At 64.3% G+C, this 56,300-nt stretch carries 53 protein-coding genes (1 of these 53 running past the window's edge); 33 read left to right on the forward strand and 20 right to left on the reverse strand.

Annotated features, from left to right (window positions below):
• Window positions 1-192: 192 nt before the first annotated feature.
• Window positions 193-762 (reverse strand): elongation factor P, encoded by a 570-nt coding sequence (efp, locus tag ACWGS9_RS21795; RefSeq protein WP_320212274.1) that lies wholly within the window; start codon window positions 760-762, stop codon window positions 193-195.
• Window positions 763-891: 129 nt separating this feature from the next.
• Between efp and epmA the strand changes: the two genes are divergently transcribed.
• The 7 genes from epmA (at window position 892) to lpxK (ending at window position 7,969) form a co-directional block, all read left to right on the forward strand.
• Window positions 892-1,935: an EF-P lysine aminoacylase EpmA gene (gene epmA, locus ACWGS9_RS21800; protein WP_454507187.1), complete on the forward strand. Its 1,044-nt coding sequence runs from the start codon at window positions 892-894 to the stop codon at window positions 1,933-1,935.
• Window positions 1,936-2,196: 261 nt separating this feature from the next.
• The gene (locus ACWGS9_RS21805; RefSeq protein ID WP_454507188.1) at window positions 2,197-3,540 is read left to right on the forward strand and encodes a TldD/PmbA family protein; all 1,344 of its coding nucleotides are present in this window, start codon (window positions 2,197-2,199) and stop codon (window positions 3,538-3,540) included.
• Complete coding sequence (locus ACWGS9_RS21810; RefSeq protein ID WP_454507189.1) at window positions 3,527-4,336, forward strand: 3'(2'),5'-bisphosphate nucleotidase CysQ; 810 nt, start codon at window positions 3,527-3,529, stop codon at window positions 4,334-4,336. The genes ACWGS9_RS21805 and ACWGS9_RS21810 overlap by 14 nt, the downstream gene beginning before the upstream one ends.
• Window positions 4,337-4,409: 73 nt before the next feature.
• Window positions 4,410-4,655 carry a DUF4170 domain-containing protein gene (locus tag ACWGS9_RS21815; RefSeq protein WP_320212100.1) on the forward strand — a complete coding sequence of 82 codons (246 nt, stop codon included), beginning with the start codon at window positions 4,410-4,412 and terminating at the stop codon, window positions 4,653-4,655.
• A gap of 5 nt (window positions 4,656-4,660) precedes the next feature.
• The gene (locus tag ACWGS9_RS21820; RefSeq protein WP_454507190.1) at window positions 4,661-5,440 is read left to right on the forward strand and encodes a lysophospholipid acyltransferase family protein; all 780 of its coding nucleotides are present in this window, start codon (window positions 4,661-4,663) and stop codon (window positions 5,438-5,440) included.
• Complete coding sequence (gene waaA, locus ACWGS9_RS21825) at window positions 5,437-6,753, forward strand: lipid IV(A) 3-deoxy-D-manno-octulosonic acid transferase (RefSeq protein WP_454507191.1); 1,317 nt, start codon at window positions 5,437-5,439, stop codon at window positions 6,751-6,753. The genes ACWGS9_RS21820 and waaA overlap by 4 nt, the downstream gene beginning before the upstream one ends.
• 187 nt (window positions 6,754-6,940) lie before the next feature.
• Complete coding sequence (gene lpxK / locus ACWGS9_RS21830) at window positions 6,941-7,969, forward strand: tetraacyldisaccharide 4'-kinase (protein ID WP_454507268.1); 1,029 nt, start codon at window positions 6,941-6,943, stop codon at window positions 7,967-7,969.
• 16 nt (window positions 7,970-7,985) lie between these two features.
• Here lpxK and ACWGS9_RS21835 read toward each other — a convergent pair whose 3' ends face one another.
• Window positions 7,986-8,885: a LysR family transcriptional regulator gene (locus tag ACWGS9_RS21835; protein WP_454507192.1), complete on the reverse strand. Its 900-nt coding sequence runs from the start codon at window positions 8,883-8,885 to the stop codon at window positions 7,986-7,988.
• Between the two features lie 95 nt (window positions 8,886-8,980).
• Here ACWGS9_RS21835 and ACWGS9_RS21840 point away from each other — a divergent pair, with 95 nt between their 5' ends.
• A complete protein-coding gene (locus tag ACWGS9_RS21840) occupies window positions 8,981-9,802 on the forward strand; it encodes an N-acyl homoserine lactonase family protein (protein ID WP_454507193.1) in 822 nt (273 codons plus the stop codon).
• Window positions 9,803-9,920: 118 nt separating this feature from the next.
• Here ACWGS9_RS21840 and ACWGS9_RS21845 read toward each other — a convergent pair whose 3' ends face one another.
• Window positions 9,921-10,154, reverse strand: a complete 234-nt coding sequence (locus ACWGS9_RS21845) for a DUF2093 domain-containing protein (protein WP_454507194.1) — start codon at window positions 10,152-10,154, stop codon at window positions 9,921-9,923.
• A gap of 115 nt (window positions 10,155-10,269) precedes the next feature.
• Between ACWGS9_RS21845 and ACWGS9_RS21850 the strand changes: the two genes are divergently transcribed.
• On the forward strand, window positions 10,270-10,872 hold the full coding sequence (locus tag ACWGS9_RS21850; protein WP_454507195.1) for a hypothetical protein: 603 nt from the start codon (window positions 10,270-10,272) through the stop codon (window positions 10,870-10,872).
• 6 nt (window positions 10,873-10,878) lie between these two features.
• On the opposite strand, the gene ACWGS9_RS21855 is transcribed toward ACWGS9_RS21850, so the two are convergent.
• Window positions 10,879-11,805 (reverse strand): LysR substrate-binding domain-containing protein, encoded by a 927-nt coding sequence (locus ACWGS9_RS21855; RefSeq protein ID WP_454507196.1) that lies wholly within the window; start codon window positions 11,803-11,805, stop codon window positions 10,879-10,881.
• A 90-nt stretch (window positions 11,806-11,895) separates the two neighbouring features.
• Here ACWGS9_RS21855 and ACWGS9_RS21860 point away from each other — a divergent pair, with 90 nt between their 5' ends.
• Both ACWGS9_RS21860 and ACWGS9_RS21865 read left to right on the forward strand, forming a co-directional pair.
• The gene (locus ACWGS9_RS21860; RefSeq protein WP_454507197.1) at window positions 11,896-12,789 is read left to right on the forward strand and encodes a DMT family transporter; all 894 of its coding nucleotides are present in this window, start codon (window positions 11,896-11,898) and stop codon (window positions 12,787-12,789) included.
• 118 nt (window positions 12,790-12,907) lie between these two features.
• Window positions 12,908-13,666 carry a hypothetical protein gene (locus tag ACWGS9_RS21865; protein WP_454507198.1) on the forward strand — a complete coding sequence of 253 codons (759 nt, stop codon included), beginning with the start codon at window positions 12,908-12,910 and terminating at the stop codon, window positions 13,664-13,666.
• 39 nt (window positions 13,667-13,705) lie between these two features.
• Here ACWGS9_RS21865 and mutL read toward each other — a convergent pair whose 3' ends face one another.
• Window positions 13,706-15,574 carry a DNA mismatch repair endonuclease MutL gene (gene mutL, locus ACWGS9_RS21870; RefSeq protein WP_454507199.1) on the reverse strand — a complete coding sequence of 623 codons (1,869 nt, stop codon included), beginning with the start codon at window positions 15,572-15,574 and terminating at the stop codon, window positions 13,706-13,708.
• Between the two features lie 54 nt (window positions 15,575-15,628).
• Window positions 15,629-16,531 carry a LysR substrate-binding domain-containing protein gene (locus tag ACWGS9_RS21875; RefSeq protein WP_454507200.1) on the reverse strand — a complete coding sequence of 301 codons (903 nt, stop codon included), beginning with the start codon at window positions 16,529-16,531 and terminating at the stop codon, window positions 15,629-15,631.
• Between the two features lie 90 nt (window positions 16,532-16,621).
• Between ACWGS9_RS21875 and ACWGS9_RS21880 the strand changes: the two genes are divergently transcribed.
• The 4 genes from ACWGS9_RS21880 (at window position 16,622) to ACWGS9_RS21895 (ending at window position 21,040) form a co-directional block, all read left to right on the forward strand.
• Window positions 16,622-18,172 (forward strand): trimethylamine methyltransferase family protein, encoded by a 1,551-nt coding sequence (locus tag ACWGS9_RS21880; RefSeq protein ID WP_454507201.1) that lies wholly within the window; start codon window positions 16,622-16,624, stop codon window positions 18,170-18,172.
• Between the two features lie 64 nt (window positions 18,173-18,236).
• Window positions 18,237-19,886, forward strand: coding sequence for an ABC transporter substrate-binding protein (locus ACWGS9_RS21885; protein ID WP_454507202.1), 1,650 nt, complete (start codon window positions 18,237-18,239; stop codon window positions 19,884-19,886).
• 94 nt (window positions 19,887-19,980) lie between these two features.
• Complete coding sequence (locus tag ACWGS9_RS21890; protein WP_454507203.1) at window positions 19,981-20,454, forward strand: DUF3828 domain-containing protein; 474 nt, start codon at window positions 19,981-19,983, stop codon at window positions 20,452-20,454.
• A gap of 4 nt (window positions 20,455-20,458) precedes the next feature.
• Complete coding sequence (locus tag ACWGS9_RS21895; RefSeq protein ID WP_454507204.1) at window positions 20,459-21,040, forward strand: YqhG/Tai3 family protein; 582 nt, start codon at window positions 20,459-20,461, stop codon at window positions 21,038-21,040.
• Between the two features lie 11 nt (window positions 21,041-21,051).
• Here ACWGS9_RS21895 and queF read toward each other — a convergent pair whose 3' ends face one another.
• Window positions 21,052-21,513, reverse strand: coding sequence for a preQ(1) synthase (gene queF / locus ACWGS9_RS21900; protein WP_454507205.1), 462 nt, complete (start codon window positions 21,511-21,513; stop codon window positions 21,052-21,054).
• 99 nt (window positions 21,514-21,612) lie between these two features.
• On the opposite strand from queF, the gene ACWGS9_RS21905 reads away from it, so the two are divergent.
• On the forward strand, window positions 21,613-21,792 hold the full coding sequence (locus tag ACWGS9_RS21905; protein WP_454507206.1) for a hypothetical protein: 180 nt from the start codon (window positions 21,613-21,615) through the stop codon (window positions 21,790-21,792).
• A gap of 15 nt (window positions 21,793-21,807) precedes the next feature.
• Window positions 21,808-23,853, forward strand: a complete 2,046-nt coding sequence (locus ACWGS9_RS21910; RefSeq protein WP_454507207.1) for an oxidoreductase — start codon at window positions 21,808-21,810, stop codon at window positions 23,851-23,853.
• A 97-nt stretch (window positions 23,854-23,950) separates the two neighbouring features.
• Here the strand turns inward: ACWGS9_RS21910 and ACWGS9_RS21915 are convergent, their stop codons facing one another.
• Window positions 23,951-24,358, reverse strand: coding sequence for a hypothetical protein (locus ACWGS9_RS21915; protein ID WP_454507208.1), 408 nt, complete (start codon window positions 24,356-24,358; stop codon window positions 23,951-23,953).
• A 171-nt stretch (window positions 24,359-24,529) separates the two neighbouring features.
• Here ACWGS9_RS21915 and ACWGS9_RS21920 point away from each other — a divergent pair, with 171 nt between their 5' ends.
• Entirely contained in the window at window positions 24,530-25,018 is a 489-nt protein-coding gene (locus ACWGS9_RS21920; protein ID WP_454507209.1) for a MarR family winged helix-turn-helix transcriptional regulator, read from the forward strand.
• 4 nt (window positions 25,019-25,022) lie between these two features.
• On the opposite strand, the gene ACWGS9_RS21925 is transcribed toward ACWGS9_RS21920, so the two are convergent.
• Both ACWGS9_RS21925 and ACWGS9_RS21930 read right to left on the reverse strand, forming a co-directional pair.
• Window positions 25,023-25,742, reverse strand: a complete 720-nt coding sequence (locus tag ACWGS9_RS21925) for a polysaccharide deacetylase family protein (protein ID WP_454507210.1) — start codon at window positions 25,740-25,742, stop codon at window positions 25,023-25,025.
• A gap of 231 nt (window positions 25,743-25,973) precedes the next feature.
• On the reverse strand, window positions 25,974-28,043 hold the full coding sequence (locus ACWGS9_RS21930) for a putative bifunctional diguanylate cyclase/phosphodiesterase (RefSeq protein WP_454507211.1): 2,070 nt from the start codon (window positions 28,041-28,043) through the stop codon (window positions 25,974-25,976).
• A 297-nt stretch (window positions 28,044-28,340) separates the two neighbouring features.
• On the opposite strand from ACWGS9_RS21930, the gene ACWGS9_RS21935 reads away from it, so the two are divergent.
• On the forward strand, window positions 28,341-29,528 hold the full coding sequence (locus tag ACWGS9_RS21935) for a glycine C-acetyltransferase (RefSeq protein ID WP_454507212.1): 1,188 nt from the start codon (window positions 28,341-28,343) through the stop codon (window positions 29,526-29,528).
• A gap of 52 nt (window positions 29,529-29,580) precedes the next feature.
• Window positions 29,581-30,615, forward strand: a complete 1,035-nt coding sequence (gene tdh, locus ACWGS9_RS21940; RefSeq protein WP_454507213.1) for an L-threonine 3-dehydrogenase — start codon at window positions 29,581-29,583, stop codon at window positions 30,613-30,615.
• Window positions 30,616-30,807: 192 nt separating this feature from the next.
• Here tdh and ACWGS9_RS21945 read toward each other — a convergent pair whose 3' ends face one another.
• A complete protein-coding gene (locus tag ACWGS9_RS21945; RefSeq protein WP_454507214.1) occupies window positions 30,808-31,251 on the reverse strand; it encodes a MarR family winged helix-turn-helix transcriptional regulator in 444 nt (147 codons plus the stop codon).
• A gap of 131 nt (window positions 31,252-31,382) precedes the next feature.
• Here ACWGS9_RS21945 and hmgA point away from each other — a divergent pair, with 131 nt between their 5' ends.
• The 5 genes from hmgA (at window position 31,383) to ACWGS9_RS21970 (ending at window position 35,009) form a co-directional block, all read left to right on the forward strand.
• A complete protein-coding gene (gene hmgA / locus ACWGS9_RS21950; RefSeq protein WP_454507215.1) occupies window positions 31,383-32,696 on the forward strand; it encodes a homogentisate 1,2-dioxygenase in 1,314 nt (437 codons plus the stop codon).
• 107 nt (window positions 32,697-32,803) lie between these two features.
• On the forward strand, window positions 32,804-33,817 hold the full coding sequence (locus ACWGS9_RS21955) for a fumarylacetoacetate hydrolase family protein (protein ID WP_454507216.1): 1,014 nt from the start codon (window positions 32,804-32,806) through the stop codon (window positions 33,815-33,817).
• Window positions 33,818-33,832: 15 nt separating this feature from the next.
• Complete coding sequence (locus ACWGS9_RS21960; protein ID WP_454507217.1) at window positions 33,833-34,369, forward strand: DinB family protein; 537 nt, start codon at window positions 33,833-33,835, stop codon at window positions 34,367-34,369.
• A gap of 69 nt (window positions 34,370-34,438) precedes the next feature.
• A complete protein-coding gene (locus ACWGS9_RS21965; RefSeq protein WP_454507218.1) occupies window positions 34,439-34,696 on the forward strand; it encodes a BrnT family toxin in 258 nt (85 codons plus the stop codon).
• Entirely contained in the window at window positions 34,683-35,009 is a 327-nt protein-coding gene (locus tag ACWGS9_RS21970; protein WP_454507219.1) for a BrnA antitoxin family protein, read from the forward strand. The genes ACWGS9_RS21965 and ACWGS9_RS21970 overlap by 14 nt, the downstream gene beginning before the upstream one ends.
• 128 nt (window positions 35,010-35,137) lie before the next feature.
• Here ACWGS9_RS21970 and ACWGS9_RS21975 read toward each other — a convergent pair whose 3' ends face one another.
• The 3 genes from ACWGS9_RS21975 to hppD form a co-directional block, all read right to left on the reverse strand.
• Entirely contained in the window at window positions 35,138-35,512 is a 375-nt protein-coding gene (locus tag ACWGS9_RS21975; protein ID WP_454507220.1) for a type II toxin-antitoxin system VapC family toxin, read from the reverse strand.
• Window positions 35,509-35,736, reverse strand: coding sequence for a type II toxin-antitoxin system Phd/YefM family antitoxin (locus ACWGS9_RS21980; RefSeq protein ID WP_320233683.1), 228 nt, complete (start codon window positions 35,734-35,736; stop codon window positions 35,509-35,511). Before ACWGS9_RS21980 ends, ACWGS9_RS21975 begins: the two co-directional genes overlap by 4 nt.
• A gap of 69 nt (window positions 35,737-35,805) precedes the next feature.
• The gene (gene hppD / locus ACWGS9_RS21985) at window positions 35,806-36,921 is read right to left on the reverse strand and encodes a 4-hydroxyphenylpyruvate dioxygenase (RefSeq protein WP_454507221.1); all 1,116 of its coding nucleotides are present in this window, start codon (window positions 36,919-36,921) and stop codon (window positions 35,806-35,808) included.
• Window positions 36,922-37,059: 138 nt separating this feature from the next.
• On the opposite strand from hppD, the gene ACWGS9_RS21990 reads away from it, so the two are divergent.
• Window positions 37,060-37,527: an Lrp/AsnC family transcriptional regulator gene (locus ACWGS9_RS21990; RefSeq protein ID WP_454507222.1), complete on the forward strand. Its 468-nt coding sequence runs from the start codon at window positions 37,060-37,062 to the stop codon at window positions 37,525-37,527.
• Between the two features lie 233 nt (window positions 37,528-37,760).
• Here the strand turns inward: ACWGS9_RS21990 and ACWGS9_RS21995 are convergent, their stop codons facing one another.
• The 4 genes from ACWGS9_RS21995 to aztA form a co-directional block, all read right to left on the reverse strand.
• Window positions 37,761-38,099 (reverse strand): protein tyrosine phosphatase family protein, encoded by a 339-nt coding sequence (locus ACWGS9_RS21995; RefSeq protein WP_454507223.1) that lies wholly within the window; start codon window positions 38,097-38,099, stop codon window positions 37,761-37,763.
• A 147-nt stretch (window positions 38,100-38,246) separates the two neighbouring features.
• Complete coding sequence (gene aztC, locus ACWGS9_RS22000; protein WP_454507224.1) at window positions 38,247-39,188, reverse strand: zinc ABC transporter substrate-binding protein AztC; 942 nt, start codon at window positions 39,186-39,188, stop codon at window positions 38,247-38,249.
• Between the two features lie 26 nt (window positions 39,189-39,214).
• Window positions 39,215-40,090 (reverse strand): zinc ABC transporter permease AztB, encoded by an 876-nt coding sequence (gene aztB / locus ACWGS9_RS22005; RefSeq protein ID WP_454507269.1) that lies wholly within the window; start codon window positions 40,088-40,090, stop codon window positions 39,215-39,217.
• Window positions 40,090-40,914, reverse strand: coding sequence for a zinc ABC transporter ATP-binding protein AztA (aztA, locus tag ACWGS9_RS22010; protein WP_454507225.1), 825 nt, complete (start codon window positions 40,912-40,914; stop codon window positions 40,090-40,092). The genes aztB and aztA overlap by 1 nt, the downstream gene beginning before the upstream one ends.
• Window positions 40,915-41,140: 226 nt before the next feature.
• Between aztA and ACWGS9_RS22015 the strand changes: the two genes are divergently transcribed.
• A complete protein-coding gene (locus tag ACWGS9_RS22015) occupies window positions 41,141-41,485 on the forward strand; it encodes a RidA family protein (RefSeq protein WP_320212134.1) in 345 nt (114 codons plus the stop codon).
• A 138-nt stretch (window positions 41,486-41,623) separates the two neighbouring features.
• Here ACWGS9_RS22015 and hutC read toward each other — a convergent pair whose 3' ends face one another.
• Window positions 41,624-42,370 carry a histidine utilization repressor gene (gene hutC / locus ACWGS9_RS22020; protein ID WP_454507226.1) on the reverse strand — a complete coding sequence of 249 codons (747 nt, stop codon included), beginning with the start codon at window positions 42,368-42,370 and terminating at the stop codon, window positions 41,624-41,626.
• 13 nt (window positions 42,371-42,383) lie between these two features.
• The gene (locus ACWGS9_RS22025) at window positions 42,384-43,739 is read right to left on the reverse strand and encodes a formimidoylglutamate deiminase (protein ID WP_454507227.1); all 1,356 of its coding nucleotides are present in this window, start codon (window positions 43,737-43,739) and stop codon (window positions 42,384-42,386) included.
• A gap of 97 nt (window positions 43,740-43,836) precedes the next feature.
• Here ACWGS9_RS22025 and hutI point away from each other — a divergent pair, with 97 nt between their 5' ends.
• The 6 genes from hutI to ACWGS9_RS22055 all read left to right on the forward strand — a co-directional run.
• On the forward strand, window positions 43,837-45,066 hold the full coding sequence (hutI, locus tag ACWGS9_RS22030) for an imidazolonepropionase (RefSeq protein WP_454507228.1): 1,230 nt from the start codon (window positions 43,837-43,839) through the stop codon (window positions 45,064-45,066).
• A complete protein-coding gene (gene hutH, locus ACWGS9_RS22035; RefSeq protein ID WP_454507229.1) occupies window positions 45,063-46,598 on the forward strand; it encodes a histidine ammonia-lyase in 1,536 nt (511 codons plus the stop codon). Before hutI ends, hutH begins: the two co-directional genes overlap by 4 nt.
• 220 nt (window positions 46,599-46,818) lie before the next feature.
• Complete coding sequence (gene hutG / locus ACWGS9_RS22040) at window positions 46,819-47,634, forward strand: N-formylglutamate deformylase (RefSeq protein WP_454507230.1); 816 nt, start codon at window positions 46,819-46,821, stop codon at window positions 47,632-47,634.
• Between the two features lie 25 nt (window positions 47,635-47,659).
• Window positions 47,660-49,333: a urocanate hydratase gene (hutU, locus tag ACWGS9_RS22045; protein ID WP_454507231.1), complete on the forward strand. Its 1,674-nt coding sequence runs from the start codon at window positions 47,660-47,662 to the stop codon at window positions 49,331-49,333.
• Between the two features lie 4 nt (window positions 49,334-49,337).
• On the forward strand, window positions 49,338-49,925 hold the full coding sequence (locus ACWGS9_RS22050; protein WP_454507232.1) for a HutD/Ves family protein: 588 nt from the start codon (window positions 49,338-49,340) through the stop codon (window positions 49,923-49,925).
• A gap of 270 nt (window positions 49,926-50,195) precedes the next feature.
• A protein-coding gene (locus ACWGS9_RS22055; RefSeq protein ID WP_454507233.1) for a GH36-type glycosyl hydrolase domain-containing protein crosses the window boundary here: on the forward strand, window positions 50,196-56,300 show its 5' portion. 2,475 nt of this gene lie beyond the right edge of the window; the window shows 6,105 of its 8,580 coding nt (coding positions 1-6,105); it begins with the start codon at window positions 50,196-50,198; its stop codon lies off the right edge, out of view.

Genomic DNA, 56,300 nt, shown 5'->3' on the forward strand with positions numbered 1-56,300 from the left:
AACTTCTACCTGCTCAAGACCAATGCCTGTCGCGCCATCTCAGAACGAGGCGCCCCTCCCGCGAAGCGGGTTCGTGCATGAGGCGCAAAGCTGCCGTTCCTTCCGCGCTCGAAACTGACGGATACAGGTCAAAGGCCACCTTAACCGGTGAGGATTTATGACGAGCCGGCGGCAATTGGGCTGCCGTAAACCTCAGTCCTTGGCGCGCTCGACGTACGAGCCGTCGGCGGTCATCACCACCACGCGGGTGCCGGCGGAGATATGCGGCGGCACGGCGGTGCGCACGCCGTTGGAGAGCATCGCCGGCTTGTATGACGACGATGCCGTCTGGCCCTTGGTGACCGGTTCTGTGTCGACAACCTCGAAAGTGGCGCGCTGCGGCAGCACCAGCGAGATCGGCACGCCGTTGAACTGAGCGAGCTGCACGGCCATGCCTTCCTGCAGGTAGGGGGCCATGTCGCCGACCACGCCTTCCGAGGCCACGACCTGGTCGTAGCTTTCCGGGTTCATGAAGTGAAAACCTTCGCCGTCGGAATAGAGGAAAGTGTGCTCGCGTTCCTCGACATAGGCGCGCTCGACCATTTCGGTCGTGCGGTAACGCTCCGACACCTTCACCCCGTCGCCGATGCGGCGCATGTCGAGCTGGGTCACCGGCGTGCCCTTGCCAGGGTGGATGTTTTCGGCAAAGAGGATGACATAGAGCTTGCCGTCCTTATCGACGACGTTGCCTTTGCGTAAGGAACTGGCGATGACCTTGACCACGGTATTCGATCCCATTCGAGTTTTTCGGCCTGCATGCGTCGATTTCCGCGAAGCGGCGACGGCGGCCATCGCGTGCGCCCTAGCGCATCTTGCGCCGAACCGCCAGCCTTGCGCTCGATTTTCCTGCCCATGACCGCCGCTTCGCCCTGGTGGATGCCGCATATCCATGCCGACCGCCGGCCACGGCTGATGGCGCGCAACGCCATCGCCGCCACCCTGCGCGGCTGGTTCGCGGAACGCGATTTCGTCGAGGTGACGACCTCGGCGCTGCAGGTCTCGCCGGGCAACGAGGCGCATCTTGCCGCCTTCGCCACCGAGGCGATCGGGCCGGATGCATCGCGCCGGCCGCTCTATCTCCACACCTCCCCGGAATTCGCCTGCAAGAAGCTGCTCGCCGCAGGCGAAAAGCGCATCTTCAGCCTCGGCGCGGTCTGGCGCAACCGCGAGCGCGGGCCGTTGCACCACCCTGAGTTCACCATGCTCGAGTGGTATCGCGTCGGCGATACAGTTGAGCGCCTGATGACCGACTGCGCCGAATTCCTGGCGCTTGCCGCGGAAAAGGCCGGCGCCAGAAGCTTCCGTTTCCGCGGCCGCGAGGCCGATCCCTTCGCCGAGCCGGAGCGGCTGAGCGTGGCGGAAGCTTTCCTGCGCCATGCAGGCATCGATCTTCTGGCGACCGTGTCGGTCGACGCCAGCACAGACCGTGAGGCGCTTCACGAAGCGCTGGTTGGCGCCGGCCTGCGCACCGCGCCCGACGACAGCTGGGCCGACCTGTTCAGCCGGGTGATGGTGGAGAAAATCGAACCGGCGCTGGGGCAGGGGCGGGCCACCATCCTTTACGGCTATCCGATTTCGGAGGCCGCACTTGCCCGGCCGAGCGCGCAGGACCCGCGCGTCGCAGAGCGCTTCGAGCTCTATTGCTGCGGCATCGAGCTCGCCAACGCCTTTGGCGAGCTCACCGATGCGGCCGAACAGCGCCGCCGCTTTACCGCCGAGATGGACGAGAAAGAGCGCGTCTATGGCGAGCGCTACCCGCTGGACGACGATTTCCTCGCGGCTTTGGCCATCATGCCGCAGGCAAGCGGCTCGGCCCTCGGCTTCGACCGGCTGGTGATGCTGGCGACAGGAGCCGCCAGGATCGACGACGTGATCTGGGCGCCGGTGGCCGACTGACGCTCCCTTCATGCCGCTGCGGCAAAGCATCCCGCACGAACCACGGCCATTGCCTTGAGATTGCCGCATCCGCCATTGCACAAGCGGCGGTGGAACAATAGATGGTGCCGGTGGCATCCATGATGGATGCTTCGGCGTCCATAGATGGTGCGCAGCATCCGTGATGGTGCGCAGCATCCATGAAGGTGCGGCAAGGGACGACCTGACGGACTGCCTCTCGCACCTGCCAGACAGACTGCTTGAACAAACAGGAACAACCGCATGACGGACAAGCTCGACGCAGCGAAATTGACCGATCGCGTAGCGGCGCTCGTCGAGGCCGCCAAGCGTGCCGGCGCAGATGCGGCCGACGCGGTGGCGGTGCGCGGCCGCTCTGCCGGCGTGTCGGTGCGGCTGGGCAAGGTCGAAGGCACCGAATCGTCGGAGAGCGAGGATGTGTCGCTGCGCGTCTTCGTCGGCCAGCGTGTGGCGAGCGTCTCGGCCACCGCCGCTTCCGACCCGAAGGCGCTTGCCGAGCGCGCCGTGGCGATGGCCAAGGTCTCGCCCGAAGACCCGTTCCAGGGCCTCGCCGATCCAGCGCTGCTCGCCCGCAATTTGCGCGATCTCGACCTCTTCGACCCGACCGAGGTGTCGGCCGACCAGTTGAAGGAAGCCGCACTTGCCGCCGAGGCGGCCGCGTTGGCCGTCAAGGGCGTCACCAATTCCTCGGGCAGCAGCGCCGGCGCCGGCCTGGGCGGCCTTGTGCTCGCCACCTCGCATGGCTTTGTCGGCCAGTATGTCGCCTCGCGTTTCTCGCGCTCGACCAGCGTCATTGCCGGCGAGGGTACGGCGATGGAGCGCGACTACGAATTCTCGTCGCGCCAGCATTTCGCCGATCTCGACGCGCCTGGGGACATCGGCCGCAAGGCCGGCGAGCGCGCCGTGCGCCGCCTCGGCGCCCGCAAGGCGGCCACCGGCCCGGTCGACGTGGTGTTCGATCCGCGCGTCGCGCGCGGCATAGCCGGCCATCTCGCCGGCGCCATCAACGGCGCCGCGGTCGCCCGCAAGACCAGCTTCCTGCGCGACATGATGGGCAGAGAGGTGGCCTCGGCCGGGATCACCGTGACCGACGAGCCTTTGCGCCGGCGCGGCCAGGCCTCGCGCCCCTTCGACGGCGAAGGCGTCGAGGGCGAGAAGCTGCTGATGGTCGAGAAGGGCGTGTTGAACCACTGGTTCCTCTCGACTTCGGCCGCGCGCGAGCTCGGCCTCGCCACCAATGGACGCGGCTCGCGCAGCGGCTCGTCGGTTTCGCCGTCCTCCACCAACCTTGCCATAGAGCCTGGCGAGCGTTCGCCGGAAGATCTGATCGCGTCGTTGAAGCGCGGTTTCTATGTCACCGAGGTGTTCGGCCAGGGCGTCGACATGGTGACCGGCGAATACAGCCGCGGCGCTTCCGGCTACTGGATCGAGAACGGCGCGTTGGCCTTTCCGGTGGCCGAGGTGACGATCGCCTCGAACCTGAAGACCATGTTTCTCAACATGGTGCCGGCGAGCGACCTCGACCGCAATTTCGGCACGGCGGCCCCGACGCTCCTGATTGAGGGGATGACCCTTGCCGGCGCTTGACCGACTGAAATCGAGCGAGGCCCGCGACGACCTCGCCTTGCTGCGCGATGCCGCCCGCGAGGCCGGTGTCATCGCCATGGGCTATTTCGGCAACAACCCGCGGGTCTGGATGAAGGGCGGCACCTCGCCGGTGAGCGAGGCCGACCATGCGGCGGACGCCTATCTGCGCGAGACCTTGCTCGGGGCGCGCCCGGATTATGGCTGGCTGTCGGAGGAGACCGCCGACGATCATGCCAGGCTTTCGGCCCGCCGCACCTTCGTCGTCGACCCGATCGACGGCACGCGCGGCTTTCTCGATGGCCTGCATTCCTGGTGTGTCAGCGTTGCCGTGGTCGAGGACGGCCGCTCGCTCGCCGGCGTGCTCGAATGTCCTGCAAAACACGAGACCTATTGGGCGCTGCCGGGCGAGGGCGCCTATCTCAACGACAAGCGCATCCATGTGCGTGCGCTTGGGCAGAACGTCGATATCGGCGGACCCAAGCCGCTGGTCGACTTGATGCCGGAGGCCTGGCAAGACAGGCTGCGGCGGACGGCTTACATTCCTTCACTTGCCTATCGGCTGGCGATGATTGCCGCCGGCAAGCTCGATGCGACCTTCGTCAAGCCGAGCGCGCATGACTGGGACATCGCAGCCGCCGATCTGATCCTCACCGAGGCTGGCGGCGCGTTGCTCGACCGCGCCGGCAAGCCGCCGCGCTATGCCGGCGAGGTGATCAATCACGGCGCGCTCGCCGCCGGCAGCGGCGAACTGCTCGGCGTGCTGACCGGCGTCATTGCCGGGCTTGACGAAGGGTGAGGCAGTCGGCGGTTCCAAAACCGGCCGCTTTGGTCTAGACCTGTCACAATTCATGAATACGCGAAGGATCGGCATGGCCGTGGAAGACGGAAAGAAGCAGCTTTTGCACCTGGTGTTCGGCGGCGAGCTGAAAAAGCTGGGCGGAACCGAGTTCCGAGATCTCGACACGCTCGACATTGTCGGCATCTACCCCGACTATCAATCCGCGCTTGGCGCCTGGAAGTCCAAGGCGCAGGCCAGTGTCGACAATGCTCATATGCGCTATTTCGTTGTTCATCTGCACCGCTTGCTCGATCCAGAAGCGAAGGTCGGCGGTTGACGTCGATGGAGCATGAAGCGGTGAAAGGGGCGACAAGGCGGCGCGCCGCCAGACGCGGCGGAACGCGCACGCTGTGGCGGCGCATCCGCGAGCCGCTGGCGCAATCGAGTTTCGTCAAGAACTTCATCGCCAGCCTGTTTGCCTGGTTCCTGCGGCTGATTCGCGTCACCAGCCCGCTGGTCGAAGGCTCGACCCAGGTCGCCGGCGGCGCCTATGCTCATCTCGAGCCCGGCATCATCGCGCTCTGGCACGGCCAGCATCTTCTGACCCCGGCCTATTACCCCAAGGGCCGGCCGCTGGTCGCCATGGTTTCGCGCAGCGCCGACGCCGAGCTCCAGGCGCTGATGATCGAGAAATTCGGCATCGAGGCCGTGCGCGGCTCCGGCGGCCGCGACAGTTCGAGGCATCTCGACAAAGGCGGCGCCAAGGCATTGATCGCGCTCAAGAAATCGCTGATCACCGGCAAGAATGTAGCCATGATCGCCGACATTCCGAACGGCACGCCGCGCGACGCCGGACTGGGCATCGTTCTTCTGGCAAGGCTGTCCGGCCGGCCGATCCTGCCCTCGGCCATCGCCACCAGCCGCCGCAAGGTGCTGGAGAAGAGCTGGGACAAGACAACAATCAACCTGCCTTTCGGCCGCTCCGCGGTCATCGTCGGCACGCCTGTCTTCGTGCCGGCCGATGCCGACGACGCCGAGATGGAGCGCAAGCGCCAGGAGGTCACCGCCTCCCTCAACGCCGCGACGGCCGAGGCCTATCGCCTCGTGGATGGCTACAAATGAGCGAGCGCTGGGCGCGTGCGGCCCTTACTGCCTACCGTTATGCGGGGGCGGCCGCCTATCCGCTGATCGGCCCCTATGTCGCCTGGCGCGCCTCGCGCGGCAAGGAAGACCGGGCCCGTCGCCGCGAGCGCTATGGCGTCGCCGGCCGTCCCCGGCCGGAAGGACCGGTGATCTGGATCCATGCCGCAAGCGTCGGCGAGACGATTGCGGTGGTGCCGCTGGTCGAGAGTATCCTCGACTATGGCGTCAACATCGTCTTGACCACTGGCACTGTGACCTCGGCCAAGGTCGCCGACGAGCGCCTCGGCAACCGTATCATCCATCAATATGTGCCGCTCGATCTCAAGCCGGCGGTAAGCCGCTTCCTCGATCACTGGCGGCCGGAACTGGCGATCATCGCCGAATCGGAGATCTGGCCGATGACCATCCTGGAACTCGGCGCCCGCAACGTGCCGCAGGTTCTGGTCAACGGGCGGCTGTCGGACCGCTCCTTCACCTCGTGGAAGAAGCGCGCCGGCGTTGCCGAGGCGCTGTTCGAGAATCTCGCCCATGTCATCGCCCAGTCGGATGTCGACGGCGAACGGTTTCGCGCGCTCGGCGCCCGTCCGGTCACCGTCTCCGGCAACCTCAAGGTCGACACCAACCCGCCGCCGGTCGACGAGCGGGCGCTGGCCACCCTGCAGCGCCAGATCGGCGATCGCCCGACATGGGCGGCGATTTCGACCCATGACGGCGAGGAGGTGGTTGCCGCGGAAGTCCATGCCAGCCTGCAAAGGCGCCATCATGGGCTTTTGACCATCATCGTGCCGCGCCACCCCGATCGCGCCGATGCGCTTGCCGCGCAGATTTCCGGCATGGGGCTGACGGTGGCAAGGCGCAGCAAGGGTGACCGCATCTCGCCCGACACCGATATCCTGCTCGGCGACACGATCGGCGAAATGGGCCTTTACCTGAGGTTGACGGAGATCGCATTCGTCGGCCGCTCGCTGACTTCGGAAGGCGGCCAGAATCCGCTCGAGCCGGCGATGCTCGAAACCGCCGTGCTTGCCGGCCGCAACGTGCAGAATTTCCGCGAGGCCTATCAGCGCCTGCTCAACAGCGGCGGCGCCAAGCTGGTGCGCGACCGCGACATGCTGACCGGCGCCGTCAATTTCCTGTTGACCAACGAGGCGGCGCGCCACGAAATGATGGCGGCGGGTGCGGCCACCGTCGACGAGATGCGCGGCGCGCTTGCCCGAACGCTGAAGTCGCTGGAACCCTATATCCAGCCGCTGGTCGTCAAGGCGCGCCTGAAAGGCGCCAACGGGCGCTAGAGCCGGATGATTTCAGGTCTGTTCGACCTGAAATCTGAATCCGGCTCTAAATCGAGGAGATAGAGCATGATGTCGACCGAAAACCGCTTCACACTTTTCGGCATCATGCTCTGGGCATGACGCCAAAAATCGGAACCGGTTTTTGGAAAAGTTCATGCGCGAAGACAAGCCGCGCGGGACAGCCGCGATGACCAGCGAAGCGCCGCCCTTCTGGTGGGAAAAGCCCGACTGGCGCGTGCTCGCGCTGTCGCCGGCCTCGGCGGCCTACGGGCTCGTCGCCGGCCGCCGCATGCGCCATGCTCCGCGCGAGAAGGTCGCGGCACCCGTGCTGTGCGTCGGCAACCTAACCGTTGGCGGCAGCGGCAAGACGCCTGTCGCCATTGCCTTGGCCAAACAGGCCAGGCGCATGCAGCTAACCCCCGGCTTCCTGTCACGCGGCCATGGCGGCTCGTTCGCCAAGCCGCATGTCGTCGATGCGCATCACGACGCCGCCAAGCATGTCGGCGACGAGCCGCTGCTTTTGGCCGAACACGCGCCGGTCGCGGTGACGGCGAACCGCGCCGCCGGCGCGAAGCTGCTCATCGAGGAACATGGCTGCGACTTCCTGATCATGGACGACGGCTTCCAGTCGGCGCGCATCCATATCGACTATGCGCTGGTCGTGGTCGACGCCCGTTTCGGCATCGGCAACGGCCGCGTCATCCCGGGCGGGCCGCTTCGCGCCAAGGTCGTCGACCAACTGGTCTTCACCAGCGGCTTGCTGAAGATGGGCGAGGGGGCCGCCGCCGACAGCGTCGTGCGCCAGGCGGCGCGCGCCGGCCGGCCGATCTTCCTCGCCCATGTCGCGCCGGCGGACCCGTCGCGCTTCGCCGGCGGCCGCTTCCTTGCCTTCGCCGGCATCGGTCATCCGGAGAAATTCTTCGATACGGTCCGCGCCGCGGGCGGCGAAGTCGCGCTTTCGCGCGCCTTTCCGGATCATCATTTCTACGCCCAGGACGATCTTGCCGACCTCCTGATGCTCGCCCGGCAGGAGGGGTTGCGCCTCGTCACCACGGCGAAGGACGCCGCGCGGCTGCGCCACGGCGAGACGCCCGCCGGTTTCCTCGATCAATTGGACGTGCTCGATATCGAGGCCGCGTTCGAGCTCGACCACGTGCCCGAACGCATCATCGACGAGACGCTCGACGCCTGGCGTCAGCGCAAGATGCGGGGCTGAATTTCGAAGTATTGCGTCAAGTTCGCCACGACCCGTAGACAAGTTTCAGCGCTTCGACCAAATGGTCGAACATTGATCTCATGGGCGGACTATTGCGCAAGTCCCGATGCATCGTGACCCAGACGTCCAGGCTCGGTGAAAACTCTTCAGCTAGGAGATGCACTAGTCGGGCGTCCTCGCGCACGGCCGCGCATTGGCAGATTCCAATTCCGAATCCCGCCCTAATGGCTGCCAACTGAAGAAGAGCGCTGTCGGACCGCAGCGTAAAGTCGTCCCGCCTCAATTGCAAACCGAGCCGACGCACGGCCCGGACAGCAGAGGTCTCATGATCAAAGCCCACCAGGCAATGCCGGTTCAGCTCGCGTAAATTGGCGGGTTTGCCGTTCTTTTCCAAGTAGCTCATGTGAGCATGGAATCCCAGCCGAGCCTGACCCACTTTGCGCGCGACGAGATCGACCTGTGTCGGCCTCATCATGCGAATGGCGATATCGCAATCCCGCCGCAATAGGTCTTCCAACCGATCAGAGGCAGAGACCTCGACGACCAATCCCGACTGGCTCCGCTCCAATTCAGTAAGAATTGGCGGAAGAATCTCCGTCGCAACGATCTCGGAGGCCGCGAGGCGGACGACTGTGCGGGGCTGGCCCGCTTTGCTCGAAATCGCTCTCAGCAACGTTTCGGCGGCGGCGGCCATGGCCAAGGCATGGGGCTGCGCAATGACGGATGCCGCGGTCGGCCTCAGGCCATCTTGGGCGCGCGTGAAAAGCGGCATGCCGAGAGTGGCCTCCAACTCACGAATGTGCCGGCCGACGGTTGGCTGGGTGAGGTTAAGGGAGCGCGCCGCACCCGAGAGGCTCCCCTCGCGCAGGACCGCCAGAAATGACCTGTACAGCTCCCAGCCTGGATTCTTGTCCATGCATTCTTGTATGCCTACTCAACAACCTTCGACAATTCCGTTCATCCGGAGGAGGCGTATTTTGGGTTCACCAACGCTTCAGGAGGGAAACCCAGATGCGCATCCATGCTATCCAGACAGGGACAGTTAAAATCAAAACCGCCCAGGTCAAAGGCCGAGGTCACGGCCCCATCGACATATTCCTCGATCCGAATTGGACCGACTGGGTGCCGACATTCGCATGGGCGATCGAGCATCCTGAAGGTGTCATTGTCGTCGACAGCGGCCAAGGGACACATCTGTTGGAGCATTCGCGTGAGCTCAATCCCTATGTGAGATGGGAAGTCGGCTTCCAAATCGAGCGCGAACAAGAGATTGGGCCGCAGCTCCGGGCCTTGGGGATTGGTCCGCGCGACATTAAAAAAGTCGTGCTCACTCATCTTCATATGGATCACGACGGGGGCCTTGCGCACTTCCCCAATAGCGAAATCATTGTCCCAGCCGGTGAACTCGCGCAGGCTCGCGGATTGCTCGGGCGGGTGCGGGGATACCTTCCCCATCGTTGGCCAACATGGTTCGACCCAACGCCGGTCGAACTGCCGCTGCAACAATTTGGCTCGTTCAAGCGCAGCCAGCGGCTAACAATGGCGGGCGACATAGTTGCCGTGGCAACGCCTGGACACACACCAAACCATATGTCTGTCGTTGTTCAGGATGGCGACACCGCGATTTTCCTCGCCGGCGACACCTCCTACAATCAGGCGCTCATGCTTTCAGGAACTGTCGACGGGGTGAGCGCCGGTGACGGTATCGCAAAAGCCACGCTTGATGGCATCAAGACCTTTGCGCAAAGCCGTCCGACAATCTATCTGCCGACGCATGATCCGGAATCGGGTCTCCGCCTTGTGAACCGCCAGCTTGTCGTATCGGCCAGTTAGCAACGATGGCGATTGGCGAAAGCCGCAATCACATCCAATTTCACCCCAAGTGGGGGAGATGTCCGGGAGGACAGAGAAGGCGAAGAAGAGACGTGCGAGGGCTTTCACGCAGCGAAATTTACCCCCGTTTGCGCAGTTCCGGGTGCATCTCGATTTCGCGGGCAAGCGAGACCGCCGCGTTCACATAGGGCTCCTGCCGGGCGACGCTCCAATATTTGAGCTCGTCGAGCGGAATGTTCTCGCTTGTCACCGCGCAGCGCACGAACGAGCCGGGACTGGTGACCTGGAAGTCGCCGTCGAGGTAACGGATCCGGGCTTCCCTGCCGCCCGGGCCTTCGAAACGGTTCATCATGAAAGGACGCTTGAGTTCATCGGGTTTCAATCGCCACAAATCGCAAGCAACGTCAAGCTTGACGCAATGCTCGTGCCGTATGGCTGAGCGACAGAATGGCTCCCGGGAGCCCGGCATGGACATCACTCCGACCCGCTCGAACACGTTGATCACTGAAGCGCTCACCGCGCGGGCGCTGCCGTCGCCCAAGGCCGATCCGGCGACCGCCGCGCTGGTCAAGGCGCTCGTCCAGCCGCCGGCGCCATCGACGGGGCAGGCGGCGCAAATCGCGGCGCAGGCGCTGCAGGGCGGGCTGCCGCGCCCGGCCGCTCAATCGTCGCAACGGCTATCGTCGTCCGAGATCGAGGACGCCTACCGAGCCGTCATGGAGCCCGATACCGCCGCGGACGAGGCGCCGGCACGACCCTCGACGGCCAGGGCGGCGATCGATGCCGATCGGGCTCAGCGCGGCTTCGTCCCGCCGCAGGCAGCGGTCACCGACAGCACGTCCATGCCGGCGGTTGCGCTGGCGCCGTCAACAGTTTCGCCGGTCGTTGCTTCCGCCGCGCTGCTGGTCGCGGCCAATGCCAACGCGCCGCAGCCTCGCGGTGCCGCAGTCCGTCCGGCTGGCCATGCACCGCGATCCGATTCCGTCCCGGTATCGCTCTGGACGATATCGGTCGTCACGGCCGTCGTCTCGGCTGTGACCGCCACCATCATGGTTCTGCTGCTTCGTTAATCCCGCTCAGTCGTCATCGCGCAGGAAAGCTTCCAGCTTTTCCGAAGCAAGCCCCGCCTGGTCGGCAATGCGCCTGGCAAGGTCCGCGGCCGCCGCGCGCGGCCGGCCGACCGGGCGGTCCATCCAATAGGACACCGGATTGAGCGCGACGCGCTCGTCGACGGTGACGATGCGCCCCGATTTCAGCTGGTCCTTGGTAAGCGGCGGCCGCGCCAGCGCGATGCCCAGCCCATGCGCCGCCGCGTCGAGCACCAGATTATAGTCCTCGAAACGCCGGTCCTGCGGGCGCGGGCGGTAGTCCATGTCCTGCGCCGCGAACCAGGCGCGCCAGGCGGAAGCGTCGGAATCGTTGATCAGCGGGAATTTCAGCAGCCGGGCAGGGTCGCCTCGTCCGATCTCCTTCGCCAGCTCCGGCGAGGCGATCGGGAAAATATGCTCCTCGAAAAGCTGCACCGAGACACGGCCGGGAATGCGCCCGCGCCCGCAGCGCACCGAAAGGTCGATGCCTTCGTCGGCGAGGTCGGCCTGGCGGTTGTCGACATCGAGCACGATGCGCAGCCGGGTCGGATGGTTCTCCAACGAGGCCATGCGCGGCATCAGCCACAGCCCGCTCACCGAAGGGATCGAGGCCAGCCGCACCACGGCGGTGCCGCGCGGCTCGACCCAGCGGTCGGAATTGACCGAGATCAGCGCGAAGGCTTCGGTGGTCCTCAAATGCAGGCGGTTGCCCTCGATCGTCAGCGTGACGCCGCGCGCGTTGCGCTCGAACACTTTCAAGCCAAGCCAGTCCTCCAGCTTGGCGATCTGTCGGCTCACCGCGCCATGGGTGAGGTTGAGTTTTTCAGCCGCTGCGGAAAAACTCCCGGTGCGCGCCGCCGCGTCGAAGGCGCGCAAGGTTTCCAGCGGCAGTATCTGTTCTGAGCTGTGATCCATGCTCACAGCTGACCCTCGAATTGCTCGTTTGTCAATTGGCCGGCGATGGCGTTTTCTGCGTCAATGACACAGAAAGACGAGGCTACGGCAATGAGCGCTTACACCGGCACGTTGAATGAGACACAGCGCATGGACACCACCGCGGCGATCGCGGTGACGCTGACGGTCATCGGATGGGCCTCGGCCTTCCCGGCGATCCGCGCCGGCCTTGCCGCCTTCCAGCCGCTGGAACTGGGCGCGCTGCGCTTTGCCATCGCGGCCGTTCCGGCCGCCATCTTTCTCGCGGTGAAGCGCCCGGCGCTGCCCAGGATCGACGAGCTGTGGCGCTTCGCCTTCGGCGGCGCCATCTTCGTCGCCCTCTACACCGCCATGCTCAATTTCGGCGAACTGACCGTCTCGGCCGGCGCGGCCGGCTTCATCATCAATGTCAGCCCGATTTTCACCGCCATCATGGCGATGGCGCTGCTTGGCGAGCGCTTCTCGGGGCTCGCCTGGCTCGGCACGGTCATCTCCTTCACCGGCATCGGCATCATCGCGGTGGCCGACGGGCACGGCCTGCATTTCAATGCCGGCGCGCTGCTGGTGCTGGGCTCGGCGCTCTGCTCCGCCGTCAACACCATCGTCCAGAAGCCGCTCTTTGCCCGCCACCATCCGCTGACGATCGCCGCCTCCAACATGGTCCTCGGCGCGCTCTGCCTGTCGCCGTTCCTGCCGGAAGCGCTTTCGCAGGCAGCGGTCGCCAACACCGCCGGCCTCGCCGCCGCCATCTATCTCGGTATCGTGCCCTCGTTGATCGCTTATGCCGCATGGGCGACCGCGCTCTCCCGCCTGCCCGCCGCTCGCGCCTCGAACTTCCTCTATCTGGTCTCGCCGACCTCCGCGCTGATCGGCTTCTTCTGGCTGGGCGAAGTGCCGAGCCTGCTCGGCATCCTCGGCGGCGCGCTGGCGCTGGGTGGCGTCATCGTGGTGAATTTGAAGCGGTAAATCAAAAGCTTGCCGCCATTTCCAGACTCGAATTGACAAGTCGAGTTGGCAGCCCACGGCCCCTGTGACGCAGGCGCAAGGCAAGCTATCCTGATCCGCCTTGATGGAGGGGGAACGGATGGGAAGAGAGTTCATAGCGGCGGTTTTCTGCCTGCTGCTGCTCAGCGAAGAAGCCGTCGCGGGCTGGTACCAGGTCGAAAACTACGAAGGCTCCATCGGACCGAACCTGGTCCATCTTTCCCTGCAGCGCTATGCCAGCTTCGGCAGCGGCATCACCGTCGAGGGAAGCTATTTGTACGACGCCAGGCAAAGCCCCATCGCGATCTACGGCAAGGCTGACGGCTCAAGGGTCTCGCTGTGCGAGATCGCGGACGACAAGGAATTTCGACGCGTTCTGGTAATGGGGTCGAAGACTCCCGTCGATACCGCCGGATGTCCGTTGTCTCTCGATCTCAGCGAGAGCGGCGCGACAGGGACCTGGAGCAAGGGAGCGGACAAATTTCCCGTCATGCTGAAGAGCGTCGCGAGCCTCGACGACACAGGCGAGGGGAAGATCGGCGGAACAGTCGAGATTCCGTTCTGGGCCGAGACGGCCACCGACCGGTTCGCCGGAATCTACACAACATCCGATGCCGGCATCTGCATGACGAAAATGCTGGTGATCAACAAGAAGAAAAAGCAGGCCGTTCAGGAGATCGAGTTCGACGATGAGGACTGCAACGCCGGCATATCGACGACACCCATTTATATGAACGTGCAAAAATGGGTGGAGGGAGGCAAGGACATCATTTCCGTAGATTTTGGAGGCGGCAAATTCGCAGGTGCGAACGACTATGCCCTCAATCCGAAGACAAGAAAATACCATCTAAAGAAATGATGCTCAGGCGTATCTCGCCAAACTTGGTATTGCGGGGGATCACCGCCGCCCGAACAGCCTTTCGATGTCGGCGAGCTTGAGCTCGATATAGGTCGGCCGGCCATGATTGCAGGTACCGGATCCGGGCGTCGCCTCCATCTGGCGCAGCAGCGCGTTCATCTCCTCGGCCTTGAGCAGGCGCCCTGAGCGTACCGAGCCGTGGCAGGCCATGGTCGCGGCTATTCTGTCCAGCCGCTCCTTCAGCGTCTCGACGGTGTCGTTGTCGGCGATCTCGTCGGCAAGGTCGCGCACCAACTGCTGCACATTGGTCTCGCCAAGCATCGACGGCGTCTCGCGCACCGCCACCGCGCCTGGACCGAAGCGCTCCAGGCCGAGGCCGAATTTGGCGAGCGTGTCGGAATGCAACGCCAGCCGCTCGGCATCTTCTTCCGGCAGGTCGACGATCTCGGGCAGCAGAAGCATCTGCGAAGGCACCGCACGCGAATGCAGCGCGTTCTTCAGCGCCTCGTAGACCAGCCGCTCATGCGCGGCATGCTGGTCGACGATGACGAGCGAATCCCTCGTCTGGGCGACGATGTAGTTCTCATGCACCTGCGCCCGCGCCGCGCCCAGCACCGTGCCGAGCAGCGCTTCGGCCGGCTCGGCCATGCCGGTGCGGGCATCGGCGCTGGCGAGCGGTCCGGTGTCGAAGGCCGTCTGGTCGTTTTCGCCAAAGCCACCTTGGCGCGGCCGCGCTTGCCCCATGTCGAGCGGCCGCTGCGGCGAGCGCAATGGGTCGAAGCCGCCGGAGCCGGAGGCGTGATAAGCGGCTTCGTAGCTGCGGTGTCCGTTGGCCGGACCGGGATGCGAATAAGGCGCAACCCCCGGCCGGAACGCCGCCATCATGCCGGCGGCACCCGTCGTTGCCGCGCGGATGCCCGCGCAGGCCAGCGCTTCGCGTATGGCGCCGACGATCAGCCCGCGCACCAGGCCCGGATCGCGGAAGCGCACATCGGCCTTGGCCGGATGCACATTGACGTCGACGGTCGAAGGATCGAGCGACAGGAAGAGCACGGTCACCGCATGCCGGTCGCGCGGTAAAACGTCCGCGAAGGCGCCGCGGATCGCGCCGGCGATCAGCTTGTCGCGCACCGGTCGTCCGTTGACATAGGCATATTGCTGCAGCGCGTTGGCGCGCGTGTAGGACGGGATCGAGACGTGGCCGGCAAGATGCACGCCGTCGCGTATGGCATCGATGGCAATGGCATTGTCAGGAAAATCCTTGCCCATTACCTGCGCGACGCGGGCAAGCCGGCCTTCCGGCGTGTCGTCGGTCGCCGGCAGTTCCAAAGTCGAACGGTCGGGTCCGGCAAGCGTGAAGCGCACGGCCGGGAAGGCGATCGCAATGCGTTTCACCACGTCGCTGGTGGCCGAGCTTTCGGCGCGCTCGCCCTTCATGAATTTCAGCCTTGCCGGCGTGGCGAAGAAGAGATCGCGCACCTCGACCGTCGTGCCGCGGTTGGCCGCCGCAGGCTTCACCGCAGAGACCCGGCCGCCCTCGATGCCGATCTCGGCCGCGCTGTCGCAGCTTGCTGTCCGCGAGCGGATCGAGAGCCGTGCGACGGAACCGATCGAGGGCAGCGCCTCGCCGCGGAACCCCAGCGAGCGGATGTCGTGGATATCGTCGGAAAGCTTCGAGGTGCAATGGCGCGCGATCGCCAGCGCCAGCTCCGGCTCGGCAATGCCTGAACCGTCATCGGTGACGCGGATCAGGTTCAGCCCGCCGCCGGCGGTGACGATCTCGACTTTGTGTGCGCCGGCATCGAGCGCGTTCTCGACCAGCTCCTTCACCACGCTCGCCGGACGCTCGATGACCTCGCCGGCGGCGATCTGGTTGATCATCGTTTCGGAAAGCTGGCGGATGGGCATCGGGCGATTATAGGCGGATTCGATCGGCGTGGGGGAGGGGTTACTTCCAGAACCTCACGCCTGCGCCACCAGCCAGTCCCTTACCTTGCGCGCATTGTCGCTGAGGTCGCGGTTCTTTGGCCAGATGACATGGAACCCGACGCCGGTCCTCATCACATGATCGGTCACCGGCACCAGCAGCCCCGATGCCACGAGACGCTCGACCAAATGCCGCCATCCAAGCGAGATGCCTTGCCCCTCCATCACCGCCTGGATCACCAGCGCGTAGTCGTTGATGCGCAGGCCGCGCTCGGCATTGCGCAGGCTGGTTCCGGCTGATGCGAACCATTCGTCCCAGTTCGGCGCCTCGCGATAGGGCTCCTCGAGATGGATGAGTCGGTGCGTGGCCAGTTCCTCGACAGTCTTCGGCTTGCCGAATTTGGCGAGATAGCTCGGTCCCGCGACTGGGAAGATCTCTTCGTCGGCAAGCGACAGCGAGTGATAGTCCGGCCAGTCGCGCGGCGCGCCGCCGCGCACGCCGAGCGGAATCCCCTCGGCGATGATGTCGAGATCGCGGTCGGCGGTCTGGATGCGCAGGTCGATGCCCGGCAGTTCGTCGCGGAACTGCTGCAGGCGCGGCATCATCCAGAACGAGCCGAAAGCGGTCGAGGCGGCAAGCGTCACATGCCCGCCCGTCGCCTGCAGGCGCAGGTCCTCCGCCGACTTGCGGATATGCGACAGGCCGAGCGACACGTCGGCATGGAAGCGCTCGCCGGCCTCCGTCAAAATCACCTGGCGGTGGCGGCGCTGGAACAGCTTCGCGCCGAGCTGCTCCTCCAGACCGCGCACCGCATAGGAGACGGCGGCCTGGGTCATACCGAGCTCGCGTCCGGCGGCGGTGAAGCTCGACAGCCGGCCCGCGGCTTCGAAGACGATCAGGCTGCCGGCAGAGGGCAGCAGGTGGCGTAGGCTTCGCATAAGCACAGCTTATACAAGCGATCAGGATTTTCTAGCGTCACAGCCATATTTTACCCCGCTAACTTGGTCAGACGGGAAGAAGGAGGCTCCATGAACGCACCGGCCGTTGAATTGACCGAACAGACCCACCGCCGCGGCGGCGGCCGCCTGGGGCGCAAGGCGCTCAGAAGCGCGCCGATAGCGTCCTTCCCGACCCTTGTGCGGCAAATCCCCGCCTATGAGATCGTGCCGAGCGAGGCGGTGGAACTGATCCACGAGGAATCGCTCAAGATCCTCGAGGAGGTGGGTTGCGAATTCCGCGACGACGGGGCGATCGAGCTCTGGAAGGCGGCCGGCGCCGATGTCAGGGAAACGCGTGTCCGCATCGACCGGGCGCTGTTGATGGAACTCGTCTCGAAGGTCCCGCCGGAGTTCACGCTCAACGCGCGCAACCCCGAGCGCACCGTGCGCGTCGGCGGCAAGAACTCGATCTTCGTGCCGATGTATGGCGCGCCCTACATCCGCGACCTCGACAACAAGCGGCGCTACGGCACGCTCGCCGACCTCAGCAATTTCCACAAGATGGCCTACATGGCGCCGGCGCTGCATTCCTCGAGCTCGGTCATCTGCGAGCCGATGGAAATCGCGGTGCCGAAGCGGCATCTGCACATCATCCACTCGGCGCTGAAGCATTCCGACAAGCCGTTCATGGGTATCGTGACGTCGAAGGAGCGCGCCGAGGACACGATGGCGATGGCTGGCGTCGTCTTCGGCGAGGACTTCGTGCGCGACAACCCGGTGCTGGTGGCAATCACCAACTGCAATTCGCCGCTGGTATGGGACGCCACCATGATCGACGCCATGCGGGTCTATGCGAGCCACAACCAGCCGCTGATCCTGGCGCCTTTCGCATTGTGCGGCGCCTCGACGTCGGCTTCCGCCGTCGGCGCGGTGGCGCAGGTCAATGCCGAGGCGCTTGCCGGCGTGGCCCTGACCCAGCTCATCCGACCCGGCTCGCCGCAGATCTACGGCCAGTTCATGGTCACGGTCGACATGAAGACCGGCGCGCCGATGGGCGGCACGCCGGAGGCGGCCCAGATGATGTATCTGATGGGTGCGCTGGCCAGGAAATACAAACTGCCCTGGCGCACCTCCGGCTTCCATGTCGGCTCCAAGCTCAACGATGCCCAGGCCGGCTACGAGGCGAACATGCTGATGCATGCCGCGATCCTGTCCGGCGCCAATTACATCTGGCATTCCGCCGGCTGGCTGGAGGCGGGCCTCACCTGCGGCTATTCGAAATTCGCCACCGACTGCGAGCAGCTCGTCGGCTGGTACAAATATGCCGGCGGCGTGCCCTTCGACGATTTCAAGGAAGCCATGGCGGCGATCCGCGAGGTTGGTCCGCAAGGGCATTTCCTCGGCACCCAGCACACGCTCGAGCATTTCGAAAGTGCCTTCTTCATGCCGAACATCATGGACTTCAATTCCTTCGAGCAATGGAACGCCGAGGGCGCGAAGGACCATGACACGCGTGGCCGCGAAAAGGCGCGCAGCATGCTCGCCGACTACCAGGAGCCGAAGCTCGACGAGGGCGTTGCCGAGGGTCTCGCGGATTTGATCGCGCGGCGTGAGGAAAAGTTGCCGGACAGCGTTAGTTGATAGACGGCCGCGCTAGTTGAAAACAAACGGGCGAAGACCCGGTCAAATCGATGGGAGAACGAGAATGAAACTTTTCAGAAGCAATGGTGACCGGGTCCCGGCCGCTATCGAAGCGATGGCCGAGGAGGCGCGCGCCGGCCGCGTCGACCGGCGCGAATTTCTGGCGCTGGCCAGCGCCTTCGGCGCTTCGACGGCTTTTGCCTATGGGATGCTCGGCCTTGCCGCGCCGACCAGGGCGCTCGCCGACGAGCCGAAGAAGGGCGGAACGCTGCATGTCGCGATGTCGGTCAAGGCGCAGAAGGATCCGCGCACCTATGACTGGACCGAAATGGCAAACGTTACCCGCACCTGGCTGGAGCCGCTGGTGCGCTACACGCACCAGTTCACCTTCGAGCCGGTCCTGCTCGAAAGTTGGGACGTCAACGACGACGCCACCGAATACACGCTCCATCTGCGCAAGGGCGTCACCTGGAACAATGGCGATGCCTTCAACGCCGATGACGTGGTCGCCAATCTGAACCGCTGGTGCGAGAAGGGGGCTTCCGGCAATTCCATGGCCGCCCGCGTCGGCGCGCTGATCGACACCAAGACCGGCAAGGCGAAGGATGGCGCGATCACCAAGGTCGACGATCATACGGTCAAGCTGAAGCTCAACGAAGCCGATATCGCCATCATCCCGGGCCTCACGGACTATCCGGCGCTGGTCGTGCACCGCGACTTCGACAAGGATGGCGCCGATCCGATCAAGAAGCCGATCGGTACCGGGGCTTTCGAGCTGGTGTCTTATGCGGTCGGGTCGAAGGCGGTCGTCAAGCGTCGCGAGAACGGCAAGTGGTGGGGTGGCGAAACGCCGCTCGACGGGGTGGAGTTCATCGACTACGGCACCGACTTCAACGCCACGCTCAATGCCTTCGATTCCGGCGAGATCGACCTCGATTTCGAAACGCCGGCCGACTTCATCGAGCCACTCGACAAGATGAATCTGGTGAAATCGGAGGTCGCGACGGCGACTACGCTCGTTGCCCGCACCAACGTCACCCATAAGCCCTATGACGACAAGCGGGTGCGCAACGCGCTGCAGATGGCGGTCGACAACAACCAGGTGATGCAGCTCGGCTACAATGGCCGCGGCACGGTCGGCGAGAACCACCATGTCAGCCCGATCCATCCCGAATACTATCCGTTGCCCAAGAAGAGCCGCGATGCCGCCGGCGCCAAGAAGCTGATGGCGGAGGCCGGGCAGGCCGACTTCGAGCATGAGCTGATCACCGTCGAGGACGAGTGGCAGAAGAACACCGGCGATGCCATCGCCGGCCAGTTGCGCGATGCCGGCATCAAGGTGAAACGCACCGTGCTGCCGGGCTCGACCTTCTGGAACGACTGGACGAAATATCCTTATTCCATGACCATCTGGTACATGCGTCCGCTCGGCGTGCAGGTGCTGGCGCTGGGCTACCGCAGCGGCGAGGCCTGGAACGAGACGGCCTTTTCCAACCCGGACTTCGACGCCAAGCTCAAGGAGGCACTTTCGCTGGCCGATCCCGCCAAGCGCAAGGACGTGATGAAGGATGTCGAGCAGATCCTGCAGGACTCCGGCGTCATCATCCAGCCGTTCTGGCAGAAGCTCTACTGCCACATGAACAAGAAGGTGAAGAACTACTCGATGCACCAGACCTACGAAATGGACTTCCAGAATGTCTGGCTGGATGCCTGAGCGCGCCTGGACTTCATGAGCCGCAAAAAAGCGGATATGCAGGATGCATGGCGGTGATCGTGCCACCACGCCGCCGAACGTCCGGAGATCCTGCATGAAGCCGATAGTGCTTGCCGCTGCCATGTCGATTGCCTTGCCCGGCGCCACGCTCGCCGGGCCGGCTTCCAACGCCGTGAAGTTCTTCTACGTGCCTGAAGTGAAGTTCGAGGCGGACGCGAAATACCGCGACCGTTTCACCGACCCGGTCACCAAGCTGTTCGAAGCCAACGACAAGGCGCAGAAGGAGAAGCCCGACGAGGTGTCCTGCATCGACTTCGACCCCGGCCTCGACGCCCAGGATTTCGATCAGAAGACCCTGTCGAAGACACTTAAGCTCACCGAGGCCGTCAATGGCGACACCGCCGAGGTGACGGCAAACTTCAATCTTTTCCCGGAAGGCGATGACTCCAAACGCGAAATGGTGTGGTCGCTGAAGAAAGTGGACGGCAAGTGGAAGATCGCCGACATAACCTCCAAGACCAGCGACTGGAAGCTCAGCGCGCTGGAATGCGGCTCCTCGACGGAGTGATGCCGTGCTTCGCCGTCTCGTCGTCGCGTTGTCGAGCTTGTCGATGCTGGCCGCTGGGCTGAGCGGCGACGCCTGCGCGCAGGGGCTCTTCGGCTCGCCGCCGCCGAACGCCCCCTCAGGCGACAATGCGCCTGCGGTCGACAAGTCGCCGCCAGCCGCAACGCCGGAAACCAAGCCGGTCGAACCGCCGGCGCCTGTCCTGCCCGGATCGCCGACGGCCGTGGTGAAGCCCTTCTATGAGTATCTCGGGCTCGAGCTCGATCCGGCTCAGCGCAAGAACTTCATCGACCCGGCGAAAACCGTGCTCGACAAGAGCGATGCGCTGCGCGCCTCGGGACAGGGCGAGTGTCTCGACCCCAACATGGCGCTCGACAATGCCGACTATGACAAGTTCGCCATCGACGAGAGCCTGCGCACCATCGAAGCCGTCAATGGCGACGAGGCCAAGGTGGTCGTCGCTTTCGTCATCGAGGGCCACCAGCACCGGCTGGAATGGAAGCTGAAGAAGGTCGGCGGCGACTGGAAAATATCCGACCTCCTGTCTGTGACCGGCGAATGGGCGCTCAGCCAATACCAGTGCGAATGATGACGATCCGCTCAGCCGCGTCCGCGATAGGGCGCAACGCCGGTATCCGGCAGCCAGGCGTGCTTGGGCGGCGCCCCGGTCTGCCAGAAGACGTCGATCGGGATGCCGCCGCGCGGGAACCAATAGCCGCCGACACGCAGCCAGAGCGGCTTTGTCGCCTCCACGATGCGGCGGCCGATCATGACCGTACACTCTTCATGGAAGGCGCCATGGTTGCGGAACGAGGTCATGAACAGCTTCAGCGACTTCGATTCCACCAGCGTCTGGTCCGGCGCGTAGTCGATGACGATGTGGGCGAAGTCGGGTTGGCCGGTGACCGGACACAGCGAGGTGAATTCAGGGCAGGTGAAGCGCACGATCGCGGGCGGGCCGTCGCCGCGCTGGAACGGCACCGTCTCCAGGACCGCCTGTTCGGGGCTCTGTGGCGTCTCGACGTGCTTGCCGAGCTGGGTGAGGTTCTTGGCGTCGGTCATGGGCGGCTCCTTGCTGCCGCAACCCAATCGGGCGCGGCGCTGTTGGCGCGCTCATTAGCATCGGACCGAAAAGTGCGCAGCGGTTTTCGGATGAATCCGATGCGTGAAATGGAAGCGGGAGCAGCATCGGACCGAAAAGTGCGCAGCGGTTTTCGGATGAATCCGATGCGTGAAATGGAAGCGGGAGCAGCATCGGACCGAAAAGTGCGCAGCGGTTTTCGGATGAATCCGATGCGTGAAATGGAAGCGGGAGCGGCGCGACGCTCCCGTGCAATTTGAAACGGCAGGAAGACAATGACCAGCAACGACCCGCTTCTCCAACCTTACCAGCTCAAGCACCTGACGCTGAAGAACCGGGTGATGTCGACCAGCCATGAGCCGGCTTATTCCGAGGACGGCATGCCGAAGGAGCGCTACCGGCTCTACCATGCCGAGAAGGCCAAGGGCGGCATGGCGCTCACCATGACGGCCGGCTCGGCGATCGTCTCGCGCGATAGCCCGGCCGCCTTCGGCAATTTGCATGTCTATGACGACAGGATCGTGCCGTGGCTCGCCGAACTGGCGGACGCCTGTCATGAACACGACTGCAAGGTGATGATCCAGATCACCCATCTCGGCCGCCGCACGGGCTGGAACAAGGCCGATTGGCTGCCGGTGCTGTCGGCCTCGCCGGTGCGCGAGCCGGCGCACCGCGCCTTCCCGAAGACCATCGAGGAGTGGGACATCGAGCGCATCGTCGCCGACTATGCTTCGGCCGCGCAGCGCTGCCAGGCGGCCGGCCTCGACGGCATCGAGTTCGAATCCTACGGCCATCTGATGGATGGCTTCTGGTCGCCGGCGACCAACCATCGTGACGACGAGTTCGGCGGCTCGCTCGACAATCGCCTGCGCTTCACCGACATGGTGCTGGATACGGTGCGCGCCGCCGTCGGCGAGAAATTCGTCGTCGGCATCCGCATGGTCGCCGACGAGGATTTCGAAAAGGGCATCTCGAAGGAAGTGGGCATCGAGATCGCCAGGCGTCTGGCCAACTCCGGCAAGGTCGATTTCCTCAACATCATCCGCGGCTCGATCGAGACCGATGCGGCGCTGACCAAGGTCATCCCGGTGACCGGCATGCGTTCCTCGCCGCATCTCGATTTCGCCGGCGAGGTGAGGGCGGCGACGAAGTTCCCGACCTTCCATGCGGCGCGCATTTCGGATGTCGCCACCGCGCGCCATGCGATTGCCACCGGCAAGCTCGACATGGTCGGCATGACGCGCGCCCATATTGCCGATCCCTATATCGTCAAAAAGGTAATGGAAGGCCGCGAGCACGAGATCAGGCCCTGCGTCGGCGCCACCTATTGCCTCGATCGCATCTATGAAGGGGGCGAGGCGCTCTGCGTCCATAACGCGGCAACCGGCCGCGAAGCGACCGTTCCGCATGTCATCGCCAAGAGCGAAGGACCGAAGAAGAAAGTCGTGGTGGTGGGCGCCGGCGCCGGCGGCCTTGAAGCGGCGCGCGTCGCGGCCGAGCGCGGCCATGAGGTGACGGTGCTGGAAGCCTCCAGTCAGGCCGGCGGCCAAGTGCGGCTTGCGACCCAGAACCCGCGCCGCAAGGAGCTGATCGGCATCATCGACTGGCGGCTCGCCGAGCTCGACCGACTCGGCGTTGAAATCCGCTACGACACCTGGGCGGAGAAGAACGATGTGCTGGCGCTGGCGCCGGATGTCGTGATCGTGGCAACTGGCGGCCTGCCGCAGAACCCGCCGCTGACGGCCGGCGACAACCTGGTAACCTCGAGCTGGGACATCATGGCCGGCAGCGTCAAGCCGGCCGAGAATGTCCTGCTTTACGACGACAATGGCGGCCATCAGGGCATGGGCGCCGCTGAACTCATCGCCAATAGTGGCGCGAAGTTGGAGCTGGTTTCGCCGGAGCGCTTCTTCGCGCCGGAAATGGGCGGCCTGAACCATGTGCCTTACATGCGCGCCTTTCACGAGAAAGGCGTCACCGTCACCATCAACACCCGCCTGCGCTCGGTGCGTCGCGAGGGCAACCAGCTCATCGCCGAACTGGCGTCGGACTTCGCCGATGGCTGGCGCGGCGAGCGGCGCGTCGACCAGGTGGTGGTCGAGCATGGCACAGCACCCCTCGACCACCTCTATCTATCGCTGAAGCCACTGTCCAAGAATGGCGGCGCGGTCGACTATGAGCGGCTGGTGAACGGCGGCGACATTTTTCCGCAGCGCAATCCGGAAGGTGGCTTCGTCGTGTTCCGCATCGGCGATGCGGTCGCCTCGCGCAACATCCACGCCGCGATCTATGACGGCATCCGGTTCGGGATCAGAATCTAAAGATTGGTGGCGCGCAATCGACCTCTGCAAGGAGAGCCACCTGCCGCTTCGGTCGGTTGCGCGCCGCGCATGGTCGGCTTACACCGGCCGTGCGATTTCAAAACATCTTGGCGGTCGCCATGCAAAGCACGGTGATGACCAGCAACCCGCCGGCGAGGCGTTCGCCTCTGGTCATTTTCGCGCGCAGCTGGGTTTGCGTCGCTTGATCGGCGCCGGCAAGCTGCCTGCTGGCGGAGCCCACAAGCGCGCCCTGCACGCCGGCGGCGATCAGCGCCGTCAAGATGCCCAGCGCCAATACCTTCTCCATCGAGCCGAAAGCACCCTCATGGAAGAAGTACCAGAGCAGCAAACCGGTCAGGAAAGCCAAACCGGCCGCGCCCATTTGCGGCCGGAAGAACCGTTCCGCCTTGATCTCCGGATCGCGGGCAACCGCAACGGTGGTGCCGGCCCAGAAGACGCCGGCCACGACGTGCAGGCCGATGACGACGATATAGACATATTGCATGACCGCATTCCTCTCAGCCGCCCGCCGCGCGTCGCAGCCATGTCGCGACGCCATCAATAAGACAAAGTTAGATATCTAACGGTTAGATGTCAATCATGAAGCCGAGTTTCACGTTCCCACTGCTTGCTCTACTGTCAGGTCATGACACCGTTTGACCGCCCGCCTGTTGGCATGAACCTCGCCCGCACCTCGAAAGTGGTGGCGCAGGCTTTCGATGCCGCGCTGGTCGAGGCCGGCGGGACGCTGCCGGTGTGGTTGACCTTGCTGTCGGTCAAGTCGAAGGAACTCGCCAACCAGCGCGAGCTCGCCGGCATGATCGGCATCCAGGGCGCGACGCTGACGCATCACCTCAACGCCATGGAAGCGCAAGGGTTGCTGACGCGCCGCCGCGACCCGGAGAACCGCAGGGTCCACCAGGTGGCCCTGACCGAGGCCGGTAAAGCGCTGTTCGAGAAACTGCGGATGGCCGCGATCGCCTTCGACAAGCGGCTGCGCATGGGCATCGCCGATGAGAGGCTGGCCGAATTCGCCGAAGTGCTGGCTGCGCTAAGGGCGAACGTCGAAGCGCCGAGCTTCGGGCATCTGCTGGCGTCTTTCCCCGGAGACGAGAACGATATCCCGCCTCGCCCCGGCAACCCGGCTCGCGCAGTCAAATCATAAGCTCTTAGCGATCATAACCCGCTATCGCGCCGAAGGCGTAGTGGCGCAGCCGGAGCGCTGCGATCAACGCCGTCAGCTTTGCCTTGCCGTCGAAGGCGTCCTGGAACATCTCGTCATGCATGAGCAGGATAAGCTTGCGCGGCTTGGCGAAATGGCCATAGCCGAACAGATGGTCGATCTCGCTGACCAGATGGTCGACGCTCTGCACCGGCTTGCCGCTGTCCTCATGCACCCATTCATGGTCCCAGCCATAGAGCCAGAAGCCCGACGCCGCGACGAATTCGTAATCCGGATCCTCGCGTCCCGCCTGTGCGAGACCCAGCGAATTGTCGTTACTCGAGTAACTGGGCAACCTGAACACATCGCGTCCGGGCAGCCGCGCATGCACGGCCGGCCTGAGACCCAGAACGGCATTCGCCCTCAGCATGTCGGCGACCACGCCTTCCGTGTCGCCGTAGAAATGGCGGTAGTGATTATAGGCGTGGCTGTAGCTGTGGTTGCCGATCGTCACCAGCGGCATCGATTTCGCTCGCTGCAGCAAGGCCCGGTTGGCGGCATTGGCCTCGGCATGCATGCCGACCATGAACAGCGTCGCCGGCACCTGCTCGGTCTGCAGCACGTCGAGGATGTTGCTTGTGCCGTTCAACGGGCCGTCGTCGAAGGTGAGATAGATGGTGCGGTCAGCGGCCAAAGCCGGCGATGCGACAAGCAGCAGCGTCGCCATAAGAAGTTGAAGCGAAATTTGCGAGAACCGCTTGCGATCATGGCAAGACACTAAGGTAGCGCGGGTCTTGTCCAGCATGGCTAGGTGCCGAGATGCGTTGAGATTCGGGTCAGGCCGAGTCGAAAATGGCGGGTTCCGAGAACCGGAGCGGGGCGTACTTAAAGTACGTGAGCACCGGAAGCGCAGGAAGCCGCCATTTGCAGACCGGCCTCACCTGAATGTCTGTGCATCTCAAGCGAGGCTGCCCTGCAGCACCTTCAGCCTCGCCGTCTTCGGGCTGCGCGCCGTCAGCCATTCGCGCGCCTTGTCCTGCGGCATCGGGAAGGCGATCGAATAGCCCTGCACTTGGTCGCAGCCGATCGCCATCAGTGAATCCAATTCAGCCTCAGTTTCGGCGCCCTCGGCGACGATCGAGATGCCGAGCCCCCGGGCAAGCTCGGTGATGGCGCGCACGATCTTGGTGTTGTCGCCGTTCTCGTTGATGTTCTGGACGAAGCGGCGGTCGATCTTCAGCCGGTCGATCTCATTGGGATTGACGTGGCTGAGCGAGGCATAGCCTGTGCCGAAGTCGTCGAGCTCGAGATGCACGCCGGCGGCGCGGATGTGGCGGAGCTTGGCGGCGATCCCTGTCTTCTCGTCGTCGAGGATGACGGATTCGACGATCTCCAGCGCCAGCTTCTGCGGCGCCAGGCCTACGCGCTCCAGCGTGCCGAACAGGAAGGTGTCGAAATCGGGCTCGCGCAGCTCCGTGCCTGAGACATTGACGGCGATGCGCCCGAAATCGATGCCGGCGCGGTCCCATTCGGCGGCTTCCTCGATCGCTTTGGCGATGACGATGCGGCCGATATCCGGCATGAAGCCGCATTTTTCGGCGACGGGAATGAACTCGCCGGGCGAGATCATGCCGCGTGTCGCGTGCTTCCAGCGCACCAACGCCTCGATGCCGCTGATCTTGCCGCTGGTCAGCGACACTTGCGGCTGGAAATAGACCTCGAAGCTCTTGTTGGCGATTGCCGTGCGGATATCCTGTTCGAGCTGCTTGCGGTAGTCGAGCTCGCGCCGCAACTCCTCGGAGAAGAAGGAGAAGTTGCCGCCGCCGAGCTTCTTGGCGGAATAGAGCGCGAGATCGGCATGGACGAGCAGGTCCTGCGCATTGTCGGCGTCCACCGGATAGACCGCGATGCCGGCGCTGGCGCCGGGCAGGATGGTTGTGCCCTGGAACGTGATCGGCTCGTTGATCTCGCCAAGGATGCGCTTGGCCAGCGCAAGGATGTCCTCGGTGCTGCCGGCGCCGTTGAGGATCATGACGAACTCGTCGCCGCCCAGCCGCGCGCAGAGATCCGACGCCCGGCAGGAATCGCGCATGCGCTGCGCGGTCACCACCAGCACATAGTCGCCGGCGGCATGGCCAAGCGTATCGTTGATCTGCTTGAAGCGGTCGAGATCGAGCTGGATCACCGCCAGGCGCTCGCGGCGGCGATGCGCCCCCTTGATCAGCGTGTCGAAATGGTCGGTGAGGAAGGTGCGGTTGTGCAGGCCGGTCAGGCCGTCATGCACGGCGATGAAGGCCATCGAGTTGCGCGCGTCGACCAGCTCGCGCGTCTTGCGCAGGATGGCGTTGGACATCGGCCGGAAGATGAACAGCGCTACCAGCACGATGACGCCGAGTGTGGCGAAGAACAACTTGCGGTGCAGGTCGAGGATGCTGCTGGCCTTTTCATCTGCGAAAGCGCTGATGCGCTGGCCGAGCGCGGCATAGCCGGACATGGTCGCATTGGCGACGGAAGCGTCGAGGCCGACGCGTTCGCCGCCGCCCTTGTAGCCGTCGCTCTGCATGCCGAGCTGCGACTCGAAGGACGAAACCAGCCTGTCGCCATTGGCGACGAGGCCGACCGAGAAGTAATCGAGGTGGAACGGCTTGCCGAACAGCACGTATTCGATCGATTTCGGATCGTTGCGGGCCGGTGACAGCGGATCGGCGCCGGTCTCCTTGAGCAGCAGGTCGTAGCTGGTCTCGAACTCGCCCGTCGCCTGCATGAGCGCGGTGACCAGCGCCGGCTGCTTGTCGCGCGAGGCGGCACCTGTGGCGCTGGCCAGGAAGACGATGCGCTGCGACAGCGCTTTCTGCGTCGAGACGATGTCGAGCAGCGCATCATTGTGCTGCTGCTGCGCCATCAACTGCTGCAGAAGAATGAAGGAGGCCACCACCATGGCGGCAATGATCGTGAGCGCCAGCCAGTAGCCGGTCTTGATCAGCAGGATCAGCTTGCGCGAAACGCTGTGCACTGGCTGCTGCGACATAGCTGGGTGACCCTCCGGTCGACGGATTCCTGCCAAGCATTCGTGGCGGGAAACGCTTGCCTTGAAAGGGTTAACAGGTCTCCAAGGGAGGCCGGCGGCGATCGCGGCGGCGCGACAAAGCTCGCAAGATGGTTATCACGTCCTTTCCCGCACACCCCGTTTTTGAGCGCATCGTGGTCGCGACGTCGCGAAGGATTGCGATCGAGCTTTCGCAACGCCACCGAAGCCGTCGCTTTTGCGATGGATTTTTCTTGGCCCAGGCGCGACAGTCCGGCTCGAACCGAACAGGGCCGGACCATGAGCAAAGCATTCCTTTCCCACATCGACAGCGAGCTGCAGGGCCTGAAATCGGCCGGGCTCTACAAGTCCGAGCGGGTGATTTCCTCGATGCAGTCCGCCGAGATCGAGGTTGGCGGCGAAAAGGTGTTGAACTTCTGCGCCAACAACTATCTTGGCCTCGCCGACAGCCGGGATCTGCGCGACGCGGCAAAGCATGCGCTCGACCGCTACGGCTACGGCATGGCCTCGGTGCGCTTCATCTGCGGCACGCAGGAGGAGCACAAGCAGCTCGAGGCGACGATCTCATCCTTCCTCGGCATGGACGACACCATCCTCTACTCGTCCTGCTTCGACGCCAATGGCGGCCTGTTCGAGACGCTGCTCGGCGAGGAGGACGCCATCATTTCCGACGCGCTGAACCACGCGTCGATCATCGACGGGGTGCGGCTCTCCAAGGCCAAGCGCTTCCGCTACGCCAACAACGACATGGCCGATCTGGAGGCCCGGCTGAAGGAAGCGAAGGATTGCCGCTTCCGGCTGATCGCCACCGATGGCGTGTTCTCGATGGACGGCATCATCGCCAATTTGCGCGGTGTCTGCGACCTTGCCGAGAAATACGATGCGATGGTCATGGTCGACGACAGCCATGCGGTCGGCTTCGTCGGCAGACAAGGCCGCGGCTCGGCCGAGCATTGCGGCGTGGAGGGCAGGGTGGACATCATTACCGGGACGCTCGGCAAGGCGCTGGGCGGCGCATCCGGCGGCTACACCTCGGGCAAGAAGCAGGTCGTCGACTGGCTGCGCCAGCGCTCGCGGCCCTATCTCTTTTCCAACACGCTGATGCCTGCGATTGCCGGCGCCTCGATCAAGGTGTTCGAGTTGATCCGTCATGGCGACGTGCTGCGCGAGCGCCTATATGCCAATGCGGAACGTTTCCGGTCTCAGATGGGTAAGCTCGGCTTTACGCTTGCGGGCGCGGATCACCCGATCATACCGGTGATGCTGGGCGACGCGGCTTTGGCGCAAGAAATGGCCGCTCGCATGCTGAAGCGCGGCATCTATGTCATCGGCTTCTCCTTCCCGGTGGTGCCGAAGGGTCAGGCGCGCATCCGCACGCAGATGTCGGCCGCTCATTCGAGCGGCGATATCGATCGGGCGGTCGAGGCGTTCGGGGCGATCGGCAAGGAACTGGGCGTGATTTCCTGAACGGCTGGCGCTGAAAAACGATTCTGGATCAAGCGATTCAAGGAACAAAAGAATGTCCAACATGATGAAGGCGCTGGTGAAGGCCAAGGCCGAGCCGGGCATCTGGATGGAAGAGGTGCCGGTGCCGGAGATCGGCCCCAACGACGTGCTGATCAAGGTCAAGAAGACCGCAATCTGCGGCACCGACGTCCACATTTACAACTGGGACCAGTGGGCGCAGAAGACGGTGCCGGTGCCGATGGTGACCGGCCATGAATTCGTCGGCACGGTCGCCGATTTCGGCGCGGCGGTCACTGAGTACAAGGTTGGCCAGCGCGTCTCGGGCGAAGGCCATATCGTCTGCGGCCATTGCCGCAACTGCCGCGCTGGCAGAGGGCATCTCTGCCGCAACACGCTCGGCGTCGGCGTCAACCGCCCCGGCGCCTTCGGCGAGTACATGGTGATCCCGCAGCACAATGTCGTACCGATTCCCAACGACGTGCCGGACGAGATCGCCGCCATCTTCGATCCACTCGGCAACGCCGTGCATACGGCATTGTCCTTTGATCTCGTCGGCGAGGATGTGCTGGTCACCGGCGCCGGGCCGATCGGCATCATGGGCGCGCTGGTCGCGCAATGCGTCGGCGCGCGCAAAGTCGTCATCACCGACATCAACCCGGTCCGGCTGGATCTGGCGCGCAAGCTCGGCGTTCAGCACGTCGTCGACGCCTCGAAGGAAAAGCTGCGCGACGTGATGCCTTCGATCGGCATGAGCGAAGGTTTCGATGTCGGGCTGGAGATGTCGGGCGCGGCCCCCGCTTTCCGTGACATGATCGACACCATGAACAATGGCGGCAAGATTGCGATCCTCGGCATCGCGCCGACCGGCTTCGAGATCGACTGGAACAAGGTCATCTTCAAGATGCTGCACTTGAAGGGTATCTACGGCCGCGAGATGTTCGAGACCTGGTACAAGATGATCGCCCTCGTGCAGGGTCCGCTCGACGTTTCGGGGCTGATCACGCACCGCATTGGCATCGACGATTTCCAGGTTGGGTTCGATGCGATGCGGAGCGGGAGTTCGGGCAAGGTGGTGATGGATTGGTAGCTGATTAGAAACGCTGGCGGGACAGCACCCGCCTCTGGCCTGCCGGCCATCTCCCCCGCAAGGGGGGAGATTAGATGTCGTTCTCGCCCTCGCCAATCACCAACGTTGGCGAGTGAGCGGGGCGCCGAAGCTGCTAATCTCCCCCCTTGCGGGGGAGATGTCCGGCAGGACAGAGGGGGGTGCGAAGGATCGCTACGCAGCCGATAAGGCTTCCTCCAGCGCCGCGACCCCCGTCACGATCGCCGCCCGTTCTTCCGCACTCAGCTTCCCCAACAGCTCCCTTTCAAACGCCTTCGCCAGCGGCACCATCTCGCGATAGGCGGCTAACCCCGCCTTGGTCAGCGTCAGGTGCTCGACGCGTCTGTCATTCTCATCCGGCATGCGCGTCAGCCAGCGGCGGCGCTCCAGCTCGGCCACCGCGCGCGACACCTTGGTCTTGTGCATGGCCGACTGCTCGCCGAGCTCCGTCGCTGTCATCGTGCCACGCTGGCCAAGGCCTGAGAGCGTGCGCCATTCCGGTCGGGTCAGGCCGTGGCGCTCCTTGTAGATGCGCGAGAATTCGCGGCTGACCGCATCGGCGAGCCGGTAGAGCCGATAGGGCAGGAAGCTTTCCAGTTCGAGGACTTCCGGTTCCATAGGCGCACCATGGATGCTGCTTCGGCCGTTGATAGTTACATTTTCGATGGTTACAAATGAAACCAGTTTGGTCAACATCGCCGGCGAGCAAGGCTTTCATGGAGCTTGCAGCCGGGATCAGGGAGGATCGGATGGGCTTTTCCTACATGCCGGGCTTCGGCAATGATTTCGAGACCGAGACGCTGCCCGGATCGCTGCCGCAGGGCCGCAACTCGCCGCAGCGACCGGCCTACGGGCTCTATGCCGAGCAGCTTTCGGGCTCGCCCTTCACCGCGCCGCGCGGCACGAACGAGCGCTCCTGGCTCTACCGCATCCGTCCGAGCGTGAAGCACACCAGCCGCTTCAAGGGGGCGAGCTATCCCTTGTGGAAGACCGGACCCCATATCGGCGACCACGAGCTGGCGCTTGGCCAATATCGCTGGAATCCGACGCCGATGCCAAGCGAGCCCACCGACTTCATCTCCGGCATGCGCACCTTCACGACCGCCGGCGACGCGATCGGCCAGTCCGGCATGGCCGCGCATGTCTATGTCGCCAACCGCTCGATGGTCGACGATCATTTCTTCAACGCCGACGGCGAACTGTTGATCGTCCCACAGGTCGGCGCGCTGCGCTTCGTCACCGAGATGGGCGTGATTGAGCTTCGCCCCGGCGAGATCGCCGTGCTGCCGCGCGGCCTCGTCTTCAAGGTCGAACTCGCGGACAAGGAGGCGCGCGGCTATGTCTGCGAGAACTATGGCGCCAAATTCACCATGCCGGACCGCGGCCCGATCGGCGCCAATTGCCTGGCCGACCCGCGCGACTTCAAGACGCCCTGTGCCTGGTTCGAGGAGAAGGAGACGCCCTGCCGGCTGATCGTCAAATGGTGCGGCACCTTCCATGTCACCGAGCTTGGCCATTCGCCGCTCGACGTCGTCGCCTGGCACGGCAACTACGCACCCTACAAATATGATCTGGCGACGTTTTCGCCGGTCGGCGCCATCCTGTTCGACCACCCCGACCCATCGATCTTCACCGTGCTGACGGCGCCGAGCGGCGAGGAGGGCACCGCCAATGTCGACTTCGTCATCTTCCCGCCGCGCTGGCTGGTGGCGGAAAACACCTTTCGTCCGCCCTGGTACCACCGCAACATCATGAGCGAGTTCATGGGCCTGATCAACGGCCAGTACGACGCCAAGGAGGAAGGTTTCGTGCCCGGCGGCATCAGCCTGCACAACCAGATGCTGGCGCATGGGCCGGACGCGCCCGGTTTCGACAAGGCTTCACGGGCCGACCTGAAACCCGTCAAGCTCGACAACACCATGGCCTTCATGTTCGAGACGCGCTTCCCGCAGATGCTGACGCGCTACGCCGCCGAGCTCGGCACCTTGCAAGAGAACTATATCGACTGCTGGGCCGACCTGAAGAAGCGCTTCAACGGCACGCCCGAGGGCGACTGGTCCTGATCGGCAGATGATTGTCAGGAAAACGTGTCGAGGCGACTTGACGATCGCTCGCGGGCGCTTTGTTGTGTGACAAAGCGGTGAAAAGGCCGCACAAGAGAGGAAACCGCATGAAGCTTGCCACTTTGAAGAACGGGACGCGCGACGGAAAATTGGTCGTGGTCTCGCGCGATCTCACGCGGTTCACCGACGCTTCCTTCCTGGTGCCGACGCTGCAGGCCGCGCTCGACGACTGGCGCCGCATTGCGCCGCATCTGGCGGCGATGGCGGAATCGCTGGAGACCAACGCGGTGCCTTCGGCGCGCTTCCACGAGCATGATGCGCATTCGCCGCTGCCGCGCGCCTATCAATGGGCGGACGGTTCGGCCTATGTGAACCATGTCGAGCTGGTGCGGAAGGCGCGCGGTGTCGAGATGCCGGCGAGCTTCTGGACCGATCCGCTGATCTACCAGGGCGGCTCCGATGCCTTTATTGCGCCGCGCGATCCGATCCGCATGGCCGACGAAGCCTTCGGCATCGACATGGAGGCGGAAGTCGCCGTCATCGTCGACGATGTGCCGATGGGCGCCGGGCTGGGCGAGGCGAAAGATGCGATCCGGCTGGTGATGCTGGTCAACGACGTGACGTTGCGCGCCATCACCGGACCGGAGCTGGCGAAAGGCTTCGGCTTCTTCCAGTCGAAACCGTCATCCGCCTTCTCGCCGGTCGCGGTCACGCCGGATGAGCTGGGCGATGCCTGGGATGGCGGCAAGGTCAACCTTGCGCTGCTCGCCGACCTTAACGGCAAGCCGTTCGGCCGCGCCAATGCCGGCATCGACATGACCTTCGATTTTCCGGCGCTGATCGTGCATGCCGCAAAAACCCGGCCGCTTGCCGCCGGAACCATCATCGGTTCGGGCACCGTCTCCAACAAGCTCGATGGCGGGCCGGGCAAGCCGGTTTCGGCCGGCGGCGCCGGCTATTCCTGCATCGCCGAGCTGCGCATGATCGAGACCATCGAGTCAGGCGAGCCGAGGACGTCCTTCCTGCGCTTCGGCGACACGGTGCGTATCGAGATGAAGGACAAAGCGGGACATTCGATCTTCGGCGCCATCGAGCAGAAGGTCGAGAAATACGAGGGGTGAGAGAGTATTGAGCCGGTGACCCTGCTCGAGCATCTGCGCCGCATGGCGCGCAACAATCTGTGGTCAAACGACCGGCTCTACCGCGCCGTGCTTGCGCTCAAGCCCGGCGAGTTCGAGGCCGGGCGCACGAGCTTCTTTCCCTCGATCAGGGAGACGCTCAACCACATCCTCGCAGTCGACCGTCTCTATCTGGATTTCCTGGCGGATGGCGGCCTCGGCGCCTCGGCCTACGACGACTACGTGCCGTTCGACGACGCGGCAAGCCTGGCGGCGGCGCAGGCCGATTTCGACCGCAGGCTGATTGCCTTCTGCGACGGACTGTCGGAAGCAGATCTCGACCGCCGCGTCATCACCGACCGGCGCGAGGACGGTATGATCCCCGAACGGATCGGCGACATCCTCGCCCATGTCTTCCTGCACGACATCCATCACCGTGGCCAGGTGCATGCCATGCTTTCCGGCACCTCGGTTCCGCCGCCGCAATTGGATGAGTTTCTGCTCGACTACGACATCAAGCTCAGGAAGGCGGAGGTTGAGCGACTGGGGCTGTGAACGGGACGACCCGAGAAATTATTGTAGTTACGAAAATTATTGACTTAATTATTGTAGGTACATAAATTCATGAAGATCGTTTGGGATGAGCCGAAGCGGCTGGCCAACATCGAGAAGCACGGGCTGGTTTTTGCCGCTGTGGATGACGGATTCTTTCTCACGTCGACGATCCAGGCGGCCAAAGCCGGCCGCTTCATGGCGATTGGTCGGATGGTCGGCGGTGTTGTTGCCGTGGTCTTTGCCCGGCTAGGCACCGAGGGCATTTCGATCGTTTCGATGCGGCCGGCCAACCAGACGGAAAGGAGATTGTTCGATGGCAAAACCTAAGCTGAACGTTACGAAACCTGACAAGGAATTCAAGCCAGGCAAGGGCTTCACGAAAGAGGATTGGGATGCGGTTTCGGACAATCCCGAATGGACTGAAGAGGATTTCAGGAACGCCCGCCCCTTCACCGAGGTGTTTCCGGACCTTGCCGAGAGCATTCGCCGCGCGCGCGGCCGCCCGGCGCTCGACAATCCCAAGAAACAGGTCACGCTGCGTCTCGATAGCGACGTGGTCGCCCGCTTCCGTGCTGGCGGGCCGGGCTGGCAGAGTCGGATCAACGACGTCCTGCGCAAGGCTGCCGGCCTTCAAAAATAGCTTCAAGCGCCACCTTATCGACGCCAGATAGCGCGGCGCTGCCCGTCACGCCGCCGCAAGGGCGAATTCCTGCCCGAGTAGGACATCAAGCTGAGGGAAGCGGAGGTCGAGCGACTGGGACTGGACGATCAGACCAGCGCAACGTCATAGGCTGAAAATTGCCGATCCGCTGTAACCACCGTCAGGGCTTCAATTTGAGCCTGTGCGATGAGCAGACGGTCGAAGGGATCACGGTGATGAAGCGGTAGGTGCTCAAGCCTCGCTGCATGCAGTTCGTTCACGCTGAGGATCGGAATGCCGTTCGACTGTAAGATTTCGACGATGTTGCCTGTGAGCGTGACTTTGCCGAGCGATTTCTTGATGGCGATCTCTGCCACCGAGATGGCGCTGACAACCACATCCTCGCCCGCAAGAAAGATGTCGCGATGGTGGTTCGAAAGGCGCGAATCCGCGTTGAGTACCCAGAGTAGAATATGGGTATCGACCAGATATTTGCGGCTCATTTAATGTACTCGTCCCATTCGGGACCGAGTTCATCAAAATCATCCGATATCCAAATTTGGCCTTTCAGTGCCCCAAACAGGCCTTTGCTCCCACCGGGTCGGGCAGGGGCGCTCAAGGTCGCCACAATTTCCCCATGCCGGGTCAGATTGATCTCTTCGCCAGCTTGGGCACGCTTCACCAACTCAGAGAGCTGGGCCTTCGCCTTTGCCATCGGTACGTTCATTGCTCGACCTCTTATGACCATAATTTAGGTCATAATTGATCGCGCTGCAAGATATCCGGATCGGATCGCCTACGCCGCCTTGCCGTCCAGCTTGATCACGCCGCGCTTGATCTGGTCCTGCTCGATCGATTCGAACAGCGCCCGGAAATTACCCTCGCCAAAGCCTTCGTCGCCCTTGCGCTGGATGAACTCGAAGAAGATCGGGCCGATCACCGTCTTGGAGAAGATCTGCAGCAGGATCTTGGTCGTGCCGCCGTCGACGACGCCTTCGCCGTCGATCAGTATGCCGTGCTTCTTCATGCGCTCGATCGGCTCGTCATGGCCGTGCACGCGCTCATGCGACATCTCGTAATAGGTGTCGGGCGGGCCGGGCATGAATTTCAGCCCCTTGGCGGCGAGCCTGTCAGTCGCCTCGTAGATCGCATCCGTGCCGACGGCGATGTGCTGGATACCCTCGCCATTGTACTTCTTGAGATACTCGGCGATCTGGCTGGTCTCGTCCTTGGACTCGTTGAGCGGAATCCGGATCTTGCCGCAGGGCGAGGTGATGGCGCGGCTGACAAGCCCGGTGATCTTGCCGTCGATATCGAAGAAATGGATCTGCTTGAAGCCGAACAGGTCGCGGTAGAAATCCCACCACTTGTCCATGTTGCCGCGATAGACATTGTGGGTGAGGTGGTCGAGGAAGTAGAATCCGACGCCTTCCGGCCTCGGGTCGCGCTCGCCCAACCACTCGAACTCGGCTTCATAGGCCGAGCCCTTCTCGCCATAGGCCTCGATGAAATAGAGCAACGAGCCGCCGATGCCGACGATCGCCGGCACGTCGAGCGCCTTGTCGGTGCCCACATAGGGTGTGGCGCCCTTCGATACGGCATGATCGAAAGCGTGCTTGGCATCGACCACGCGCCACGCCATCGACGCGGCGCAGGGGCCGTGCTTTTCGACGAACTTCATCGCATGCGAGCCGGGCTCGGCATTGACGACATAGTTGATGTCGCCCTGCCGCCAGACGGTGATGTTCTTGGTGCGGTGCTTGGCAACCGCGACATAGCCCATGCGGGTGAAGAGCTCGGCAAGTTTTTCCGGCTCTGAATGCGCGAACTCGACAAACTCAAAGCCATCGGTGCCGGCGGGGTTTTGCTTGCTGATCCTGGCGGGTGGGGCGTCGTGCGGGAAGGGGCCCATGGCAGTCCTCCGAAAGCTGTTACGGCCAAGCTTGGCCAACTTTTCGGATGATAGCGCGGGACGGCCGCACGGTGCTTGCATTCAACCGCTTGAAATGCTCATGATGTGCGCAACTTGTGCGTGATTGGAGAGAAATCCATGGACAATGCGCGCGTCGATCAATTTGACCGCAAGATAATGGCGCTTCTGCAGGACGATGCGCGATACACCAACAACGACCTTTCGGAGCGGGTGAACCTCTCGCCCTCGCAATGCTCGCGCCGCCGTCAGCGGCTGGAGGAGGATGGCTATATCAGGGGCTATCGGGCGGTGCTCGACCGCGATCGGTTGGGCTTTTCGCTGGTCAATGTCATCTCGGTGACCTTGGCTACTCACAACCGCGACAACGCGCGGCGCTTCGGCGAGCTGGTCGCACGCCTGCCCGAAGTGCAGGAGGCGCACGCGCTGACCGGCGAGATGGATTATATCCTGAAGGTGGTGACGCCCGATCTCAAATCACTGTCGGAGTTCGTCAACGGCGTGTTGCTGCCGCACGAATCCGTGCAGCATGTGAAGACGGCGATCGTGCTGGAGACGCTGAAGGAGACAGGCGCGCTGCCGATTTAGTTTCTGGGATTTGGAGAAGCTGGAGGGACAGCACCCCCCTCTGGCCTGCCGGCCATCTCCCCCGCAAGGGGGGAGATCAGACAATCACGCCGGCCTCCGCCAATCGCTGACGTTGCAGGAATAGCGCCGTCGGCGAAGCTGCTAATCTCCCCCCTTGCGGGGGAGATGGCCGGCAGGCCAGAGGGGGTGTGACGGATCGCTAGCCTGCGAGATTGGCTGTCGGTCAGACAGCTTCACCCACGCTGCTGCTGGATCAGCCCATAAAGATTGGTGCAGCGTGCCCCGGACCGGCAATAGGCGAAGACAGGACCTTCGAGCTCGTCGAGCGCGGCGGCCTGGTCCTCGACATTGTCCATGGTGATCTGGCCACTGATGACCGGAATGTAGCGGAAGCCGAGCCCGGCTGCCTCGGCCGCGGCCTGAACGCTCTCGGCCGAGGGCTGGCCCGACTGCTCGTCGTTCGGCCGGTTGCAGATCACGCTCTTGAAGCCGGCGTCCTTGATGGCGGCAATGTCCTCCGGCTGGATCTGGCCGGATACCGAATAGTCGTCGCTGATCTGGCGGTATTCCATGGTGTCGTCCTCGCGATCTCTTTGGCGGCAGTCTTGCCACTCCGGGGGAGGGGCGGCAATCGGCATTGAAGGAATTCTCTGCCAAATAGACATTGCGCGCAGGAAATTCCAACCGGGCCAATTCGGCCCGGTTGGATGCTGCGCCGCTCAGCTTCCCAGGATCGCGCCTTTGATCTGCGTGATGTTGTTGTGCATCAGGTCGATATAGGTCGAGGCTGGACCGTCCGAACCCGACAGCGCGTCCGAATAGAGCGTACCGCCGACCTTGATGCCGGATTCGCTTGAGATCTGCTCGATCAGCCGCGGATTGGTGATGTTCTCGATGAAGATGGCGGTAGCCTTGTCCTGCTTGACCTGTTTGACGAGCTTTGCGACGTCCGCGGCCGAAGGCTCGGAGTCGGTCGAGACGCCTTGCGGTGCCAGGAAGGTCAGGCCGTATTCGTGCTCGAAATAGCCGAAGGCGTCATGCGAAGTGATGACGACCCGCTTTTCCTCAGGGATCGACTGGATCGCCGCCTTCACTTCGGTCTCCAGCGCATCGAGCTTGGTGGTGTAGGCGGCGGCGTTGGCCTTGTAGCTGTCGCAGCCTTCGCTGTCGGCCGTGCAGAAGGCCTCGGCGATGTTCTTCACATAGATCTTGGCATTGGTGACCGACTGGAAGGCGTGCGGATCGGTGACGGTCTTGCCGCCGCTGGTATCGGCACCTTCGGCCGCGTCGGCATCGGCGAATTCCGGCTTGAAGTCGATCGGCGTCACGCCCTTGGTCAGCGTCACGATCGCAGCCTTGGTGGCGCTGGCGTCGACCAGACGCTGCAGGAAACCTTCGAAATGCAGGCCGTTGACCAGCACCACGTCGGCTTTAGCCATCGCCACCGCGTCGGCCGGGCTCGGTTCATAGACATGCGCGTCGCCGTTCGGGCCGACGATGGTGGTGATGTTCACCCGGTCGCCGCCGACATTTTTCGCAAAGTCCGCAATCACGGTGAAACTCGCCACGACCTTGAGCGGCTCGGCGAACGCCGATGAGGTCGCGAAGACGCTTAATGTTATAACGCTCAACGCCAGGGCGGCACGGAAGGATTTCAACATTGGGGAGGGTCTCCTTGCTTGGGGATTCAGGCGGTCCGGTGGCGGTGATGCACGATGCGGGCGCGCAGCACACCCCGCGTGCCGAACAGGATCGAGCAGAAATAGACGACGCCGGACGAAAGGATGATCGCCGGTCCGGAGGGCAGCGAGGCGTGGTAGGACAAAAGCAGCCCGGCGATGCAGGACGCAAAGCCGATCAGCACCGCCAGCACGCACATCGGTTCCACACGCGCCGTCCAGAAACGGGCGGCCGCCGCCGGCAGCATCATCAGCCCGACCGACAGCAACGTGCCGAGCGCCTGGAAGCCGCCGACGAGGTTGAGCACGACAAGGCCGAGGAAGATGAAATGCACCGGGCTGCCCATGCGGCTCACCGAGCGCAGGAACAGCGGATCGAGGCATTCGGCGACAAGCGCGCGCCAGAAGATGGCGAGGCAGGCGAGCGTCACCACCACGATGCCGCCGATCAGGATGAGCGCCTCATTGTTGAGCGCCAGCACTGTGCCGAACAACACGTGCATCAGGTCGACGCTGGAGCCGCGGATCGACACCATCAGCACGCCGACGGCAAGCGAGATGAGATAGAAGGCCGCCATCGAGGCATCCTCGCGCTGAATGGTGTAGCGCGAGACCGCGCCCGCCCCGAGCGCGACGATGATGCCGGCGATCAGTCCGCCGACCGTCATCGGCAGGATTTCGAGGCCATAGAGCAGGAAGCCGGCGGCAGCTCCGGGCAGGATGGCATGCGCCATGGCGTCGCCCGACAGGCTCATGCGCCGCAGCATCAGGAAGACGCCGACCGGGCAGGCGCCGAGCGACAGCATCAGCGAGCCGAACAGCGCCCGCTGCATGAAGGCGAAATCGGCGAAAGGCGCGATGAACAGGCCGTAGAGGAAGTCCATCACGCCGCCCTCGGTCCGGAGCCGTGCTGATGGTCGTGATCACGCGCGTGATCGTGCGGGCCGTGCGCGTGATCATGGCCATGGTCGTGATCATCCGGCTCGCACCACGGCGCGTTCTCTTCCCACGCCTCGTGGAAGCGCCTTGCCTTGAGCAGGTTTTCCGGCCGCAGCGTTTCCTTTGTGTCGCCCCAGGCGACGGGCTGGCGCGCCAGCAGCAGCGTCTCCGGGAAATTCTGCCGCACGAGATCGAGGTCGTGCACCACGACCATGATCGTGCGTTCCTCGCCATGCCAGCGTTTGATCAACTGGATGAGGTCGCCGACCGTCTTGGCGTCGACCGCGTTGAACGGCTCGTCGAGCAGGATGAGGTCGGCGTCCTGCAAAAGCACGCGGGCAAACAGCGTGCGCTGCAGCTGGCCGCCGGACAGCGTGTCGATCGGCCGCCTCTCGAAGCCGCCGAGCCCGACCGCCATCAGCGCCTTGCTGACGGATTCGCGGTCTTCCTTGGTATAGCGGCCAAGCATGCCGCGCTTTGGCCACAGCCCAAGCGAGACAAGGTCGACGACCCGAGCCGGAAAGGAGCGGTCGAGCTCCGACTGCTGCGGCAGGTAGGCTGCGCGCACGCCGGGCATACGCACAACCGCGCCTTCCATCGGCTTGAGCACGCCGACGATGCCTTTCATCAGCGTCGACTTGCCCGAACCGTTGGCGCCGACCACAGCCGTCAGCGAGCCCTTTCTGACGATGCCGTTGAGGTGATGGATCGCCGGATGGCTGTTGTAGCCGAGCGTCAGGTCGCGGAAGGTCAGGCAGGCATTGGTCATCAGACGGCGGTCCGCGAAAATCGAGTGCGTTGTCGATATGTGATGTTATTACATTAGTCAACATGCCGGCCCGGCGCAATTGTGTCATCGCCGCTCAACTCGCCGTGTACGCAATCGGGTCGAGACCGGACGATTGGCTCAATTGGTTTGGCGTCCGCCGGCCTTGCCCCGAGCCGGTTCGGACTCTAAACAGGCGCCGACCTCTAAAAACGAAGGAACCTCTCGAATGAGCATTCGTCGCATCGATGTCGGCCCGCGCATGAGCCAGATCGTCATCCACGGCAACACCGTCTATCTGGCCGGCCAGGTCGGCGAGCCCGGCGGCAACGTCGCCTCGCAGACCCGCGACATCCTGAAGACTATCGACGAATTGCTGGCCAAGGCCGGCACCGACAAGACCAAGATCGTGCAGACGATCATCTGGCTGGCCGACATGGGCACCTTCGCCGAGATGAACTCGGAATGGGACAAATGGGTGCCGCAGGGCCACACCCCGGCCCGCGCCACCGGCGAAGCCAAGCTCGCCGGCCCGGAATACCTTGTCGAGATCATTGTGACGGCGGCGATCTGAGCCGTCACTCCCCCTCATCCGGCCGCTTCGCGGCCACCTTCTCCCCGGTGGGGAGAAGAGATTTGCGCCGGCGCTGACCGACTCCTCTCCCCGAGGGGAGAGGTCAGCCGAGCGAAGCGGAGGCTGGGTGAGGGGGAGTCACCCCTGCGAAGGCGTGAACCTTGCCACCAGCGTATGGCTCTCCGCCGGATAGATGAAACGCACATGCGTGACCGGGTGCTCGGCGCTCCAGGTGCGACGCTCGACCACCAGGCAGGGCGCTCCGGGATCGATGTCGAGCACATCGGCGACAGTGTCGTCGGCGGCCATGGCGCGGATGCGGTGCTCGGCCTCGCTCCACGGCACGCGGCCGATCAGCCAGGGGCCGGGCGCGATGTCCACAAATTCCTCCTCGCCAGCCTCGGCCACCGCTGAAAGGTTGATCAGCCGCTGCTCGAGCGCGAACGGCCGTTCGCCGGCAAAATGCAAGCCTTCCAGCGCAAGCACCGGACCTGATGCGGAAAGCCCGAGCAGCGCGCGATCCTCGGCGCCGCTGCGCCGCTTCAGGCGTTCCAGCCGCTCATAGCGATAGGGCAGACGGAGCGCCTCGACCTCGATCCTGATGTCGTGCAGTTCGAGCACCGCCGCCTGCGACTGCGGCTGGCGCACGAAACTGCCGGACCGGCGGCGGCGCTCGATCAGTCCGGCCTTGGCGAGTTGCGACAGCGCCTTGTTCACGGTCATGCGCGAGCAATTATAGTGGGCCGTCAGCTCGTGCTCGAAAGGGATGCGGTGGCCGGGCGCCCAGGCGCCCGAGAGGATCTTTTCGCGGATGTCGGACAGGATTCGCTGATGCAGCGAGATGGTCTCTCCGCCCTCGACATCATCTGTTTCGACAAGACTCATCGGATGGTCCTGTTCAGCCTTGCGACAATGCGGTCATGACTTTGCGAAACCGCTCGGCGACCGCCTCGCGCTTCGCGTGCCTGCCGCCGCTGACCTGCTTCTTGCCATGCACCCAGACGCAATCGACTTTGCCGCCATTGGCAAAAATCCAGGCGTCGAGGATCGTGTCGCCCGCCTTGCCGGCAAGCGAAGGATGGCCGGCGTCGAGCGAGACGAAATCGGCGGGGCCGCCGGCGGCAATTTGCGACGGTCCGGCGCCGAGCGCCTGGCTGCCGCCGTCGAGCGAGGCGTCAAACAGCGCGCGCCCCGTGGAACCGCCGGCGCGGGCCAGCACGTTGCGGGCGCGGTGGGCGAGGCGCTGCGAATATTCGAGCTGCCGAAGCTCGTCCGGCAGGCCGATCAGCACATTGGAATCGGAGCCGACGCCGAAGCGTCCGCCATGCTCGACGAACAGCGGGGCCGCGAAAGTGCCATCGCCGAGATTGGCCTCGGTGATCGGGCAGAGCCCGGCGATCGCACCGGTCCGTGCCATGCCGATGGTTTCCGCCTCGGTCATATGGGTGGCGTGGATCAGGCACCAGCTTTTGTCCACCTTGGCGTTGGCCAGCAGGAACTCGACCGGACGCTTGCCCGACCAGGCGATGCAGTCCTCGACCTCCTTCACCTGTTCGGCGATATGGATATGGATCGGCCCGTTCGGCGCCATCGTCGCGACGGCATTGAGCTCGTCCGGCGTTGCGGCGCGCAGACTATGCGGCGCGACGCCGACGACCGCCTCCTCCAGCGAACGAACACCTTCGCGACACTTTTCAAGTAGCCGCCCGAAGCGCTCGACATCATTGATGAATCGCCGTTGGCCTTCATTTGGCGCGGCGCCGCCGAAGGACGAGTGGGCGTAAAACACCGGCAGCAGCGTCAGGCCGACGCCGGTATCGGCTGCGGCAGCGGCGATGCGTTCCGCCATCTCGGCGATATTGGCGTAAGGCTGTCCGTCGCGGTCGTGATGCAGATAGTGGAACTCGCCGACGCGCGAGAAGCCGGCCTCCAGCATCTCGACATAAAGCTGCGCCGCTACCGCCTCGACCTGGTCGGGTGTCATCGACAATGCGAAACGGTACATCACCTCGCGCCAGCTCCAGAAACTATCGGCCGAAGGGCCGCGCAGCTCGGCAAGGCCCGCCATGCCGCGCTGGAAGGCGTGGCTGTGCAGATTGGGCATGCCGGGCAGGACAATGCCATGGCGTTCGTCGCCGGCCTGCGCGGAAGCACCAACGTCGACCCCGGTGATGCGGCCGCCATCGAAAGCGATCCTCACATTGCCCTGCCAACCGCCGGGCAAAAGCGCCTGTTCCGCAAAGATCGCTGTCACTTTTGTCTCCAAATCTCGATGCGTGAGCGACGATACCACTTGCGTCGTATCTCAATATGTATATACATAATCGCCATCCAATCAAATGGAAAAGATGATGGGTGGAGCAAACTGGAAGAGCGGCCTTCGGGTCTGGCGCAACGCGCGGCTGGCGACGATGGCCGATGGCGCGGCCGGTCTCGGCATCGTCGAGAAAGGTGCGATCGCGTCGCGTGACGGTCTCATCGTCTATGCCGGTCCTGAGGCCGACATGCCGGCTTCCGCCGGGCAGGGCGCCGAGACCGTCGATTGCGGGGGACGCTGGATCACGCCCGGCCTGATCGATTGCCACACGCATCTGGTCTATGCCGGCAACCGCGCCAATGAATTCGAAATGCGGCTGGCCGGCGCCACCTATGAAGAAGTGGCACGTGCTGGGGGCGGCATCGTCTCCTCGGTCAAGTCGCTGCGCGCCGCCAGCGAGGACGAACTGGTCGCCCAGACCCTGCCGCGCCTCGATGCGCTGATGGCCGAAGGGGTCACCACCGTCGAGGTCAAGTCCGGCTACGGCCTCGATACCGACAATGAGAAGAAGTCGCTGCGCGCGGCCCGCCGTCTGGCCAATGAGCGCCCGGTCACGGTCCGCACCACCTGTCTGGCCGCCCATGCGCTGCCGCCCGAGGCCAAGGGCGACAAGGATGCGTTCATCGATCTCGTCGCCGGCACCATTCTGCCGCAAGTCGCCGCCGAAAAGCTCGCCGATGCCGTCGATGGCTTCTGCGAGGGCATTGCATTCTCGCCCGAGCAGATGGCGCGCGTCTTCGACAAGGCCAAGGCGCTTGGCCTGCCTGTAAAACTCCACGCCGACCAGCTTTCCAACCTGCATGGCGCAGCACTTGCCGCCCGCTATGGCGCGTTGTCGGCCGACCACCTCGAATATACGGACGAGGAAGGCGCCGAGGCGATGGCCAAGGCCGGCACCGTGGCGACGATCCTGCCCGGCGCCTATTACTTCATCCGCGAGACGAAGAAGCCGCCGGTCGACCTGTTCCGCCGCCACGGCGTCAAGATGGCTGTCGCCACCGACTCTAATCCCGGCACCTCGCCGCTCACCTCGCTGCTGCTCACCATGAACATGGCCGCGACGCTGTTCGGCATGACTGTCGACGAATGCCTTGCCGGCGTCACCCGCGAAGCCTCGCGGGCACTTGGCCTGCTCGATAGCACAGGCACGTTGGAAGCCGGCAAATCGGCCGACCTTGCCATCTGGGATATCGAGCGCCCGGCCGAACTCGTTTACCGCATGGGCTTCAACCCGCTCCATGCCCGTATCTGGAGAGGACAATGACGGAACTTACCCTGACGCCGGGAAACGCGACGCTTGCCGACTGGCGCGCCATCTATCGCGGCGCCGTGCCGCAGCTTGACGCCGCCTGCCGGCCGAAGATCAAGGCCAGCGCCGAGGCGGTCGCCCGCATCGTCGCCAAGGGCGAGCCGGTCTATGGCATCAACACCGGCTTCGGCAAGCTGGCCAGCGTCCGTATCCCGGCCAACGATCTCGAAACGCTCCAGCGCAACATCGTGCTGTCGCATGCCGCGGGGGTCGGCGAGCCGATGCCGGTCGCGGTGGTTCGGCTGATGATGGCGTTGAAGCTCGCCAGCCTTGCCCAGGGTGCTTCCGGCGTGCGGCCTCAGACCATCGAATTGCTGGAGGCCATGCTTGCGAACGACGTCATTCCGGTGGTGCCGGCGCAAGGCTCGGTCGGCGCTTCCGGCGACCTCGCGCCCCTCTCGCACATGACGGCGGTCATGATCGGCGTCGGTGAATGTTTTACCCCGCATGGCCGTTTCCCGGCCAAGGTCGCCTTCGTATCGCATGGGCTGGAGCCGGTGACGCTCGGCGCCAAGGAAGGCCTGGCACTGCTCAACGGCACGCAGTTCTCGACGGCTTTCGCGCTCGCCGGCCTGTTCGAGGCCGAGGTGCTCTACCAGTCGGCGCTGGTTGCCGGCGCGCTGTCGACCGATGCCGCCAAGGGCTCCGATGCGCCCTTCGACCCGCGCATCCACCTCTTGCGCAAGCATCGCGGCCAGATCGAAACGGCCGACGCCCTGCGCAATCTGATGGCCGGCAGCGCCATTCGTGAATCGCACCGCATCGGCGACGAGCGCGTGCAGGACCCATATTGCCTGCGCTGCCAGCCGCAGGTGATGGGGGCTGCCCTCGACGTGCTGCGCAAGGCCGCCGACACGCTTGAGACCGAGGCCAACGGCGTCACCGACAACCCGCTGATCTTCGTCGAGGACGATACCGCGCTTTCGGGCGGCAATTTCCACGCCGAGCCGGTGGCCTTCGCCGCCGACATGATCGCGCTGGTCGTCTGCGAGATCGGCTCGCTGTCGGAGCGGCGCATCGCCATGCTGGTCGATCCGGCATTGTCCGGCATGCCGGCCTTCCTGACGCCGAAGCCGGGCCTGAACTCCGGCTTCATGATCCCGCAGGTGACAGCGGCCGCCCTTGTTTCGGAAAACAAGCAGAAGGCCTATCCGGCGAGCGTCGATTCCATCCCGACCTCGGCCAACCAGGAAGACCATGTCTCGATGGCGGCGCATGGCGCGCGGCGGCTGCTCGGCATGATCGAGAATGCGACCGCCGTCATCGGCATCGAGTTGCTGGCCGCTGCGCAGGGCTGCGATTTCCACCAGCCGCTTGCGTCCAGCGGAGCGCTGGAAGCGGTGCGCAAGCTGGTCCGGGCCGAGGTGCCGCATCTCGACAATGACCGGCATTTCCATCCCGACATGGAAAAGGCGATCGCCATGGTCCGCAGCGGCGCCGCGGTGAAGGCGGCGAGCGCCGTGAAGCTCCCGGGAATTGCGTCGTGAGGTTGAACGCCCTGATAGGCCGCGATCCTTCGCGCCCCCCTCTGTCCTGCCGGACATCTCCCCCTCAAGGGGGGAGATTGGCTGTCACCTTGGCTTTCGCCAATCTCCAACGCGGCAGGAATGAGCGCGGCGCCGAAACCGCCAATCTCCCGCCAAGAGGGGGAGATGCCCGGCAGGGCAGAGGGGGACGCCGTAGAGCTCCAAAATGCGGAGGTCTCGCATGACCCCTTCATGGTTGACGGTAACCCAGGGCACAGCACCCCTGCTGGTCTCGATCCCGCATACCGGCATCGACCTTGCCGGTCTCGACAGCCGGCTGGTTTCGACCTGGCTCGGCCGCCGCGACTGCGACTGGTGGATCGACAAGCTCTATAATTTTGCCGCCGACCTTGGCGCGACTGTCGTGCACACCGCTATTTCGCGCACTGTCATCGACGTCAACCGCGATCCGTCGGGCGTCTCGCTCTATCCCGGGCAGGCCACGACGACGCTCTGCCCGACCGAGACCTTCGACGGCGATCCGCTCTATAATATGGGCGACGAACCGACCCCGTCCGAGATCGACCAGCGCCGCGAGACCTATTTCGTACCGTATCATGCCGCCTTGCAGGCCGAAATCGACCGGCTGCGCGGCATGCACGAGAACATCGTGCTCTATGACTGCCATTCGATCCGATCGGTGCTGCCGCGGCTGTTCGAAGGCACTTTGCCGGTCTTCAATCTCGGCACCAATGACGGCAGGAGCACCGATCCGTCGCTGCAGGACAAGGTCGCCGAAATCCTCGCCGCGACCGGCGAGACCTGGGTGGTCAACGGCCGCTTCAAGGGCGGCTGGATCACCCGCAGCTTCGGCCAGCCGCAGGACGGAGTGCACGCGCTGCAGATGGAGCTCTCCAACCGCGGCTACATGCGCGAGCCGGCCGGGAAGGGCTCGCCCGAGAACTGGCCGGTGCCTTACGACGCGACCTATGCCGCGCCGATCCGCGCCACGCTGAAAACCATCCTCGAAACCGCCATTGAATGGGCCGGGCGCTGACGCGCCGCCTTACTCGAAAGGGACAATGATGAACGATCCTCGCCACAACATCCGCGAAGTGCGCAGCCCCCGCGGCGACAAGCTCAACGCCCGTTACTGGACGACCGAGGCGCCGCTGCGCATGTTGATGAACAATCTCGACCCGGAGGTCGCCGAGAACCCGAACGAGCTCGTCGTCTATGGCGGCATCGGCAGGGCGGCGCGCACCTGGAACGATTTCGACCGCATCGTTGCTTCGCTGAAGACGTTGGGCGAGGACGAGACGCTCCTGGTGCAGTCCGGCAAGCCGGTCGGCGTTTTCAAAACCCACGCCAACGCCCCGCGCGTGCTCATCGCCAACTCCAACATCGTGCCGCACTGGGCAACCTGGGAGAAGTTCAACGAGCTCGATAGGAAGGGCCTGATGATGTACGGCCAGATGACGGCCGGCTCCTGGATCTATATCGGCACGCAAGGCATCGTGCAGGGCACGTATGAAACTTTTGTGGAAGCGGGCCGCCAGCACTACAACGGCAACCTCAAGGGCAAATGGATCCTGACCGGCGGTCTCGGCGGCATGGGCGGCGCCCAGCCTCTGGCCGCCGTCATGGCCGGCGCTTGCTGCCTGGCGATCGAATGCAATCCCGACTCCATCGATTTCCGCTTGCGCACCCGCTATGTCGACGAAAAGGCCGAGACGCTCGACGAAGCGATGGAAATGATCGAGCGCTGGACCAAGGCCGGCGAGGCGAAGTCGGTCGGCCTGCTCGGCAACGCGGCCGAGATCGTGCCGGAAATGTTCAGGCGCGGCATCCGTCCCGACATGGTCACCGACCAGACCTCGGCGCATGACCCGATCAACGGCTATCTGCCCAAGGGCTGGACCATGGCCGAGTGGCGCGAGAAGCGCGTCAGCGACCCGAAGGCGGTCGAAAAGGCCGCCCGCGCGTCGATGCGCGAGCATGTCGAGGCGATGGTGGCGTTCTGGAACGCCGGCGTGCCGACGCTGGACTACGGCAACAACATCCGCCAGGTCGCCAAGGACGAGGGTTTCGAGAACGCCTTCGCCTTCCCGGGCTTCGTGCCGGCCTATATCCGGCCGCTGTTTTGCCGCGGCATCGGTCCGTTCCGCTGGGCGGCGCTCTCGGGCGATCCGGAAGACATCTACAAGACCGACGCCAAGGTGCGCGAGCTCACCCCCGGCAACACCCATCTGCACAATTGGCTCGACATGGCGCGCGAGCGCATCTCGTTCCAGGGCCTGCCGGCGCGCATCTGCTGGGTCGGCCTCGGCGACCGCCACCGGCTCGGCCTCGCCTTCAACGAGATGGTGGCCAAGTGCGAGCTCAAGGCGCCGGTCGTCATCGGCCGCGACCATCTCGATTCCGGCTCGGTCGCCTCGCCGAACCGCGAGACCGAAGCGATGAAGGACGGCTCCGACGCCATCTCCGACTGGCCGCTGCTCAACGCGCTGCTCAATACCGCGTCCGGCGCCACCTGGGTGTCGCTGCACCATGGTGGCGGCGTCGGCATGGGCTTCTCGCAGCATGCCGGCATGGTCATCGTCGCCGACGGCACAGCTGACGCGGCAAAGCGCCTGGAGCGCGTGCTCTGGAACGACCCGGCGACTGGCGTCATGCGCCATGCCGATGCCGGCTACGACATCGCCATCCAATGCGCCAAAGAGCACCAGCTCAACCTGCCGGGCATCCTGGGCTAAGGCGATGCGCATCCTTCGTGCCGCCGGCTACCGCGTCATGCCATGGAAGAATAGCGGCGGCACGACCACCGAAATCGCCGTCTCGCCGCTTGGCGCCGGGCTCGACGATTTCGACTGGCGCGTCTCGATGGCCCGCGTCGAAACCAGCGGGCCGTTCTCCAGCTTTGCCGGCATCGACCGCACGCTGTCGGTGCTGGAAGGCGATGGCGTGGTGCTCGACATTGCCGGCCGGCCGCCGGTGCGCCTGGCTGCGGCTTCGGCGCCGCTCGCCTTTCCGGGTGACGTGCCGACCAGTGCGGCGTTGATCAACGGTCCGATCACCGATCTCAACGTCATGACCCGCCGCGGCCGCATGACGCATAGGGTCGAGTGCCGGCCGCTCTCCGGCGAGATTCGCCTTAAGCCGGACGCCGACACGACGCTCATTCTTGCCGTTGACGCCGGCGCCACGCTCTTCACGCACGATGGGTCGGACCTCGGACCGCTCGATGCGCTGATTCTCGACCGTGACAGCCCGGAACTGCGGCTTCAGCCCAAGGGGCAGGGTCTGCTTTTCGTGATCGAGCTCCATCGGGTCGCCGCCAACCATTAACGGCTGTTGCCAAACATGATCGCGGCTCGGGTGAATTATCGTCCGGCCCCTTGCATGTATCACGAAAAAGCCTGAATCCTTGCCCTGATCCAACCGGGGGCGGAGAGCGAGGGGCGTTCGCCCACGAGCTGTCGAAAGGGCACGCCCCTGTCGTGGTGCGCAAAACAAACTTTCGGCCAACCAGTCATGCAACCAATTGCAATTGAACCGGTTTTAGGGGCATTGCCGTGGCGGTGACGCCGCATTGCGCCCCGCCTTACGGAATTTTCAATGAACATTCAGACGAATCCGAACAAGATTGAACAGACAAGCGCCGGCTTCCCGGTGGTGACGGAAGCGCCGATACGCTCCAACTTCCTGCCTGAGGACCGGCTGCGCGCCTTGGGCGTTGCGCTCGCCAAGGGCGAGGTCAAGGAACTGTTCGGCCTCGCCCCGTTCGAGTTCCAGGCCCGCATCCGCGACAGCGCCAAGAAGATCCTCGAAGTCTATCGCTCGACCAATGCCGCCCAGGCCAAGGGCGAGACCATCACACCGGCCGCGCAATGGCTGCTCGACAACAACTACCTGGTCGAGGAGACCATTTTCCAGGTCAAGCGCGACTTGCCGCGCCGCTTCTATCGGCAGTTGCCGACGCTCACGCTCGGCGACGGTATCGTACTGCCGCGCGCCTTCATCGTTGCCTGGAGCTATGTCGAGCATTCCGACAGCTCCGTCTCGGCCAGCATGTTCAAGGCGATTGTCGAGGGCTTCCAGTCGGTCGAGCCGCTGAAGATCGGCGAGATCTGGGCGCTGCCGTCGCTGCTGCGCTTCGTGCTGATCGAGAACCTCCGCCGCATCGCCGTGCGCGTCGATCGCACCAGGCAGATGCGCCACATCGCCAACGAGGTCGCCGACCGCGTTCTGGCGACCGACGACAATGCCGACCGCACCAGGATCCTGTCGACCTACAGAGCGCATGCGCAGGACACCACTTTCGCCACCCAGCTGCTCTATCGCCTGCGCGACGGGTCGCAGAACGCCGGCAGGGCGCTGGAATGGCTGGAAGGCGAGCTCGAAAAGACCGGCTCCGACGCTGAGGAGATCATCATCTCCGAGCATCAGACGCTGTCCAGCGGCAACGTTACCACCGGCAACATCATCCGCGGCCTGCGCCTCATCAACGACGTCGACTGGACGGTCTGGTTCGAAGGCGTCAGCCGCATCGACACGCTGCTGCGCGAGAAGACCGATTTCGCCGCGCTCGACTTCTTCTCGCGCGACCAGTACCGCACCGCGATCGAGCAGCTGGCGCGGCGCTCCGAGCTGTCCGAATACCGGGTGGCCGAAAAGGCGATCGAGCTTGCCGGCCACACGCCCGGTGTCACCGATGCGTCCGGCGTGCCCGAAACCGCCGACCCCGCCGTGCATACCGATGTCGGCTTCTTCCTGGTCGGCCCGCGCCGGCAGGAACTGGAAAACGCGATCGGCTACCGGCCGCCTTTCTATGTGACCTTCAAGCGCGCCTTTGCCAGCGCTGGCTGGCTGGGCATCGTCGTGCCGGTTTTCCTTTTGACGGCGCTGCTCTTGGTGCTTTCGGGGAGGGCGCTCGCCAATCTCGGCCTGTCGGTGGAATCGATCACGCTGATGCTGGCGTTGTTCGCTGTGCCGGCCAGTGAAGGCGCGTTGGCCTTCTTCAACACCGTGGTGGCGCTGTTCCTGAAGCCGACCAGGCTTGTCGGCTATGATTACAACAAGCACGGCATCCCGGCCGAGGCGCGCACCCTGGTCGTGGTGCCTTCGCTGATCGGCTCGCGCGACGATGTCGAGGAAAACATCCGCAACATCGAGGTGCATCACCTCGCCAACACTGCGGAAGAGATCCATTTCGCGCTTCTGTCCGACTGGCCGGATTCCAAGACCGAGATCGACGCCGCCGATATCGAGATCCTGCAATATGCCCGCGACGAGATCGCCAGGCTCAATGCCCGCTATCCGTCGGAGGGCTCGCCGCGCTTTTATCTCTTGCACCGGCGCCGGCTCTACAACCAGGCGCAGGGCTGCTGGATGGGCTGGGAGCGCAAGCGCGGCAAGCTGCATGAACTGAACCTTCTGGTGCGCGGCGACAGCGACACCACCTTCCTGCCGCTCGACGTGCCGCTGCCGGAGAAGGTCGTCTATGTGATGACGCTCGACGCCGACACGCGCACCACGCGCGACGCGGTTTCGAGCCTGGTCGGCAAGCTCGCCCATCCGCTGAACCGCCCGCATTTCGATCCGGTCAAGCGCGTCGTCAGCGCCGGCTACACCATCCTGCAGCCGCGCATCACGGCTTCGCTCACCAGCGGCGACGATGCCTCCTTTTTCCAGCGCGTCTTCTCGGCCAACCGCGGCCTCGACCCGTATGTGTTCGCCGTCTCCGACGTCTATCAGGACGTCTTCGGCGACGGTTCCTTCACCGGCAAGGGCCTCTACCATGTCGATGCCTTCGAGGCGGCGCTGAAGGACCGCATCGACGAAAACACCATCCTCAGCCACGATCTGCTCGAAGGCGCGCTGGCGCGCGCGGCGCTGGTCACCGACGTCGAACTGGTCGAGGATTATCCGACCCGCTACTCGGTCGACGCCTCGCGCCACCATCGCTGGGCGCGCGGCGACTGGCAGCTGCTCGGCTTCATCTTCGACCCGCGCGCCGGGGTGCCTGCGCTGTCGCGCTGGAAAATGGTCGACAACCTGCGCCGCTCGGTCACCCCGATCTTCTGGGTCATGGCCTGCGTCGCCGGCTGGACGCTGCTGCCCTTCACCCAGGCCGCGCAGTGGCAGGCGCTTTTGATCCTCAGCCTGTTCATGGCGCCGACTTTCGATATCGTGAACGGCATCCTGCCGAAGAGCGGGGACCAGACGCCGCGCGGCCATTTCTCCGCTCTGGCCCGCGACACCGTATTCGGCACCGCCCTGGTGGCGCTCAAGGTGCTCTTGATGGCGCACCTCGCCTGGATGATGGGCGATGCCATCATCCGCACCATCTACCGGCTCTTCGTCAGCCGGCAGAACCTGCTCGAATGGCGCACCGCATCGCAGGCGGCCAAAAGCGGCACCGATCTCGGCGCCTATTACGGCATGATGTATGGCGCGGTCATCATCGGCGTCGTCGGCCTCGCTATTCCGGTGCTGGCCGATTCCACCGGCGCCTTCGTCGCCTTCTTCTTCGCCATCTTCTGGATCGCTTCGCCCGCCGTCGCCTGCTGGATCAGCCGCTCGGCCGAAACCGAGGACAGGCTGCGCATCTCGACCGCCGACATCCACGCGCTGCGCACCTTCGCGCGCCGCACCTGGCACTATTTCGAGACCTTCGTCACGCCCGAGCAGCATCATCTGCCGCCGGACAATTTCCAGGAAAGCCCGGCGCCGGTTGTGGCGCCGCGCACCTCGCCGACCAATATCGGCGTCTATCTGCTCTCGGTGGTGTCGGCGCGCGATTTCGGCTGGATCAGCCTGTCGGATGCCATCACCCGCATCGACGCCACGATGACGACCATCGAGAACATGCCGCGCGATCGCGGTCATCTCTACAACTGGTATGACACGACGACACTGAAGCCGCTCTATCCGCTCTATATCTCCGCGGTCGACAGTGGCAATCTCGCGGGCCATCTGGTCGCGGTGGCGGCGTCCTGCGCCGAATGGGCCGAAGCGCCTTCCGTGCATCTGCAGGGCGATTTCGAAGGCATCATCGACACCGTCACAATTCTCGATGAGAGCCTGGACGAACTGCCTGACGACCGCCGGCAACTGCGGCCGCTGCGCCAGCGCCTGGCCGACCGTCTGGACGGCATGCGCCGCGCCGTTGCGACCATCAAGGCGCAGCCTGAGATGGCATCGATCCGCACAATCAACCTTGCCGTGCTGGCGGGCGAGATCCGCAAGCTCGCCACCGCCATCCACACCGAGGCGACATCGCCGAAGAGCGATGTCATCGCCGACTGGGCGGAGCGGCTGGAAGCGACCTGCGAGGCGCATGTGCATGACTCGCACAATGACGAAAGCGCGGTCGCCGCCTTGCGCGCCAAGCTGCTCGCTTTGCGCGAACGCTGCCGCCGCTATGCCTTCGAGATGGATTTCTCCTTCCTGATGCGGCAGGAGCGCAAGCTTCTGTCGATCGGGTACCGGGTCGAGGACCGCCAGCTCGACGAGAGCTGCTACGACCTGCTCGCTTCCGAGGCGCGGCTCACCAGCCTGTTCGCCATCGCCAAGGGCGACCTGCCGACCGAGCATTGGTTCCGTCTCGGTCGGCCGGTCGTCGAGATCGGCTTCCAGGGCGCGCTGATGTCCTGGTCGGGCTCGATGTTCGAGTATCTGATGCCGCCGCTGGTGATGAAGGAGCCGCAGGGCTCGATTCTCAACCAGACCAGCAAGCTCATCATCAAGCGCCAGATCCAGTATGCGCGTTCGAAGAACGTGCCCTGGGGCATTTCGGAAGCGGCCTACAACGCCCGCGACCGCGAGCTCACCTATCAGTACACCAATTTCGGCGTGCCCGGCCTCGGCCTGAAGCGCGGCCTTGGCCAGAACACCGTGATCGCGCCCTATGCGACGATCCTGGCGGCGCAGTTCAGCCCGCGCGAGGCGGTGCAGAACCTGCAGCGGCTGCGCTCGATCGGCGCGCTTGGCCGCCACGGCTTCTACGACGCTGTCGATTTCACGCCGCAGCGTGTGCCCGAAGGCACCGACCATGCCGTGGTGCAGAACTACATGGCGCACCATTCCGGCATGTCGATCGCCGCTGTCGCCGACGCCATTTTCGAGGGTCGGCTGCGAGAGCGCTTCCACAGCGACCCGGTGATCGAATCGGCCGAGCTTCTCTTGCAGGAGAAGGCGCCGCGCGACATTCCGACCGCCACGGTCAGGACGGAAGCCGACGAGCGCTCCAAGGACGAAACCGAGACCGAGAGCCCGGACAGCCGCGTCGTTCTCGACCCGATCAAGGCGCTGCGGGCGACCAACGTCATGTCCAACGGCCGCTATTCGGTCATGGTCACCGCTACCGGCTCCGGCTACAGCCGCTTCGGCGAGCTTGCGATCACCCGCTGGCAGCCGGATCCGAGCGAGGACCGTCTCGGCTCCTACATCTTCCTTCGCGACACCGCGACTGGCGACTGGTGGTCGGCAACCGCCGAGCCGAAGCGCGCCGAGGGCGAACGCGTCCAGACGCTGTTCGGGGACGACAAGGCGAGTTTCACCAAATCGGTCGGCCCGCTGCGTTCGGAAGTCGAATGCATCGTCATTTCCGAAGGCAATGGCGAAGGCCGCCGCATCACGCTCTATAATGACGGCGCAACCGACAGGCATATCGAGGTGACCTCCTTCGCCGAGCTGGTGCTCGGCAACGAAGCCTCGGACAACGCGCATCCGGCGTTCTCCAAGATGTTCATCGAGACCGAGATCGCGCCGAACAACGGCGCGATCTTTGCCACAAGGCGCAAGCGCGACAAGAACGACCCCGACCTCACCATGGTGCATTTCGTCACCGACCCGGCGGGTCCGTCGCGCGATGCCGAGGCCGAGACCGACCGGCGCGCCTTCATCGGCCGTGGCCGCACCATCGCCGATGCCGTCGCCTTCGATCCGGGCGCCAGGCTTTCCGGCGGCCAGGGCTTCACGCTCGACCCGGTGGCGGCATTGCGCCGCCAGGTGCGCGTGCCGGCCAACAAGAAGATATCGCTGACCTTCTGGACAGCCGTCGGCGCCAATCGCGGCGAGCTCGACGAGGCGATCGCCCGCCTCGACCACCAGGAGAGCTTCGCCCGCCAGGCCATGCTTGCCTGGACGCGCAGCCAGGTGCAGACGCGTCATCTGGGCCTGAGCCTCACCGACGCCGCCAATGTGCAGAAGCTGGCGCGCTATCTGATCTATCCCGATCCGTTCCTGCGCCTGCCGGCGGAGTCCATCGCCTCCGGCCTCGGCCGCCAGTCGAGCCTGTGGCCGACCAGCATCTCCGGCGATTTCCCCATCTTCCTCGTGCGCATCGGCGACGTCGCCGATCTCGAGATCGTCGCCCAGGCGCTCCGCTTCCAGGAATATATGCGCGCCCGTGGCATGATGATCGACTTCGTCGTCGTCAACGAGCAAGCCTCGTCCTATGTGCAGGACCTGCAGCGTGCGGTGGAGACGCTGTGCGAGAACAGCCGCCTGCGCGGCCGCGAGCTTGGGCCCCGCCAGCACATCTTCGCGGTGCGCCGCGACCTGATGGACGAGCCGACCTACAAGACCTTGCTGTCGGTGGCGCGCGTGGTGCTGCATACGCGCAACGGCACGATCTTCGATCAGCTCGAACGCGCCGAGACGGCTGCGCTCCAGGCCCGCGATGCCCTGCTGCAGGCGGAAGGTGGCAGCCCGCGC

It is taken from the genome of Mesorhizobium sp. Arg314, from assembly GCF_053714275.1.

Bases quoted from the DNA above. Each gene is read 5' to 3' on its own strand.
- epmA (WP_454507187.1), top strand. From the start codon at position 892: ATGACCGCCGCTTCGCCCTGGTGGATGCCGCATATCCATGCCGACCGC.
- ACWGS9_RS21805 (WP_454507188.1), top strand. From the start codon at position 2,197: ATGACGGACAAGCTCGACGCAGCGAAATTGACCGATCGCGTAGCGGCG.
- ACWGS9_RS21815 (WP_320212100.1), top strand. From the start codon at position 4,410: ATGGCCGTGGAAGACGGAAAGAAGCAGCTTTTGCACCTGGTGTTCGGC.
- ACWGS9_RS21820 (WP_454507190.1), top strand. From the start codon at position 4,661: ATGGAGCATGAAGCGGTGAAAGGGGCGACAAGGCGGCGCGCCGCCAGA.
- waaA (WP_454507191.1), top strand. From the start codon at position 5,437: ATGAGCGAGCGCTGGGCGCGTGCGGCCCTTACTGCCTACCGTTATGCG.
- lpxK (WP_454507268.1), top strand. From the start codon at position 6,941: ATGACCAGCGAAGCGCCGCCCTTCTGGTGGGAAAAGCCCGACTGGCGC.
- ACWGS9_RS21835 (WP_454507192.1), bottom strand. From the start codon at position 8,885: ATGGACAAGAATCCAGGCTGGGAGCTGTACAGGTCATTTCTGGCGGTC.
- ACWGS9_RS21840 (WP_454507193.1), top strand. From the start codon at position 8,981: ATGCGCATCCATGCTATCCAGACAGGGACAGTTAAAATCAAAACCGCC.
- ACWGS9_RS21845 (WP_454507194.1), bottom strand. From the start codon at position 10,154: ATGATGAACCGTTTCGAAGGCCCGGGCGGCAGGGAAGCCCGGATCCGT.
- ACWGS9_RS21850 (WP_454507195.1), top strand. From the start codon at position 10,270: ATGGACATCACTCCGACCCGCTCGAACACGTTGATCACTGAAGCGCTC.
- ACWGS9_RS21855 (WP_454507196.1), bottom strand. From the start codon at position 11,805: ATGGATCACAGCTCAGAACAGATACTGCCGCTGGAAACCTTGCGCGCC.
- ACWGS9_RS21860 (WP_454507197.1), top strand. From the start codon at position 11,896: ATGAGCGCTTACACCGGCACGTTGAATGAGACACAGCGCATGGACACC.
- ACWGS9_RS21865 (WP_454507198.1), top strand. From the start codon at position 12,908: ATGGGAAGAGAGTTCATAGCGGCGGTTTTCTGCCTGCTGCTGCTCAGC.
- mutL (WP_454507199.1), bottom strand. From the start codon at position 15,574: ATGCCCATCCGCCAGCTTTCCGAAACGATGATCAACCAGATCGCCGCC.
- ACWGS9_RS21875 (WP_454507200.1), bottom strand. From the start codon at position 16,531: ATGCGAAGCCTACGCCACCTGCTGCCCTCTGCCGGCAGCCTGATCGTC.
- ACWGS9_RS21880 (WP_454507201.1), top strand. From the start codon at position 16,622: ATGAACGCACCGGCCGTTGAATTGACCGAACAGACCCACCGCCGCGGC.
- ACWGS9_RS21885 (WP_454507202.1), top strand. From the start codon at position 18,237: ATGAAACTTTTCAGAAGCAATGGTGACCGGGTCCCGGCCGCTATCGAA.
- ACWGS9_RS21890 (WP_454507203.1), top strand. From the start codon at position 19,981: ATGAAGCCGATAGTGCTTGCCGCTGCCATGTCGATTGCCTTGCCCGGC.
- queF (WP_454507205.1), bottom strand. From the start codon at position 21,513: ATGACCGACGCCAAGAACCTCACCCAGCTCGGCAAGCACGTCGAGACG.
- ACWGS9_RS21905 (WP_454507206.1), top strand. From the start codon at position 21,613: ATGCGTGAAATGGAAGCGGGAGCAGCATCGGACCGAAAAGTGCGCAGC.
- ACWGS9_RS21910 (WP_454507207.1), top strand. From the start codon at position 21,808: ATGACCAGCAACGACCCGCTTCTCCAACCTTACCAGCTCAAGCACCTG.
- ACWGS9_RS21915 (WP_454507208.1), bottom strand. From the start codon at position 24,358: ATGCAATATGTCTATATCGTCGTCATCGGCCTGCACGTCGTGGCCGGC.
- ACWGS9_RS21920 (WP_454507209.1), top strand. From the start codon at position 24,530: ATGAACCTCGCCCGCACCTCGAAAGTGGTGGCGCAGGCTTTCGATGCC.
- ACWGS9_RS21925 (WP_454507210.1), bottom strand. From the start codon at position 25,742: ATGGCGACGCTGCTGCTTGTCGCATCGCCGGCTTTGGCCGCTGACCGC.
- ACWGS9_RS21930 (WP_454507211.1), bottom strand. From the start codon at position 28,043: ATGTCGCAGCAGCCAGTGCACAGCGTTTCGCGCAAGCTGATCCTGCTG.
- ACWGS9_RS21935 (WP_454507212.1), top strand. From the start codon at position 28,341: ATGAGCAAAGCATTCCTTTCCCACATCGACAGCGAGCTGCAGGGCCTG.
- tdh (WP_454507213.1), top strand. From the start codon at position 29,581: ATGTCCAACATGATGAAGGCGCTGGTGAAGGCCAAGGCCGAGCCGGGC.
- ACWGS9_RS21945 (WP_454507214.1), bottom strand. From the start codon at position 31,251: ATGGAACCGGAAGTCCTCGAACTGGAAAGCTTCCTGCCCTATCGGCTC.
- hmgA (WP_454507215.1), top strand. From the start codon at position 31,383: ATGGGCTTTTCCTACATGCCGGGCTTCGGCAATGATTTCGAGACCGAG.
- ACWGS9_RS21955 (WP_454507216.1), top strand. From the start codon at position 32,804: ATGAAGCTTGCCACTTTGAAGAACGGGACGCGCGACGGAAAATTGGTC.
- ACWGS9_RS21965 (WP_454507218.1), top strand. From the start codon at position 34,439: ATGAAGATCGTTTGGGATGAGCCGAAGCGGCTGGCCAACATCGAGAAG.
- ACWGS9_RS21970 (WP_454507219.1), top strand. From the start codon at position 34,683: ATGGCAAAACCTAAGCTGAACGTTACGAAACCTGACAAGGAATTCAAG.
- ACWGS9_RS21975 (WP_454507220.1), bottom strand. From the start codon at position 35,512: ATGAGCCGCAAATATCTGGTCGATACCCATATTCTACTCTGGGTACTC.
- ACWGS9_RS21980 (WP_320233683.1), bottom strand. From the start codon at position 35,736: ATGAACGTACCGATGGCAAAGGCGAAGGCCCAGCTCTCTGAGTTGGTG.
- hppD (WP_454507221.1), bottom strand. From the start codon at position 36,921: ATGGGCCCCTTCCCGCACGACGCCCCACCCGCCAGGATCAGCAAGCAA.
- ACWGS9_RS21990 (WP_454507222.1), top strand. From the start codon at position 37,060: ATGGACAATGCGCGCGTCGATCAATTTGACCGCAAGATAATGGCGCTT.
- ACWGS9_RS21995 (WP_454507223.1), bottom strand. From the start codon at position 38,099: ATGGAATACCGCCAGATCAGCGACGACTATTCGGTATCCGGCCAGATC.
- aztC (WP_454507224.1), bottom strand. From the start codon at position 39,188: ATGTTGAAATCCTTCCGTGCCGCCCTGGCGTTGAGCGTTATAACATTA.
- aztB (WP_454507269.1), bottom strand. From the start codon at position 40,090: ATGGACTTCCTCTACGGCCTGTTCATCGCGCCTTTCGCCGATTTCGCC.
- aztA (WP_454507225.1), bottom strand. From the start codon at position 40,914: ATGACCAATGCCTGCCTGACCTTCCGCGACCTGACGCTCGGCTACAAC.
- ACWGS9_RS22015 (WP_320212134.1), top strand. From the start codon at position 41,141: ATGAGCATTCGTCGCATCGATGTCGGCCCGCGCATGAGCCAGATCGTC.
- hutC (WP_454507226.1), bottom strand. From the start codon at position 42,370: ATGAGTCTTGTCGAAACAGATGATGTCGAGGGCGGAGAGACCATCTCG.
- hutI (WP_454507228.1), top strand. From the start codon at position 43,837: ATGGGTGGAGCAAACTGGAAGAGCGGCCTTCGGGTCTGGCGCAACGCG.
- hutH (WP_454507229.1), top strand. From the start codon at position 45,063: ATGACGGAACTTACCCTGACGCCGGGAAACGCGACGCTTGCCGACTGG.
- hutG (WP_454507230.1), top strand. From the start codon at position 46,819: ATGACCCCTTCATGGTTGACGGTAACCCAGGGCACAGCACCCCTGCTG.
- hutU (WP_454507231.1), top strand. From the start codon at position 47,660: ATGATGAACGATCCTCGCCACAACATCCGCGAAGTGCGCAGCCCCCGC.
- ACWGS9_RS22050 (WP_454507232.1), top strand. From the start codon at position 49,338: ATGCGCATCCTTCGTGCCGCCGGCTACCGCGTCATGCCATGGAAGAAT.